Genomic DNA, 56,331 nt, shown 5'->3' with positions numbered 1-56,331 from the left:
ATTTGCGACCAAAACCGTCAAAAATGTCGTTTCAGTACGACGGTTTGCGACCAAATTGAAGAAATGGGCACTCGATTTTTTTTAAGATTCTTTCAAAAAAGTCAAAGATGTCGTCCCGGTACGACGATTTACGACCGAAATCATCAAAAATGTCGTTTCGGTACGATAGTTTGCGACCAAATTGAAGATGATGTCGTTTCAGTACGACGATTCACGACCAAAATGACCTGAAATGTCGTTTTGGTACGATGGTTCACGACCGATTTGGAATTTTGAAGCGATCCAGCGCATCGATCCACCTTGAATCATGCAAAGATGTCGTCCCAGTACTAAGGGACACACGACCGGCGATATGAAGTATGTAGAGTGTGCCTTTGTGTGCCATAGGTATAGAAATCATATGATGCCTGAATAGATAGTCGCTCGAATGTACCGTCACGAGAGCAAAGTGCAGAATGTTCCATGTGAAACCACGATAGAAGTTCTGGTCCATAAGAAAAGAAGCACTCTTGTAAAGAGGCTTCTTCGGGACGCTTCCTTCTATTTAAAGCAGCAACGTGTCATTGTGGTTTAACAATTCCCATGATTCGAGCGGGTAGAAGGTGAAGAAATAATAGTCACCGGAGCGATGCCAATCTTTCAAGATGAACTCATGTTCCTTGATCCGGTCCAGATTTGCCTCGAGTTCCATCAGGTTCTCTGACTTGCGAGACTTGTTGAAGCGTATCGAATAAGTGAACTGGCGCCAATGTCGGCGTACCGGGCTCTCTTCCCCCGTCTGAATCGCAGCCATACGCTCTTTTTGAAGGACGAACGCCAGGTGATAGGCGAAGCTCCCCTTCAACTGTTCGATCTGTTCCCCGTAGATGCTGACGATCTGCTGTTTGAGGAGGTCATCGTAGACTTCCTCGGTTACCGTCACGATCACCTGGCTGTCGGCGAGTGTCGTGGCGTTCTTGATCGTGACAGAGGAGAAGAGCCCGCGGATAAAGAAGTCCCCTTCATCGTTATGGCCGGCGACACGGTAGTAGCCGAGCTTCATCAGTCGCTTCGTGGTCAGGTCGTAGCTTTTCCCGCTCTTGTTGGCATAGAGCTTGTCGACCAATTGGACCAAAGGGAAGATGATCTTGCGGCTCGTCTGGAACGAGATGTCCCGGTAAGACAAGATCTCGGTGAACGCCTCGAAATCTTTCGAATCGAGGTCGGGAACTTTGCCGTTCAACTCTTGAATGAACTCTTTACTGACCAAGACAGAGAGGTTGTGCGGGACACCCTCTTTGTACTTGGGAACGACCGAGTCATAATTCAAGAGCTCGAGATTGAGCTGTGTCGCATCAGACAGCCTCTCGTCAAGTTGATCCGTCTTGTTCTTGATACGGTCGGACATACCGAAGAACGGGATGTCGACAGCAAGCGTCGGTGAATGGTGGGCCACCCGCTGCGTCGAGTCGATCTCTTTCGCCACCTCCCCTAGGACCATCAACACGTCGGTCTTCAACGTGGATGTCTTTTGATTGACGGTCTTCTGTGACCAATAAGGGTACGTGTGGATCAATCGGTTCGGGTCCTCGGCCCACGCCTCGATCTCCGTGATGCAGAGATTCATATAGTCTTCGGTCGACTTCACGTGAAACTCCTTGAAGAGGCCCTCGGTACCGGCGACTTTCAAATAGGCCGAGATCATGTCATGTTGTGCACGAAGCTCTTTATTGTAGCCCCGTCCCTCTTGATAATTACGTATCGCGGTCTTCACCCAACGACGCTTCAATTTCATAAAGGAGTAGTACCGGATCTTTTTATAGGCGTTCTCGATGTTTTCGAGGGCGTAGTGCTCTTGATAGAGCGACGCGACGAAGCCGTTTATGTCGTAGATTGATACCTTGTGGAGGATGTCCTCCATGCCGTGCTGTTTGATTGAATTGACCGCTTGCGAAATGATGAGTTGTTGGGAGCGGCTGTTGGAGGATGAATGAATCTCCATGTTAATCACCTCTTCTAGTAATAAATATAGCACATAAGCGAGGGCAGTATAAGATTATATATTATTTCAAATACCGTATTTCGATGGAAAAACCACTATAGATAGTGGAGAAGAATAAAATTTGATTCCCCCACGAAAGTGATAACGATTCAACAGGCTGATGCTATAATTGAATCGGGATAAAAACTCTTTGAAACATTTGTACAAGAAAAGGGGCAAAAGAATGTCATCGATAGAGGAATATAGCAATATTTTTGATACATATGTCGGGCAAGGCGTAAGGCGTCTGTCATGGGATGTCGGTATCAACCCCGACCTGAACGAGAACAAGGCGAAGACCCATAATATCGTGAATCGACTGGTTAAACGACATGAGAAGGACCTGCAGCGGATGCAAGAATCTCTACCGGATGAGAGGCTGCTGGTCAAGTCGGTCAATCTCAACAAGAAGGGGAAATCGAAACAGAACACGGTCCTCGAAGAGATAGATTTCCTTTCCTGGATGCATGGGGGATGGGAGGACAGTTTGATCAGGCGTTATCTTGGAGGCACCACCTTCCTGTTCATGGTCTTCGGGGAGAACGAGAACGGCGATGTCTTCTTCCTCGGGGCGATGACCTGGAAGATGCCCATCTCAGACGTCGAGGGCCTTCGTCCCTATTGGGCGGAGGTGACAGACATTTTAAGGGAAGGTGTCGTATTCAAGCAGGAACGTCAGAAGAATAAGACGATAAATCGCAACAACCTGCCCGGACAGGCGGCGAACAGCATGATACACATCCGTCCGAAGGCCAATGACAAGAATCACGTCACCCTATTGCCGGACGGGCAGACAATCACGAAACAGGGTCTCTGGCTGAATGCCAGCTTCGTGACAAAAATTGTCTCACCGCTCTATGACCTTCACGTCGATGACCTACGTGACATGCGGGACATGGTCCCGCGGGACCATGAGATTGAGGAGAAGGTCTTTGCAGACTTGAAAAGGATACTGGACGAGGACGCATACACGCCAGAATCGTTCGTGAAGGCCTGTCGGTCCGTAGTTCCTGGATTCGGTATCGAGGACATCAACGGGGCCATGGTCGAGGACCTCGGCTATAAGATCGCCTCCCCTTACATCTTGAATAAAAAATATGGGGACAGCCGTCATTACATAGAGCATGTTGTATTGGGAGGGGACTACTTCCGAATGGAGGATACACCCATACTCACCCATCCTTATGCGGAACGGATGATGACAAAGATGAGGGACGGATGGAGACTGATTGAGCTTCAGGAAGGTTTCTTCATCACAGAGAAGTTGTTGGCCCGCGCAGGCCTTACCATGGCGATGATGGAGAGATACAGGGATGCGGTGTTCGAGAAGATGGTGGTAGGCAAGTTCTATAACATTCAAAGGATGATGGCACTGGTGGAAGGTCACCAGATCGATGAGTATGGTTTCGATGATAGCTTCTATGAGGGGGTATTGAGACGGCCAGGCAAGATAGCACATCTTCGAATCGGACAGAGGATATTGTTCATCAAGGGGATGATTCAAGACATGCGGAGACATCTGGTAGAGAGCCTTATGGAAGGGGATCGTGTCGTCAGAATTGATGATATCGAGGAGCGCTTCGCTTCGACCTATGGGGGCGCCATTGGTACCAGTGACCTGATTTCATTGGTCGTGAGGGTCGGGTATCATTTCGATTCTGATCTAGAGATGGTGTTTGAGTCGAAACAGTCTTGTCTGGAGTTCATCTACTCCAAGGAAGTACGCTCGCAGTCATGAGGCGGGAGACGTCTGGTCGATAACATGATGTCACAATCGATATTTGATGAATCAAAAAAAGTGTGCGCCGGCGCACACTTTTTTGATCAAGGGCTTTATAGAGGCACTTGAAGGCATATAGACCATTGCGATGTGATTTCTTTTTAAGAAGCTCGACAATGTCTATTAGAAAGAAAAAGTTTAATTTTTCAGCATTTCATCGTTTATATGATTAACGAAAATTTTAAAAAAAACTATCTTTTCTACGACGAATTTAAATAGATTAAAAAAAGTTGCTGACCGTTTGATTTAATCTGTATTAGGATTGATTCAACTATTCTTTTTGATGAGAAAGTGGAGGGGAAATTATGGATGCATATAATTTTTTAGGAAGAAAGTTGTTTCAGATGCACGAAATATTTTTTGAATATCTTATGGAACGAGAGTCTGAAGATGAAGTCGAAAAGAGACTGAAGAATTTACAAGAAAAAGATCAAAATTATAATGATATTCGATTAGAGAATTTGCCAGGGCGTAACAACAGTGAAAGAAAAGTACCGTTGCTTAAGCTGTACGATTCTCAGAAGTATGGAGAATTTGTTATTGAATTCAAAAGTTATACAGGACTAATAGCTAAAAAAGCTGTAAAATCATTGGATTCAAAAATTAAGGACACATTCAAAGAATTGGAAGGGATTTCGGATTTTAATGATAGAAAAAAGAAAATAAATGCTTTATACAAATTTAAATCGAACAAAGAGATGCATGGACTGTTTGACTTTTATTTAATTCCGGGACAAAGATACAATTCAATTTTTTATGGAGGAAAAGCTACTCATTATAATTTGTTTTGTGATTTAAAAAATCATGCTACTTTACAAGACTGCGAAAGGGTGTGGCGTGGAGAGGATGTTTATACGGATGAAGAAAACGTGGATAAAAAAGAGGTTTTAATAGTATTATCTATACTAATGTTTGAACAAGAAATCAATTATGGAAAGAGGCGCTTCCAGCAGTTCACGTATTTCTCGGAGAAAGATGGATACAGGCCTCGCGATATGATTATGGGTTTTTTGAACATGATGTATGAAGGAGAAGAAGATTACAACTCGTATCCTTTTTGGAATCGAAGCAATGGCGATAAAAGTTCACCAAATTTCGGTTATGAAAAAGGGGAAGGCTTTCCCAACTTAGAACTACGTTTCAAACGTTATTTCGAAGTATATAAAAACCAGGATGACAATGTAAAATCTATATTTTATAACGATGTGATGTTAGAGAATTTAAACAAACAACTCTCGAAAGCTCAAACAAACACCCTACTTCCGAAATTTGACTTTGAATTATAGAAATCTCTCTATTAAATTTCGAGAGTTGAAAACTATAAAATCCAAGATTTATAGAAATATATGGGTTTTTAAATCCAGACAATTTATCGGCTGATAGAAGAAGGTGTTAACTCTAATCGTTGAAAATTAGGAAGGTACAAATAATAACTTTGAATCTAAAAGATAATGATTGGACACTTATGGTGCTGTTTGAATTATATGATGGATGGGAGTTGACGACAAGAGGGCAACTAAAAGGCTGATATTATGTTTGTGTGTCACTGTTAAGTGTTGCTATGACATGCCTGTTATGGTGAGCGTAGTAGAGATGACTACGATTTTTTCGTAGACGCAATCAGTTGCTGAAATTAAATAACCAAGGAAAGAGGGGAAATCCCCTCTTTCAGACTGTAGACAAAACATTGTCTTCAGTCTTTTTTATTTGCCCGACCGGGCACAACTCGCTTTTCTGGGGGCAGGCAGGGAGCCGCATCGCGACTTTGTCGCTGCTGGGTCTCCCTTCGCTTGCTGATCCCCTGGAAGTCTCGCCGTGCCCGCGGTCGGTCCACGCATCAATCCCTCTTTTCGTACCGCCGTCGCTTTTTTATAATGAGAGATATAGAAACAGTCATGGAGGCGGATCGGATGATCAGGAAATCAACAGAATCGGAAACCAATCGGACACAACTAGAGATGGTCACGCTCGACGAGCTCGTGCCAGCGGACCATCTGGTCCGGAAAATCGAGGCGGTGATTGACTTTGAGTTCATCTACCCGCTCGTGGAGGACTTATATTCTGAGGACCGGGGTCGACCGAGCGTCGACCCTGTCGTCCTGATCAAGATGGCCTTCCTTCAGTACCTTTTCGGTATCCGGTCCATGCGACAGACGATTCGTGAGATTGAGACGAACGTCGCATACCGTTGGTTTCTCGAGTTCGGGCTCACGGACAAGGTGCCACATTTCTCGACGTTCGGGAAGAACTATGTTCGTCGCTTCCAGTACACGAGCTTATTCGACGACATCTTCTATCACATCCTTGAACAGGCTGCGGACGCTGGATTTATCGATCGAGCCGTCCTATTCGTCGACTCGACGCACGTCAAAGCGAACGCGAACAAACGGAAGCTCGTCAAGAAGACCGTCCGGCAAGAGGTGAAACACTATCAGGCACAACTCGATGCCGAGATTCAGCGAGACCGCGAAGAGAGTGGAAAGAAGCCCTTAGGGCCAAAAAAGAATCAGGCGGAGGAGACGAAGGAAATCAAGGTCAGCACGACAGACCCTGAGAGTGGATATTACGTGAAAGGTGAGCGTGAGAAGCAGTTCGCTTACTCGGTCCATGCGGCGAGCGACGCCCATGGGTTCGTGCTCGGTGCCATCGTCACACCAGGGAACGTGCACGATAGTCTCGCGTTCCCAAATCTGCTCGACAAGGTCTCTGACCGTCTGATTCAACCTTTCGCCGTCGCCGCCGACTCCGCCTATAAAAACCCCGCCATCGCCAAGCTGCTGATCGACCGTGGAATCCTGCCGGTTTTCCCGTACACGCGCCCGAAGGGCAAGAAGGGCGCCTTCAAGACCAAAGATTTCATCTATGACGAGCACCATGACGTCTACATCTGTCCGAACAACGAGTTATTAACGTGCAGCACCACGATGCGCGAGGGGAAACGCAAGTACGTCTCGAATCCCGCCGTTTACGTGCACTGCCCGTTGCTCGAGCAGTGCACGAAGAGCCAGAAGCACCAGCGGATCATCGAGCGACACCTCTGGCAACCCTATATGGACGAGGTCGAAGACCTCCGCCACACGGAACTGAACCGCAACATCTATGACCGTCGTAAACAGACGGTCGAGCGCGTGTTCGCGGACGCAAAAGAGAAGCATGGCATGCGTTGGACCCGTTACCGGGGACTTGAAAAAGTTTCAATGCAGGCGATGCTTACTTTTGCTGCCCTCAATCTCAAGAAGATGGCGGGCTGGGCATGGAAGAACGCCCAGCCCGCCTGAACAGGGGGCTCGGGCAGAGCGCCTCAAGGCCCGAAAACGACAAAGTCACGTTTCAGTTCGCCTGAAACGTGACTTTGTCTACAATCTGAAAGAGGGGAAATCCCCTCTTTTTGTTTGCTCTTTTATAGATACAGTATAAGATCATCTATAAGAGAAGTGTAATTCGAAATATAAGCATAAGTTAGTAGCAACACGAATATTTGAAGTGGGGGCAGGATGAAGAGAACGGTTCGTCTCATGACGACTATAACTCTTTTAATTTCGTTATCTTCCCCTGTGATTGTAGAGGATTGGGCCACGACGGTCGATTCATTCTGAAGTTTAATTCGCGCACCCTAACTTCCATTTTATTCTGAGTTTAATTCGTAACCTTTTTTTCTCCTGCTCTGATTAAGGGTCGAGACACCTGAAATTGTGCACGATAAGGTTTTATTCATACGGTATTTCATGATTTAAAAGCTCAGAAAATTGATTGATGGACTGGAGATAGTTGTTTGTCGTTGTGATAGACGAGTGTCCTACCAATTGCATGACCCCGATCAACGGGCTGCCATTGGCCAACAGCTTAGTGATGTAGGCGCGACGGAACCAATGGGGTGGTGTCTTTTCCTCGGTCTCCACATGCTTGACCGCGTTGTGCGTCATCAGCCTAAGAGCTTCATAGGTCATCGCCTTGCCTGACTTCTTCGTGCTGAAGGCGATATAAGGAGAGGTGACCTCCTCGATCATCATGAGCGTTTGCAGTCGATTGATCAGGTGGCTCGCCTTCTCGGTGAGCGGGATACGTCGCCATTTGTCGCGTTTGCCTTTTACCTCGAGATAGAATGTGTGCTGATTCCGCTTCACGTCGGTGAATTGGACCGAGAGAAGTTCGGCCGCCCGCATCCCCGTTGTCAGCAACAGATACCCGATCGTCTCGTTCCGGAGCTCCATGAGCGCCTTTTTTTGTGCCTGTTTGACCGTAAATCGGAACGACTCGGCGATCCGCTCGATCTCCTCGAAGTCGACCTCGCGACGGAGTGGCTCCGGACGCTGCTGGTTCTTCACGTGGGAGGCCAGGTTGTGTAGATGATACTGGTTGGCGTGGAGATAGGTCAGGAGTCGCTTCAACATGTTGTTCTTCCGCTGCGCCGTGCGCGGCGCATACTGCTCGTTCACCTCGAACAGATAGCGATGGATGTCGAGCACGGTCAGACGCTTCAGGCCGTCCGTCTTCGTCATCACGAAACTGAGGACGAACTCTAGGTCCTGCTTGTAGGCGCGCCTCGTGTGCGGGCTCTTGTCGGCGTAGATCGGGAACAGCTCCGTCGCCCAGAACAGCTCGATGATTTCGATGTCATTCAAGGAAGCAAGATTGATGTGGTCGCTTTTCAACGCCTCGGTCAATTTCGGGTTCGTCCCGGTCAATTCTCGCAACGCCAACTCGAACGCCTGCTGCTTCTTCTCGATCTCCATGCTTCTCCCTCTTTTCCATCCGTTTTTTTGGACACGGTGTCCAATTCATTAAAAACAACGTCATTTTCTCGTGTATTACATGTGTAACATCCATATTAATACGTATGTATTAAGCTTTTTAAATCGAAGTATAAATGTATTACTAAAAGGTATCTAATAAAATTTTAAACCATTAACTTGTGATAAACCTATATTATCACAAGTTAGTGTTTAAATTAAAAGCAAACTCGTATCTAATCAAGTTTGCTCTAATTTAAGGTTTTGTTTTGATTTAATAATTTCTATCAAATCGTTAATTCTAGAAAGAACAGTTATTTGGAACAGGTAATTTTCATCTTTGTGGAGAGTGGAAACTAAGTCAAGTAGCTCTTTTAATTCTAAAAAATATCCTGATAATTTTTCAGTTTCATCATGCCCGAAAAAGTCAGTATGATCTTTACTATAAGATAGGTATAAAGTCTGCCTTATTCTAATCGATGTAAAGGTTGCAATGTTAGGTGAAAGAATCAATAAGAGATAAGCATTTAGGTTCTCTTTTTTGAGTTCCTGTACATTTATACTCGTAAGAGATTTCAGATATACTAATTCCTCGCCATACTTTTCAAAATAATCTACTAATCTTCTAGTTGAAGTAATGTTAGATTCATTCTCTTTTTCAATCTTTTCAACTTTTTTTATTTTTTGTAATTGCTCTTTTTGATTTGTGTAATAAAAGATCGAGATAGTTATTGAAGCAGTGATAACTACATTTAATAAAGGTGAAAATACTTTAAAATCTTCTACATTAAATTTATTAATAACTATAGTAACTAACGTAATTACAGATATATTCAAAAGAACTAAAAAAGTAGTTACAGCATTTCTCTTTTTAATTGAACTCAATTTCATTGAAAATGCTCCCAATGTTCTCTAGTTATAATACTTACAAGTTCATCATCATCTTCTAACGTTTCTATGATTCTTTCACTAGTTATTACTTTTTCCAATGGTAGTGATTGATTCACCCCTGTGAACGTGATACTTTCTTCATCAGGGGAATTAATAAAAGATTGTTTGAAGAAGTAAATTAACTCAGCATCAATTTCAAAAAGTATATTTACCTTATTTAAAAAATTAGGGTCTTTTACAAGATCACGAAAGTCGGCACTTTCTGGATAACAATCATTTTCTTCGCAATAAAAAGTATCTATCTTATTGCTTTCAACCGTGGTAATAGATTTGCATTTAGGACACGGTATTTCATAAATGCGTTTAAGTATACTATGACTCTTGGAAATAAGGATAAAAAAATGAATTGAGTCTTCAATAGAGATTTCTGGATTCATAAAATGAAATCTAAATGGTGTTGTATACTTAACCCTGTTTAAAATTTCGGATCTAAGAAATTTTTCGAGTAACAGACTATATTCTTTTATGGGGAAATTATTTTCTAGTGCTCTATTGTTATCGTAAATACTTTCTAAACGATGTTCGTAAATCATTTAATAACTCCTTTCTGGCTGACATTCGTAGTATGGCTTTTCGTTCTTGATCTGCTTTTAATAAGTGTATTTCTAGACCATTGATAGAGTTAGATATTGTGCAGTCTACATTGGCATCAGTACTTTGATGTCGTAAAGTTAAACTATCTAACTCTTTAGATTGCTTTACAGACTCCATTAAATCCCAATATATACTAGACTCATAAATAGGTTTTCTTGATTTATGTCTGTTTTGCGACTTTGTAATATTTCCATCATTATAAGAAAAGCCAAAAACATAATTTGTTTTTATTCTAGAAGATAAAAGAAAGGCGATATCCCATAAAACTAAATTTTCAACTCGTGCACTAGCATCTTTCTTAAGCTTATTGTCAATATTCAAAGTATCCATAACTTCTTCAACAGTTTCTTCTACTGTAGATCCTGCTTTATGATTTTCTTTGAAGTACTTACTTTTTTCTGTATAATCTTCTAAAAAAATTTCGTATATGAAATGCGGAATATTAATCATTTTTAAAAGTGAAATTTCTGATACTATTCTGTTATCAATAATTCCATCAAAAATTTCATCGATAAAATCAAACGCATATTCGTCAATGTCAATTTGGCTTTCTTGTCTCGATTTTTTAAAATCATTAAGTTCTTGAATGTCTTTCTGATTATAAGCATATTCGAAAATGCGATTTTTGATATCAATTATTGAGCTAAGAAAAATTGTTTTTTTAGGAATTGCTCCACCAACAGATTCTCCAGTTTGAATAATTGAAATTTTCTTCAAGATGAAAACCTTGTCATTATCTTCGTAAAATAAAATTGCGGGATCTGGGCTATTAAAATCAAAGATAGTGGGTTTGTATGTAGGAGAATTAGAAATTTTTCCTCTTATCGAAGAGAGAATGCTTTCAAATTGCTTCTCTGATAAGTCTTCCTCAGTTTGTATGCTTGGGAAATTTATTGGTAATACTTTCCTTATGCGGTGACTAGTAAAGTGAACTAATTCCTCTAATAAAATACTCATCTTTTCTCGATTTTCTTCAGATTTAGAAATAATCGAGTTAATTAGGCCATTATACTTTTTATCACTATTTGGTTCTGTTGAGTTTTGCAATGCAGAATTAATTTTTTCTTCACTAAAATGGAAACGAAGAGAGTTATATAAATCTTTTTTAGTGAAGTTTGCTAGAACACTTAATTTAGACAGGTTTTGAGATGCACTCGAGTGGTTTGTTGACATTGTTAAATCTCCCGTTTAATTAAAATTAAAAAATAATATCCTAAATAATAGTATACATAAATCACCTGTTAGTAATCATAATTTTGTGATTTTTATTCAAAAAATATCCAAATTCAATTTTAATCAATTGAATTTGGATATTTTAGTACATAATTATTAGAGTATGTCATTGTTTTAAATCTCGTGATTATTATTTAAATGTATGTGTTGTGAAGTATATAAGAACCTTTTTTTAAATATTATTAAGGCTACTTTGTTAATGTAAGCACTAGCGAATATCAAGCTATAAATTCCATCAAAATCTAGGGCTATTAAAAAAATCTGTCAGTGAAATATCTAGTCCATCACAATACTTCTGTATTGTACTTACTTTAGGATGTTTCGTCCTTCCATTCATCAGCTCCGAAATGGTCGCCTGATTCAACCCGCCCTTTTGAATGACTTGATGGATGGTCATATTTCGCTCTGCTGCGAGCTCCTTCATCCGCTCGATGATTGCCTCGTTCAATTCCACTTGCTCACCCCACGATCCAAGTACTCTCTTCATCACTTATTCTTTACGAACTCTTCTATTCCTCTACCCTACCACAATCTCTTGAAATCAAAATACTTGTCATTATTTTCTATAATTAAAACATTATTTTTTTACAGTTGTGCTACAAAACAAAAAATATTGAGTTACTGTTGCTCTTTATCCCTTGTATAGAGCGGATTCGACAGAAATCGCCAATTGTAAAATTTCTGACATATCAGAAAACTGATGATTTTTATCCCTATCCCTGATATATTGGAACCAACAAAAGGAAACATTTGTTTGGTCGCCGCTCTGGTTTACAGAAAGGGGAAGGCTCATGTATCGATTCGGGGAGTGGTTGAAGGAGAACCGCCGGCTCTCGGGCTGGTCACAGGTCGAACTGTCAGAGAAGACATTCGGAGAGATTTCACAGCCCGCCATCAGTCAATATGAACAGAATCGCTCGGTGCCTTCGATTGCGGACATCGATCACCTGGCCCGCGCGTTCGGGCACACGCTCGCGACGGTCCCGTGGGACACTATCGACTTCGGATACGGGGCGAAGCTTTCCGTCACCAAGCTCGAGCGACGTCGGTTCGACCTGAAGGAGCTGCCGCAGGCCGACTCGGTCCGCACGTTCGACGGGAAGACGTATGAGCTGCACGGCTTCATCGGCATCGAGGAAGGTAGCGGTGAGGTGGTCCAGCTCACGCAACTCTATTACCGGATCCGGACCGTCGTCTGTGACTCGCACGTGTTGGCCAAGCGAAAGAACCCGGATGACGAGCTCATCCACGTCAAGAAGCGAAAAAGAGTTCGACAATAACCGACATCGATGCAGCAGCACATCCTTAAGGATGGTCTCCTCCAATCACATACCGGCGTGTCCCTCATCAGTGACCGGGTGGGCGGGGTCTACGCACAGATGGTTCGGCGAGAGTCGCCTAAAACTCGCCACAAGGTCACAGAATCGTTCCGGGTCATCGAAAAACCCTGTACAGCTCCTTATCACAGCGAGGAGCAGAGTTCGTGGGGGAACGGCTAGAAACCCATCGCATCGAATCCGACTGTCCTTAATGATGTGCTGCTGCACATCACGAGATCAAGGGAAGGAAGTGTGTGTTGTGGCATCAAAAGAACAGAAACAGAACCGCAGCTTCGCCGAGAAACTCTTACGCATCCGAGGGAAGGACTACGAGGAGTGGCTCGACGAACAACATCAACAGGTCATCCAGGACAATCAGGAACTCATTTTGGAGGCGCTCGAGGCGAAGCTCAGCTTCAAATCGCCGGCGCACCAGGACTAAGGAGGGAACGACATGGGACTCAATGAGACAGGGCTCAGCTTGCTTCAGTTCTTCCAGGGACTCGCCGTCATCGCCGCGGCCATCGCCTTCGCGATCGGAGGCTTCTACTTCATCTTCGGTGGGGATCGCGGCCGCTCGAAGGCCGTCGGTTGGCTCGTCGGGGGCGCCGTCGGCCTGATCATCGTCATGGGCGCGTTCACGCTCGCCGAGATGGTCGACCAGAACATCAAATTCTAATGCACACTCGCCTAGCATTCCAATCGGAAGGCTTTTTTTGTTGCTTGAAACGAGAGGAGGAACGAACGCGATGCTGTTTGTACGATTCACCGACGTGCCGGACACACGGATCAAGAACTATGAACGGCTCACCTTCGCCGAGGCAGTTGTGGCAACACATGATCTGCACCAGGCCCTTAGCGAGGAAGGAGCGAGCTGTTTTGGTGACTTCCGGCTCTTCGACCAGAAAGACGAACTGCTCTATCGGGGAACGTTCACGTTCGGAACCGAAGGGACCTATCCGAACCTGTACCATCAGGTCAAGGACCGGGTACTACGGATTCGGACGAAAAAAGAGGACGACGCGAAGAAGATGTGGCTCCTCGACGAGATCGAGTCCGAGACACCGGACGACTATAGGCGCCAGTCCGTCAAATCGAACCCGATTGTGTCATCGACCTATCAATCGCGCCTGACCCGCCTGCAGCGTCGCCTCATCTACGGGGCGGCCACGGTCGGGATCCTGTTCACATCACTGTTCACTGCCGCGCAATGGTTCATCGACAAGGAGGCACACGCCGAACAGGTGACCGGTGTCGAACAGACATGGCTGGATGCTTACGAACAAGCGCTCCAAGGTGAAGAATCATCACTTATCCAACTGCTAGAGCGGAAAGACCGGTCCGAGGAAGAGAATGCCCTATTGGTCGACCTTTATCTCGAAGAAGGCGCGGATCAGAAAGCGCTCGAGCTCACGGATGACCCGATCCTGATCGAGACGAAGCTGGCCGCGCTCGATCTATCCGATAAGGAGAAATTGGAACGGCTCCAGGACTTCCAAGTGTCACATCCGACTGACGAGGGATTGTTCGATCTCGCCACACTGGAACGGGACCATGAGATTGTGGCCAAGACCGAAAGCGTGGAATGGACCGCTCCCCGCGTCTCTGCGAAAATGACTGCCTATCTCTATCTCGGGGACATCGAGTCCGCAAATGATTGGGCGTCCAAGACGAACGACCCTGCCGTACAAGAAAAAATCGACAAGTACCAAGACATCACGGCCACCATCGACGAGCTGAAAGATAAACTGAAGAAAACCTCTAGCAAGGACACTTCGGCCCGTGAGAAGATTCAAGCCGCTATCGCTGCTGAAGAAGTTGACCTGCACACGATTCTTTATTCAGATTAAGGTAGGTGAAATAATTGAGAACTCGATCTCTGTCACCACGATACCCGATACGTCTGGTCTTCACCGCCCTGTTCTGCCTGTTGGTGGTGCCGGCCGGGATTTTTTATCTGCTGAACGGGACCTACAACATCATTCGACAAATCTTGACCCCGATAGTACAAGACGGGCTGTTGGCCGGGGCGACAATCCCAACGCTCACGTCTTCCTTATTTGTAGAGGTGAACCTTCCCTCTTCGACCGTCTTGGTCGGGTTGATTGTGTCCAGCTTACTGATTGGGCTGGTCGCGTTCGGGAAGGTATGGCTGAACTTCCGGGATCTGCGAAAGAATCAGAAAGGGAGCGCCCGCTTTACCTCGTTCGACGAGTTGAAACAACAGTACCGTCGCGTCCCGGACCGGAAGAAACAGTATGAAGGATTAGGTGGTGTCCCCGTCGGGCGGGTCAAGAACAAGCTGTTCATCGATGACTCGCCCGTCAATAACCTCGTCATCGGGACGACCCGATCCGGGAAGGGCGAGACGTTCGTCTTCTCGACGATCGACCTGTACAGCCGGGCGAGTGACCAGGCAAGTCTGATCATCAACGACCCAAAGGGCGAGCTCTTTGCCGCCTCGAAGGAGACGCTCGAGCAACGCGGCTATCAGGTCGAGGTGTTGAACCTGATGAACCCGCTCCAATCGATGTCGTACAACCTGTTGCAACTGACAATTGACGCGTTTTTAGAAGAGAACTACTCGCTCGCCCAACAGTATGCACGCTCGGTCGCGTTCATGTTGTACCATGACCCGAAGGCGCGGGACCCGTTCTGGGCCAACTCGTCGATTGACCTGTGTACGGCGCTCATCCTCGGGCTCTGCGAGGAGGCGAAGGACACGCCGGAAAAGATCAACATGTACAACGTCGCGCTCATGCTCTCGGATCTCGGCTCACGGACGGTCGTGACGCGACAAGGGCAGGAAATATCGGCACTCGACGAGTTCTTTCAGCGCTTCCCGGAGAACCATCCGGCTCGGCTCCAGTTCGCGACGCTCCACTTCTCCGGTGGTCAGACGCGGGCAAGTATCCTGGCCAATACGAACGCGAAACTCGGCATCTTCACGTTGAACGGGACCGGGAAACTGACGTCGATGAACTCGCTCGACATGCGACGCATCGGCTTCAACCGCTGGATCAGCGGACGGGTCGAGCCATTGACCCGGCTCACGTTCACGTTCCCCGATGGGACAACCCATGCGCTCACGACGGACGACGACGGCAGCTTCATCGTGTACCATACGTCGAAGCTTCAAACTGGAGACGTCGTTCAAATCTCGACCGACTCAATCACCTCGACAATTCAGCTGGCAGCGCATGACGAGGAAAGCGGTCGCTTCCGCTACGCCATCGACGGGACAATCCAAATCCGTGAGGTGATGCATCAGCTCCGTCCCGTGGCGGTGTTCCTCATCGTCCCGGACTATGACCCGACATTCAACGTCATCGCCTCCCTCTATATCAAGCAGGTGTACACGGCGCTCGCTCGGGTCGCCTCGCAGACGAAACAAGGCAAATGTGAGCGCCAGGTCGTCTTCCTGCTCGATGAGTTCGGCAACATGCCGCCGATCGAGGGCATGGCCAATATCATCACGGTCTGCCTCGGCCGGAACATGCGTTTCAATCTCGTCATCCAGGCCTACTCCCAAATCGAGAACCTGTACGGGGAGGATTGGAAGACGATTGACGGCAACTGCGGGAACACGCACTATCTGTTGACCGCGGACGAGTCGACTGCCGAACTGATCTCGAAGAAGCTCGGTGAGGCGACCATCGTCACGAAATCGCGGTCCGGTCAGACCTTCTCGCTCAAAAAATCGAAGACGGAGAACGTCGACGGCCGCCGGCTCATGACAGCGACCGAGGTCATGGGACTCAAAGAGGGCGAGATGCTCATCATCCGTGTTATCAAGCGTCAGGACACGAAGAAACGGCGTATCCAGTCGTATCCGATCTTCTTGAGCGGCAAAACGGCAATGAAGTACCGCTACGAATACCTGGCGGACGACTTCGACACGGACCGCTCCCTGCATGACATCGACATCCCCTGCCGTCACGCCGGTCTCGACTTCGAGCAGATCCGTATCCGTTTCGCGAAGAAAGAAGACGAAACGGAAATCAGCGCTCCATCGAATCAGGAAGAAAAACCACTCACAGTACGTGACGTGCTGCAGGACAGCATCCTCCGCTCGATGTTCGACGGTCATTACATCGGAGGACTTTCCCTCCCTGAGTTCGAGACGAACCTGAACTTAGGAGTTTACGACGTCACCGACAGCCAGAAGAGCTTTTTGAGTACGATGATCGCGAAGCGACTCGAGAAACTGAAGCAAGGGACACCTTAGAGAGGAGACCAAACCTATGGCCGAGAGTGCGAGAGAGAAGCGAATCCAAAACGAACTTCGCGTCGTCGCGAGGATCATCGAGACGCAACGCGTCCGCCTCGAACGGGGCGACGTGCTCAATATCCAGACGACCGACGGCTTTCTGACCGTCTATCAGGATGACACCTCAGACACCCCGAAAACTGTTACACTAATAGATAAGTTTGACTTCCGCGTCAATTTGAAAATCGCGGATCTACTGAAGGGGAAAATCGTCTGACGGAGGGGTAAACGTTATGAGGAAACTACTTGCGGGTACTTTAGGAATCAGCTTGCTTTTACTTGGAGCTTGCTCAAATTCCGATGAGTCTTTGGTTCAACGTGATATTGAACACGTTGAGAAGGTCATGACAGCCGAAGAGGATGATTATTTGCTGATTGTAAAAGAAGAAGATGGTGAATTCGAAGAGTTCGTTGAATTCGTAAAAGAGGTAGCGAACGAAGAGAGCCAACAAGTCACGCTCTATAATACGTTTCAGCCAGATGGCGATGCACTTGTCGATCGTGGTAACTTTGAATACACTGACGAATTAAAAGGTGCCGTTCTATACTCCATTCAAGATGGGAACGTCATTGATGAAATCAATGTTGGAATGTTGACGGCGGACACTTACGAACAACAGTTAGCGGACTTCTTTGCTAGGACTCAGTAGATTGGGGGTCTTTCAATGGCTGATTCTGATTTAATCACCAAATTACAGGAATACGAAGACGTACTCCAAATAAGTAGTATGGTAAATGACGCACTACGCTCAATGGGATGGATTCTTGTCAGAGGACTATCAGTCTTGATTGACGGCCTTGAATCAATCACGGATCAAATCCTATTAACCAATACATTCTTCAATAATGACCAAGTGGTTGAATTCGTTCTTACGATTCAACCTTTTTTGTATGTTCTTTTAGCAGGAAGCTTCTTGTTCACTGGGTACTTGTTGATTTTCCAAAAGAAATTTGAACGTGAGAGTTTTTTGATCAACCTGTTCATCACACTATTGATCTTAGGTTTACTTTCACCAACTATGAGCCGAATTCAGGAGTTCTCTGATGAAGCAATCGTAGAAATCGGAGCAGATTCGCTTTACGACGGAGAAGCCTCATTATCTGAGAGTATCTTAAAGCGGAATGTACATGATTTGATTGAGCACGATTCGAAAAATTTTGATGCTACTACAGGCGAAGCATTAAATGCCATTCCGACTGAGCTGATTGATAATATCCGGATTAATGAAATTTTCGACAAGAACAACTACGACTTATCGGCAACCGGAAACAAATTGGCCGAGTCCTATATTCTATGGAACGGAAGAGAGACAAGTCTCGGTAAACTCGATCAAAGTGGCGTCGAGTGGAACAACCAGTATTACTACCGTTATCAACCGAACTGGTTGACCATCTTCGTGACGCTCGGGATCATGGGCTTCACGCTGTTCTCGATCGCCTACAAACTGGCGCGTCTCTCGTTCGAGCTCGCCTTCAACTATGTCTTGGCGATCCTCGTCGCACCGGCCGACCTGCACAGTGGCCAAAAGACAAAAAAGGTCATCCAGAGCATTCTGAATACGTTCCTCGTGATCATCCTGATCTTCGTCTCCATCAAGCTGTACACAATCGGGACCGCCTATCTCGCGGAAACACTGGACGGGTTCGCCTATCTGATTGCCCTCATCGCCTTCTCGGTCGCTTTGATCGACGGTCCTAACATGGTCGAGCGGCTGTTCGGGATCGATGCCGGACTCAAGCGGGGCTGGGGTGTCGCCATCGGCGCCTATGCCGCCGGGAAAGGCGTGACCTCGGCCGGTGCCCACGCGGTCTCGAAGGTCGGCGCGCCGAAGATGCCATCGCTCCATGAGGCCGCGACGGCTCGGATGGATTCAAACGCCATTCCTCAGAATGGTTCACCGATTAATGTGGCGACCCAAGCTTCAAAGCGGATGGACGCCGAGAGACAAACCGATCCAGATGGTGTTGCTCAGACGAATCAAACCGCAAGTCACACTCAACCTGACCAAGAAAAATCGACAAATCAAAAGGACGTTGCGCAACCAAACAACGGTCAAGAATCCGAGTTGGAGGCGCAAGGTTCTCCACACGTGAACGAAGCATCGGGCCGCACATCTCCCGAATCGATTCATGCGACGAATCCTGAATCGAATATCGAACGTAGACCCGATCATCAAACAACGTCACCGGAGAGGCAAAGACCGGAATCACTTCACGATCATTCAAGCTCTGGTCATCCTACAAGTCCTAGTTCGTCGACTATCCAACCGGTCACCGGGTCCATCGATGCAGCATCTAGATCACGACATCGTCACAATGAATCGATAGCTAAAGACGATTCGACGTCACCGACGCACCATGTAACACCACATTCAAACGACTCATCCTCGTCTTCGTCATCTACGACGGATTCGAGTGATTCGGCAACGGAAAAACGCCAAGGGCGCGGCCGACGGACCATCCATCAGGACACCGTGCTCGACGTCGAGACCGAGCTCATCGAACAGGTGCGCGAGAACCAGACGCACCGTCATAGCCACCATCATGAAGAAACGCGACGGATCTACCCGACCCCGCCACCGCGACCTGATAACACTAAGAAGAAGGAGTGATGACCCATGCGCAAATACCGGATCCCGAACGAGGTCACGACCGAACTGAAGATCAACAAGATGCTCTATCTGCACGACTTCCTTTTCCTCGTCGGGCTCATCGTGCTCCGGCTCGTGACGCTCCCATTCATCCCGTCGGTGCTGCACATCCCGTTCACGGTATTTCTCGTCGTCTTCGGCCTGTTCATGGTACTGCGACCAGCGACGAACCCACAGAAACGGATGGTCCACGCCCTCTACTACGCGCTCATCAAACGGAAAGACACCTATCTCGCACTCGACGCGCACACGAAAGGACGTGATTGAGATGGCTTTTATCGAGGAGTCGCTACAAGAACCGAGACGCACAGGTACCTGGCTCGACGAACAGGACGTGGTCGAAAAACGGAAAGTCAAAGACAAGGTCGTCGTCAAACCAATGGTCGCCGAACTGATGCCGGTCGTCGACATCACCGGGACCGAGGCGTTCGAGATGCGCGACGGGACCTATCTCGACATGGTCCAGCTTACCTCGAAGGACATCTACTCCTTGAACGAGGAGGAAAAAGACCATGACGTGTTCTCGCTCGCCTATCTTCTGCAGGCGTACACGCACCCACTCAAGGTCTTGCCACTGAACACACCGCTCAACCTCGAGCGGCAGAAGATCAGCATCGAACGACAGATTCGACAAAATCAGACACCGGCCTACCTGCCCTTCTTATTGAAGAAGAAGCAGGAGCTCGAATACCTCGAGGAGCATCGCACCAATCGCGATTATCTCCTCTTTTTTTATGCCGACGACGAGCGGACATTACGGGAGCGCAAGACGCATCTCTCTAAACTGCTCCGCCGCTCGAACCCGATGCGCGAGCTGACGCTCGACCAGAAAGTGCATGTGCTCTATCAGCTGAACAACCCGAACACGAAACCCCAACTCGACGCCTGAAGAAAGGAGTGACGCGTATGTGGCAGCGCCTGCGTGACAAGTTATCCAAACAACCGGACCCGGAGACCGTCAAGATCGAGAAAGGCTACAATCCCGACGTCATCGCCAAGATCCAGCCGCAGGGTGGCATCCGGTTCGACGCCAACTTCGTCCGGCTCGGGGACGGCTACCTGTCCTGTCTCCACGTCTATAAATATCAGTCGCTCGTCTACGACTACTGGCTCGAACCCATCTTGAACATGCCGGGTATTTTGACGACGCTCGACATCGGGACGGCCGACAAGCGTGAGATCATCCAGACCATCAACAAGTCGATGGCCGAACAGAACACGCGCTTCGAGAACGCAAAAGACAACATCGACCGCATCGACGCCCGGGAGACGTATAAGGAACTGAACGAGCTCTACGAACAGATTACCCAGGGCGAGACGATGAAATATCTGCATCTACGCCTCTATGTGAAGGCGAAGACACTCGACGCGCTCGAGGTGAAGGTACAGGAAGTGATGGAAGAACTCGAGGCCCGGAACTTCCGCTCGACGATCTTCCTGAACGAACAGGAATGGGAGTGGCAGAGCCTGTTCACGAGCTATGACCAACAACAAAAACTGCCGAACCGGCGCCGTGGGAAAGAGATCCCGTCCCTCTCCATCGCCGGCGGCTATCCGTTCCACTTCACGTCGCTCCAGGACGCGACCGGCACGTATTACGGGACGACCGACACGAACGGCAGCGTCATCTTCGACCTGTTCCATAAGGATAAGCAGCGCAAGTTCTACAACGCGCTCATGATCGGAAAGATGGGATCCGGAAAGTCGACACTATTGAAGAAGACCGTGCTCGACCAGGCGATCAAGGGCAACAAGATCCGCATCCTCGACGTGACGGGCGAGTTCTCTGACCTCGTGCGTCAACTCGGAGGGAAAGAGATCGCGCTCGACGGGTCGGCCGGGCTCATCAACCCGCTCCATGTCTATAAGACGGTGACGAACAATGACGGCAGCGCCAACGAGGCACTCTCGTTCATGCAACACTTGTCGAAGATGGCCGTGTTTTATCACTACATCAATCCGGCGGCAACACAAGAAGAGACGAACGAGTTCGAGATCCTGCTCCGTGACCTGTACGTCCGGCACGGACTTTGGGACGAACAGGGTGAACTACCGATCACGACGCACCCGGCGAACCGGTACCCGACGTTCTCCGACTTTTTGACGCTCGTGCGTCGTGAGCTCTACACGGACGACACGCGCACCTCGATCAAAGAGGCCATCAGTCCGAATCGGGTCCGGCGCCTCGAGAACATCGAGCTCGCCGTCACGAACCTCGTTCATAACTACGGCAACATCTTCGACGGGCACTCCTCGATCGACCGGTTCGACGAAGAGCTCATTGTTTCGTTCCCGCTCCGGAACTTGACGAGCCTACGCGACGAGGTGTTCCAGGCGCAGGTGTTCTCGCTCATGAACATGTTGTGGGACGGGATGATCGCCAACGGCTCAAGCCAACTGAAAGCCTATAATCAGGGTGTGCTCCGGACCGAGGAGGCGTGCAAATATCTCATCGTCATCGACGAGGCGCACCACTTGATTAACACGCGCGACATCGCACAGCCGGCCATCCTGTATCTGCAACGTTGCATGCGCGAGGCACGGAAGTATTTCGGAGGTATCTTCTTCGTGTCGCATCTGATCACTGACTTCGTACCGGCCGGGTCGAAGTCCGAGAACGCGGAGAACGTCAAGTCGCTCTTCCAATTGACGCAATACAAGATCATCGGCGAACAGGACGCGGAGAGCATCCCGATCATCCAGACGGTGTTCGACGGACAGCTCTCGAACTCCGAGATGCGTATCATCCCCTCGCTCGAGACGGGACGCGTCGTCCTCAGTATCTCGGGTGTGCAGAACCTCATCTTTGACGTCGACGTCGCACCCGAAGAACTCGCTCTGTTCGGTGGGGGTGCCTGATGTGGGCGGCCGCGAAACGGACCGCCCGCTTCGCCGTCACGGCGAAGTGGCAGCTCGCGACGCTCAAGTGGCGACTCATCCTACTCGGCATCGCGGCACTCGTGTTGTTCTTGGTCATCCTTATCGTCGGAATCCTCGACACACTCACGGGTGTCCAGAACGAACAACCGACCGACGTCCCGTTCGACACGGCGGGCGGTCTTCAAGTGAGCGAACAGGTACTCCAATATCGTGGTCTCGTCGAATCGGAACTGACGAAGCACGGACTGGCCGAACAAACGAACCTCGTGCTCGCGCTCATGATGCAGGAGAGTGGCGGACGCGGGAACGACCCGATGCAGGCGAGCGAATCGATGTGTGGACGGATTGGGTGTATCACCTCTCCCGAGGAAAGCATCGTCCACGGGGTGCAACATTTTGTGTCCGTCTTCGAGCGGGCGAACCGTGACATGCAGCTCACGTTACAGAGCTACAATTTCGGTGGCGGCTTCATCGACTACGTCCAGGAGAACGGCGGACGATACTCGAAAGAGCTCGCCATCTCTTTCTCGCAGATGATGTACCAACGCGTGAAACACACCGGCATATACCGTTGCCATCGACCGAGTGCAGTCCAGCACGGCGCCTGTTACGGGGACATCGAATACGTCGACGCGGTGTTGAAATATCTTGCGCCGGTCGCCGTCGCTGATGGGGTCATCACGAAAGAGCTGTTGTCGGGGTTACGTTCCCCACTCGCCATCCCGCTCAACGTGACATCGCGTTTCGGGTGGCGCGTCGTCTTCGGGCAACGGGACAACCACACCGGGATCGACTTCAGTTGCACCCCGTCCGACACGATCCACGCGGTCAAGAGTGGCACTGTCATCTATAGCGGGAACCGTGGACCGTACGGCAATCTCGTCCAGGTCCGGCACGACGACTACATCACGGCGTACGCGCACCTGAGTCGTCTCGGCGTCCAGACCGGGCAACAGATCGAGGCCGGTCAGGCGCTCGGGTATTGCGGCACGACAGGCCGATCGAGCGGGAATCATCTGCATTTCGAGATCAAGACGAGTGAATGGTCCGGTCATATCGACCCCGCCCCGGTCTTCGGATTTTGAGTCATGGATGTATGGAAAGGAGGAGGAAGAATGAACTTCACCACACGTCACCTCGCGTATCTGTTCGGGGTACTGTTACTGATCTCGCTCGCGGCGAACGTCTTTTTTTATCAACGCGCGGCACCAGCGGCAAGTGCCTCGAACACGAGTGAGACACAAAACGAGAGCAACGTGTCCTCCGAGTCGGCAACCCCGGCGGACACATCAACAGACACCGAGCGAATCGCCACATCAACTGAAATCGAACGGTTGCAAGAGTTGACGACACGGGCGACACGCTTCGTCGAGTACGCCTTCACCGTCACGAAGGACAGTTATACGACACAGAAACGACAGGCGAAAGAAGTCATGTCGGAGGAACTCGTGACCACGCTTTTCGCCGCTGACGGGAGCGACGTCGGCACGTTCGAGACGACCGTCCGTGACATCGAAGCGTTTCCTTCTGTTTCTGGAGATCATTGCCTCGTCCGGTTCGAACAGGACCTATTGATCACTGAGACGGGTTATGAAGAGACGACGCAAGAACTGTTGGCCCTGACGTTCGAGTCCATTGACGGGCGTTTAGTTGTCACCGAGATGGAAGACCTGACACCGGAAGGAGGGATCTAAATGCGGCGACAATCGCGACGGCGTCTCACCCAGAACGTCTCCCGGTTCTACCTCGGACTCGGCGTGTTCTTTGTCATCGGCTTCCTCTTTTTCGGCACCTCGTCGTTCTTCTTTGCCGAGGAAGTGCCGGTCAATGAGACGCCGGTCAACGAGGCAATCCGGCTCTCGAATGGCGAGGTCGTGACGCTTCATGCATGGAGTTATGACATGGATAAACGGACGATGCGCATCCGCCTCTCACTTGATGACGCACCAGGTAACACGAACGATCATGTCTTTCGTTCCGTCTATAAGGCACGTCCAGATTCTGAGAAGGAGGTTGTGTTGCTCTATGAACGGAACGACCAATACGTGCTCGAATTGAAGGACGTGCCGAACGACTTCGACCAACTCGCTGTCCGGATCTATGGATTGGATGAATCCCAACCACTGGATGAACTCACACCTGAGGAACGGGAGAACAGTCTATTGACGTCGCTCTATGCTGACCGTCGGACCATCGAACAGGCGAGCCACAGTTCATCTGACGAGACAGCTTTTACGAAACTATTCGTCGAGGACGAGCTCGTAGAGACCGAGCGCCAGTTAGAAAAAGCGCAGCAGTCGGTCGAAGTACAGCGACAACAGATCAAGCGACTCGACCGTGACAAAGAGGAGCTCGAAGGCGAACTTCCCTACCTCTCGCTCGACGAACAGGTCGAACAGGAGAATGAAATCTTCGACCTCGGCCGGAAGCGTGACGAGCTCAACCTGGAACTCGAGAAACTCGAAAAGTCGGTCGTAGCACTCGAAGAAAAGCACGACAAATTACGCGTCAGGCTCCGGGAACTGTCGATTTAAGTGGCACATTTCGTGCCAAATCGCTGGTTTTACTGGCACATTTCGTGCCATTTTCGGACTTTTGGTGATATCACGGAAACCCCAGGCTCTGCCTGGGCTATCACGGAAAGTGATAGCAGTTTCCCCTTATGCTCTTTGAACGTTTGAACGAACTTTTCGAACGTCGGCAATATGTAGCCTCTGGAAAGGTGGTCAGCCAGATGGATCTATTACTCCGCGACATCGACCCCGTCATCGTGAAGCAGATCGATGAATGGGCGAAGGAACATAATCGCTCCCGGCAACAATATTTGAAAGAACTGCTCGCTTCCTGGTGCGCGAACGGCATCCAATCGACGCAGGTCGAGCGACTCGAACGACAGCTCGAGGCTAACACGCTCCACCTGAAACGGAGCGCGGACGAGCTCGCCGAGGTGACCCGGTTGTTGAACGAGGTGATGCAGGATGCGTGAGACCCCGGGCGTCGTCATCAAGTCGAAGTTCAAGGTGCCGGGCACAAAAAAGAAGTCTCGTCGCTACACGACGTACCTCGACTACATCAACCGTCCGGATGCGAAAGACAGTCGGCAACAGTTCGAGACGTACCACGATTACATGGAAGACGAGACGAAGTCGAGCGGTCTGTTCACACGCGAGGACGACCGATTGAACGACGAAAAGCGCCGTGTTGTCCGCGACATCTTCAAACACGCGCAAGAGAACGGGAGCATCCTTTGGCAGGACGTCATCTCGTTCGACAACGCTTGGCTAGGCGAGACCGGTGTGCTCCACGACGACCTAGTCGACGAGAGGCGGTTGATCCAGGCGACACGGAACGCGGTCGACGCGATGCTCCAAAAAGAGAAGATGGTCCATGCCTATTGGACGGCCGCCTTGCATTACAACACCGACAACATCCACGTCCATGTCGCCATCGTCGAGACGAGCCACATGCGCGAGCGCGGCAAACGAAAACCAAAATCGATCGAGCTGATGAAGTCGAAGGTCATCCACTCCCTCGCCGACCGGACGAAAGAACAGGAGAAACTGAACGCGTTCATAAGAAACGAGTTGGTCGCCCATAAACGGAACCGGAAGATTCAAACGCTCCCGAACCGTGTCCTGCATCCCGACCTCGTCCGTCAGTTCAAGTACATCTATGAACGGTTGCCGGAAGACAAACGTCAATGGCGCTACAACATGAACGGGATGCAACCACTCCGAGAATCACTCGAAAGTCTGACCGACTGCTATATCGACCTTCACTTCAAATCAGAGTTCCAAGCCTTCAACGAGCGGCTCGAACAGGAGGTCTCGTTCCACCGTCGCAGCTATGGCGATACGGAAAAGGCCGAGCGCTACCGGACGACGAAGCGACAGGACCTCTACACCCGGATGGGGAATGCCATCCTCTCAGAGATGCGAGACTTGTCAAAAGAACAAACGACATTCGAGAAAAATGAAGCCCCCAAACATCCGGTCCGACGCGCGTTCAAACAACAAAAGATATTCAACGAATCACTCTACCGAATCGAGCGGCACATGAGCGACGAGTTCGAACACCTGAAAAATCAGCGTGCATATGAACAACTGGAACGGGATATCGAATATGGAAAGTGAGGGAGGACGATGGAAGAGTTGAGACAGATCCGTCTTCGATTAAAGCCGGAGACGGTCGCGTATTTAGAAGAGTTCGCCGACGACAAACGCTTCGGCCACCTCGGTCAGGTCATCGACCACATCGCAGAAGAACATAAACAACTGGCCGACGAGAAGTGGGACATGCAGTTCCTCACCCGCTCGATCAGCACGCAGGTCTCACATCATATCGAGGAGTTGATCAACGGGCAGGTGTTAATAGAACTCGAGCGGATCCGTCTCGCCGCGAACCGCTCCGACCGTCACGGGCAGATCTTGACAGAGCTCCTGCAGGCGCTCATGCAGACCGAAGGCATCGAGGACATCATGACGACGGACCAGTTCAAACCGACGTTCCTCGAGACGGCGGAACGTATCGTCCAGGAACGCATCGAACACCAAAAACAGAAGAAGGACACACTAACTTTTGAGAGAGGATGAATCCTATGCGACCACTTGATCGTCCCTTCACGATGGGACAACTGTTGACAATTCAACCGAACACCGTCACGGTCCTCATCTATGGAAAACGGTACGACATTCCGGTGTCCGTTTCCGAGCACCAACTTTTGACCGCCATCGCGCAAGACGAGATCGTCTTGCTTCCAGTCAATTTCGAGCGGACACGGCTGTTACTCGACATCCCGGACACATCGCCACAACTCGAACGTGAACTGAACGAATTCACGGATACTGCAGAACCTGTCACCGACTTGTTGAAGGAAGGAGTCTGACACGATGGCCAAGATGAAGACGAACGAAGAACGGAAAGCCGAGCTCGAGGCCTTGACCGAGCAGATGGGAAAACAGATCGACAGCTACTTCGAGAGTCCTGATAAGATCCGTGAACATCTGCAGTTCCTCGGCAAGTTCCATCAATACTCGATGCGGAACGCGGTCTTAATCGAGTCCCAGTTTCCCGGCGCGGTCGCGGTCGGCTCTTATCCGTTCTGGGAGAAGCAGGGCGCACAGGTCCAAAAAGGTGAGCGTGGCATCAAGGTATTCGTCCCAAGCCCGGTGACGTATGCCCTACACAAAGATGAATGGGTACCGCTCAGCAAGGCACCGAAGCCAATCAAGGAAGGCGTAAAACAAGGGCGAGTCCCGTCACGTAAAATGATGTATTTCAAAATTGGTCACGTGTTCGAGTACACGCAGACCGATGCGCGCGAGAAAGGAATCGAGGTCTCGGACATCTTCAAACGGTATCACCGGGACGGCGGGCTTGAGAACGAACAAGACATCCGTGACGCCTTGACGACGCTCGTGGATGCCCGCAATGTGACGCTATTGGAGGAGCCGCTCGACGAGATTGGAACGGCTAAGGGCTGTTATTATCCGGAGTTGCATGCGATCGCCTTGAATCCACGGAACACATCGATCGAGGACATCACCGTCCTGATCCACGAGCTCGCCCACGCGGAGCTACACAATCAAGAACGGAACCTCGAACGGGACAAGCCGCTCACGGCACCCGAGAAGGAGTTCCAGGCCGAGATGGTCGCCTATGTCGTCTCGCATCAACTCGGCTTCCCGACGGACGACTTCTCGCTCTCCTATCTGGCCGGTTGGACGAAAGACAAGGAACTCCTCGATAAGGAACAACTGTTGCAGGAGGTCCATCAGACATCTGCGGTTTTCCTCGACCATATTGAATCACATCTCGAGAAAGTGCACACCTTGGAGCAAGAGAGAGAACAGAGCCCTCTCGATTACCTTGAACAGCTAGAGCGGCGTATGGGTTGGAAAGACGCTGACCTCAGTCTTTATGAACGGGTTCATGCCGTACAAAATATGTACCCTGAGGAGGTGGAACCCTATCTGAACGCAAAAGCAGCCCTCGAGACGAACCTGACGGTGGATCGCGTCGATGAGCCGCTCATGTATATTCACAATAAAGGATTCGGGTTCCAGTCATTCGGTGTCGCCAACAATCATGACTTTTCTGAAGATGTACTCGTCGCCTACACGGTCGCCTTACCGGGTAAATCATTGATTAGCGGTCACTTCGATCCGGATAGAACTGTGCATCCATTACACGACCTTGAAAAAAACAAACGGTTAGAAAAACCCTTTCTAAAGTCTCTTGAAGACCGTTGGCATGACATACTACTTGAGAAAGAGAAGAAGTCCCTCTCTAGAACAGCAATGTTTAACGTCGAAAGACTAATATAAGTATTAAGAGATATGGGCTTTTAAATAGAGCTCATATCTTTTTTACATAATCAATCAATATCAGTTTACTGTTTATTTGATGTTGGGCCTCTCGTTTGTATCCAAGCTTTTCATAGAAATGATGATTTCTAGTATTCAAATGAGGTGTATCTAATCTCCATTCCTTAGCGAGTTGGAATTCTGCTTCAATTAGATTTATTATTTCAGTCCCAAAGCCTTTGTTTTGATACCGTTCAGATAAAAATATTCGATTTAAACGATATCTTCCTTCACTCATATCTCGAATGTCAGCTCCGCCAGCAATTTTTCCATCAATCCAAATGGTGTAATGAATGAACAGCTCAATCTTCTTGATTAGCCGTTCTATCGGCTCGTTAACAGGACTGGTATCATAATCTTCATACTTTATTAAATCCTTTTGAAAGGCTTCCTTTTGTATGTCCAATAATACAGATGCTTCATTTTTACTCGATCTTTGGATAAGTAACATATCGGTTCTCCAATTCTACAAATTATGCAATCCTTAAACTTTATTCATTTCAACCCTAAAAGCGTCAAAACGATCTGATATATGATTTTTTAGGTTATAATTTTTGTCCCTATGCTTTCCCATCCATAGACAATCTCTCGATAATCAATTCCGTGAATTTCAACTGAAGTAACTTCTATTTCCTTACCTCCCAATGCTTCATAAAAAAGTCTGCTGGGGTTCTGATCTAAAACAAAAACCTTCAGAGAAGAAAATCCTTCATTCATCAATTTTGATGCAACTGCATCAAATAACAACTTACCTAGTCCTTGATATTGATAGTGTTGAAGTAGATAAATAGAATACAACTCTCCTGTAAATGTCGGACAAACTGCTTTTTCGGACGGCCCTCCATGTGCAAACCCAACAATCTCTTCATCTAAGTTCTCGACCACATAGACCGTTTGATTTTGGAGAGTGTTGTACCATTTCAATTCTTTGGTTTTATAGTTTAAGTCCTTCAAGTAATCTTCTGATAAAATGCCTTTATATGTCGATTGCCAACTATCTATTTGTACTTTTGCAATATGATAGGCGTCAGATGGTTTTGCGATTCTGATTTTCATAAGACTTCTCCCTCGTCATATTTTTCGTACTTTGCCTAACAAATTTGCGCTGATTTTTAAGAAGGTTAATCCTCCCAAAGCTCATCCATCAACTCATCGATTTCTTTTGATAACCGTTCTTTTTCCCCTGTATCCATCTCAACTCGTCCATCTTCGTAAAACCAAAGCACATCGCCCGACTGAGTCGGTTCAGGGAGCCGTGACTTTGGAATATCCTCCATCACTTCTCCGAATTCGACGACAGCCAAGTCCCCTTCGAATCGATCGATGATTCCCCGTCGTCTCTTCATTTGGATTTTTTCACGGCATAACTCGAGCCGTTCCCCGTGATGATGATCGTGCCGTTCTTGTCTGTGCGAAGCGTGTTCGCTTTTTGTCGCTTCAAGTTCGTCACCACTTCGGACGTCGGGTGACCATAGCTGTTCTTCCCGACGCTGATGATGGCATGCTTCGGTTTGACCGTGTTCAAGAACGTGCTGCTTGTCGACGTCTTGGCACCGTGATGGCCCACTTTCAATATATCCGCCCGGAGCGTCTGCTTCTTGGCCATCATGTCCTTCTCAGAAGCGTGTTCCGCGTCCCCTGTGAACAAGAATGTGTTCTTCTTGTATGTGACATGAAGGACCGCACTCCAGTTGTTCAGGTCACTGTTCGAGTAGGATTTGACCGGACCGACAAACTTCGCACTAACACCTTTGATCGGCAGTTTCACCCCGGCCTGTGCCGTTTTGATGGTCTTCCCTTCCCGTTTGACGGCTTGAAGGAAGTCTTTGTAGGCCTGGGTCGTGTGCTTCACTTTCGGTGCGTAGATGTTCTCGACACGATAGGCATCCAAAATTTCGTCTAACCCACCGATATGATCCGCATCCGGATGCGTCGAGATCAACACCTCAATGTCATCGACTTTTTGCTTCTTGAGATAGGCGACGATGGAGTCCCCTTTTCCTTTGTTCCCACCGTCGATGATGACGTCCTCACCGCCCGGCATCTTGATGTAGATGGCGTCTCCCTGTCCGACATCGATGTAATGGACTTTGATGCTCGCAGCGGCCGATGCCTCTCCGTATGGCGACACCAATAGCGCTCCACTAAATAGAACGGCGCTCCCGATTTTAATCAATTTATTCATCTTCTATCACTCCACTTTAAAAATATTGTAAAATTATCCAACACACCTTTATTATAATCCGGTATTTGTTAAATAGCTTCTAAATCCTGAGGCTGACCTCATACATAAATAGTTAAGGTGTGATTGATAGGAGGAGTGAAAGAAATGGGTTTACGAACGCCAACCGCAATAAACAAGAGGTATAAACCCGTCCTGATTTTTAAAGACGGGGTGGAAGTAAAAGAGTGTGTCTCCATTCAGGAAGCTGCACACTATCTGAAAGCATACACGTTATGCACCGCCATGCCGTATCGCCACATTATGAATGGCATCATCCTTGACGAGACCTGGATACATGAGGGAAGCAGCTATCGGTTCACCACTGATCCTAAAGTGAAAAAGGCAAAGTTGACAGAGATGGAGGCTCAGAACAAAGTCCGTTTTTAAGGAAGGAAAGAATATGAAATCGAACAGTTTTCATGAGTAGTACCTTACACGCGCTATACACGATTTCGTCACTGTTTGTCAAAACCCTACGAGGTACACTTGAACTAAAAAGGGGTTATCCTTATGCGACTTCAAGATTGGATCCAGCAATATCACGGTACAGAGATACTACGCTTTGATCACCTCTGCGAGTATTTGGATGCGACACCATTTGAAATCAAGAGCCACCTTGACCAGATCAGTCCTGAGATTACTCGAGTATTGAAGTTCGAAGGTGGTGTTGACGACGTAGCATTCATCACGAAGCTGGAACATCATTTGCTCAGTCGATTCAACAAACGAAGAAAAAAAGTAAAAGTCACGATTGAGGTCGAAATGCCATTACCGGAAGAAGCCTGCAACTTTTGTCAGCGCGAACGGTTTAGTATGATTGAACGCGTGATACGGTATATGGATGAACAAAACGTGAAAGATTGGCGCATTGTTAGGATGCAAAGGATATAATTGAACATCGGCAGTGTCGACTCATCTACGCATATACATACTACAAGGAGAAAAATGAAATTCACCTACTTAGCCTTACCTTTGGCGATTCTGACGATGCCGGTTGTACCAACGAAGACACACCTTCCTCAAATGAGGAGACTAATTCCGAAGAGCCTGCAGAAGCCGAGGAAACGGTTGTTGATTCAGATGACAGTCTGTTCTCCGGCTATAAACTGATTGACGTTGATGGTGGGGACTTGTCCGGCTACCGTGAGGCGAACATCGTCATCGATATCGGTTATAGAAAAGGTGAGTATTGGGCGTTCACGAACGGACATGGGCAGTTAGTAAAAGTGATCGCCGAAGATATCACGCTGCAGGACGACTAAACCGAAGATGTGTCGTCGTCCGGTCAATACTATACATACAGAACAATGACAACGAGGGGATGGTCGGGGATTAAGTTCTCATCTTCTTTACACTAACAATCTTATTTTTAGGAAGAACAAACTTTCAGCTAATATTTCTTTCACAAAACAAGATATGATAAGAAAAAAGTCTGCCTGCTCTTATTATTAAAACTACTCCTTAGGAATTGAGGGATGAGATTGATTAGTAAGATAAATAAGAAGTTAGAGAAATTAAGGTATAGAAGGCACAAACTCAAAATAAAATTACTTCGAGAGTATTATAAAATTGAAGCGAAATATAGATACACAGGTCTTTATTTATTTAGTAGATTTCTTACTGGAATTGAGTTAGTGGTTGCATTTTTAGTCCTGCTAAGTGTTCTACATCTTACTAGTTTAATAAATTTAACTTTTTTGAAATCTTTTTTTGATACGCTTCCTGTTTTATCAAATGACATCAACAGGCAATTGGTTTTTTCACAAGTCAGTATCACGTTTATTATAACGTCCTTATTTTCTTTGATCATCAGTTTGAAAAAAGAAAAAGTATTGGGAACTTCGATTTATACAATCACATTTGCTAAATCTATATTTGGAAACCTTATACTCGTAAGTATGGCTGTTTTTGCATTGTTATTTTTAAATATATTCTTTTATATAAAAGAAAAATCTCCTGAAGCCATTTTACCTCTATTTCTGATTACATTAGGAATATTTTCTTTTTTAATCTTAAAAATTATTTTGTTTACTAATAGCTTTAAAATTAGTAGAGAAAAAATAGGAAGTATTTATATTTGGGAAAACAGAAGGGTCATTCGTAAAGGATTAAAAGATAACTTTCTTAAAAAACGAAAAGAATCCGAATATCTATTTAATTTATCTGAGGATACGCATGAAAAAATTCTTAGAAGAGATGTAGAATATGTAAGGAATTTTTACGCCTTTGAAAGGGTCACCAACATTTCTTTGTATAACTATAAGTCAGAAATTCAAGAATATCATTTAGAGGGGGTACGTTCACCTGACACTATAGAATATTGGGTCGGAGCGATTCAAGCGTTATTAAGAATGGAATTGTATACAGATGCTCTGAATCAATATACTAGGTTATTAAATCTTTTCATCAGACATGAGGTATACATATCGTCCACTGAACTAGGCGATTTGTTGAAGCAAATTTTTTCTGCTATTTCTGCAACAAAAAGTAAAGTTATATTTGAACAAAATAAGGAAAAAATGCTTGATGCTATGACATCGACTATGCAATATAGCTACTATAAAATAAATAATGATTTTTCTTATACACGTTTAGGAAAATTAAATATGGCGGTTCCATTTGCGGTATCCGACAGTTTCTTTATTGATTACTACAATATTATAGATAAAAAATTAGATTTAAACGAATTAGAAAAATCGGTTGAATTGTCTGCTTTCTTTGAAAAAATCAGAATGATCTCACATGATGTCACAAGTTTAGCTCATCTTACTGACGTGATAAAAAGCAACGAAATGTATCATGAAGCGCTTTACTCAAACGGAAATTTAAATCTCATAGGTGATCCGCTTAGTAAGTTAATAATTCTATTGATTCAAGAAAGAAAAACCAGTAGAGTCTTATATTTTTTAAGGACTTTTAATAATGATTCGATTTACTATGCTTGTTTGATCGTGGCAACTAAATTAACAAAGCTTTATCTTCACATAGAACCGAATAAAAGGGGAGTAATAATAGATAGTTTGATGATGATATTGACGAAATTAATTGAATGGAATGATTACCAAATTAAAATTCATTGTTACCAACTAAGACAAGAAGCTAAATCTAGTTACATGGAGCATGCCTATGGTTATTCAAGCCAGTCTTTGAATTCAAGCGATTTAGAATATCTCTCAATAGTTAGACAGACTGTAATGATGAGACGAAAAGAAGTTAATATTGATAGTATAGATTTTTCAAATGAAAAATTAGGAGAAATTGCTAAACTTTTCTCAGAGGTTGAAAAAGATTTACTTAATAAAGCCCGTGATCAGGTAGCTATTGAATTCGAAGAGAAATTTGGAGTGTTATATCTACTTTGAAATTGCTTTTGATTTCCAATGAAATATTAAACTCGAAAGAACTTCGTATGGAGTTCTTTTTTTAGAATTATTATATAAAACGGTCGTTTAATATAATAATTGGAATTGATTAAAATGGCAGTGTCAATTTAAGAGATATTATGCACAGGATTTAAGAAAAACCAGTCATCTTATATCAAGATGACTGGTTTTAAAATTATATATCACTTAGAAAACTAACGATAATTCAAATATGTAAACTAGTCTGAATATCAAAATATCTTCTTATTTAAATCGTCCCACATCACCACAGTATTGTGAATTTTTCCATCGGTGATTACGGCCACGAGTATTTACCGCCTCTGACATCTTATGTACCACCGAATGCCAGGTTCGGTACCTGTCAGTGACACACGTCGACCATCATGTAACTCAATGCTCGTTGGACAAGGGGTTGCGGTGTTGTGAGCCACCAATCGCGGACGACTGAGCCACCGAGTGCGAAGAAAAGAGCCATCACTTGGATGGGCCGGACGTCAGCGTGTTGATATGCCATGGCGTTCCCTCATCGATATTTCACCGTCAATCAAGATTTGATGGGAGTCATGGATGATCCGGTCGAGAATCGCCTCTGCGATGGTCTCGTTTCCTAATCGAAGATGCCATCCGCTCGGGATGTTCCATCAGTTCCGAGAACACCGTCCGGACGAACGGATCCAACCCTTCGAACGCATAGTCATCAAGCAGCCCCTCTGTCCACCTCTCCTCACCCCTTCCGGTTCTCTATAGAACGATTCCCCGTAAAAAGGCAGTTCAGTCCTTGTTCATGGGCCTACAGAAATGAATGCGTCTGAAAATTGTATACATGTATACAACCGTCCTTTTTATTCTTATGTACGACGATTCCGTCGAATCATATTGGTATTGAAAAAGACGCTGAGGTGGGTCAAGCGTTCCCCTTCCTTCACATCACAAAGAATATCCATGCTCACGAGTTTCAAATCGTCGAACTGTTTCTGAAGCCGGTCAGGAAGGCGTCGGAGCAGCACCTCCGTCATCTCGTCCATCGTCTGTTGGTCTAGTTGGAAATTATCCATCTGAATCATCCTCTCCATTTGATAGCCTAATGATACCTCGCATCCATGCAAGCAACATCTCGGTTTATTTCACGTAAGCCCTGGTGTTGTTTCAAACAAGGCCTAGGGATTGTTTAGAAAACATGCTCATTTTCAATAAACAAGTGCTCTTTTCACTTCTGTCGTTTCATCAAATATCATTTTGACGAGACAGACCAAAACTTCACCCTATATCCACGCACGAGCCACTTCGTTTTCGTCTTGCGAAAACGACCCTTTTCCCGGATCCGTCCTATGGATCCAGGCGAGAGCAACGCGAGTCGCCCATCCCGTCGAAGAAAAACGCATGTTTTTCGTCCTTATATTGAAACACGCCAAGAATGTCTGAACGAAAAGGGCTATCGATGCGTCGTATGTGAGTTCAGTTTTGTCGACGTCTATGGATCAATCGGGAAAGAGTATATCCATGTCCACCATTTGAAAGAGCTACATACGATCAAAGAAGAATACGAGGTCCACCCGATTGACGACCTGGTGCCCGTCTGTCCGAACTGTCACGCCATGCTCCATCGTCGGAGACCGGCCTATTCGGTTCAAGAGTTGAAAGAGATGATCGCGAAACAGGCACAGAAGGCTCTCCACTCGTAAACCGACACCTGAAGAATATATCACCGTAGGTCCAAACAGGGCTGCCCCCACCATCATTTACGGCGGGGACAGCCCTGTTTCGTTCATTCTCACTTTACGCCAGATGATTCGACACGCTCAAACTTCCCAATCCGAATCGTCAAAAAAGCCGATATCCGATCCGTTCGAAAACATCGCTTCCCTTGAGCCCGTCGCTTGGGGCACGGTCCGTTTAGGCACTTTGATGACGTTCTGATGGTTCGGTGGAACAAACGGAATCGGTGTGAGCTTGCTCGAGAGATAGAGGGGATGCATCGGATAGCATCCGCATTTCGTGACTTTCAAGCAATGCATCTCTATGTCTTTCAATAGCTCGAGCATCGCTTGGATGCGTCGTTTCGCAAACGGTGTACGAAGCGTCTGGCCCCAGGCTGCAACCACCAAAGCAGATCCTTGAATCGCGTCACGGATGTGGCGGTCATTCTCCGGACCGATTGGGTCTTCCTGATGTTTGAGGTTGTCCGGGTCCGTCGAGATAAAAGCGAACAAATTGACGACCTTGATGCCGTCATAGCCCCAACTTTTCGCGAAAGAGATGCAACGCTGCAACGTCTTGTCGTCCTGTACCTGGTTCCCTTGACTCGGATTCAACATGACGAACGTGACGAAACGTCCACTCTCCCCCCACTGGCATGTAAACTGGTAGCGGTATTTCCCGGTCTCATCCAACAGGGCCTTCACACGGTACTGGCTGTCCCATGGTTTAAACATATGCTTCGCCTCCATCGTTTGATAAGTTGATTATACAACGTCTGAGGAGAAGAGCCTGTCCAATAAATGATGAGGGTGGTATTTGATTTTTCAAGAGTGACAGGGTCGCATGTAAATCATTCACAGTGGGACTTTCATTTGGCCATAAACTCGTCACTGTCCGTCACACATGACACGAGATACACTTAAATCAAAAAGGAGTTATCTCATGAGACTTCAAGAGTGGATTAGACTGTTTCACAAGACGGACACATTACGATTTGATCACCTTTGGACATACCTACACACGACGCCCCGAGAACTCGAAGCGTACATCGATCAACTCAATCCTTGGTTGAACATCGCTTTGAAGTCCTCTGATGGCATCGATGACGCGGAAATCATCGACGAACTGGAGGATTACCTGCTTCGTCGATTCAACAAACGAAAAAAGAAGGTCAATGTCACGATAGAGGTCGAGTTGGAACTATCGGAAGATGCCTTCAATTTTTCTCAGAGCGAAAAAATGAGAATGATTGAACGGGTCACAAATCATATGGAGGCCCAACAGTTGAAAGATTGGCGTATCGTCAGGATGCAGAGAATATGATTGATTGATGTGTCTACCTATTGGGGAGCAGAACAATCGAAGAGTATCTTTTCTCATTTGCTTACATGATCCGTTGACTGTGTCAGAAAAACAAAACGGTTATTAGGGTTGCAAGGAGTCTGTCCCCTCGATAAGTAGAACAAGTTTTTATGTATGGGGACGTCTTCTCTGAAATTCATTGTAAACCGCATCGTCCGCTCGATAGCCGATAGTGTCTAGGACCATCAGAGTGGTGCCGTCGACTTTCTTCGGTAGATAGATGATTCGGATGCCGGCACGAAGTATTTTTATATAGACATAATCCGAATGCTTCCCATGGATAGGATTTGCAGTCCCATCTGGCGGCGCGAAGATGCCTTGACGGATCTGACGTTCGATATAGCCAGCAATCTCTTTATGGCGCCTTTCACGATAAAAATGATCGAGGTCACCTTCTGAGAAAGAGGTGACCTCGATTGTTACATCATAATGAACTTTCATTTGCTCGAAGAATGTGAACCAAAACTTCTGTGCCTTGGCAATCATCGACGGTCGCCCTCCTCTTCTTGAACGGCAATCGGTATATAGACATCATCTTCATCGAGATCGACGCCCGGGACGTCTTTTAACGCGTAAGACTTGGATCCCAGCTCTTGACGACGTTCGAACTCATGGAAGACGGACGCATCGATGAATTTGTTAAACCGCTCCTCAAGGGCCATCAAACGTTCCGCGTTTGCGACAGACATGAGAACAATCTCTTCCTCTTCTCGAGGACTTCTCACCACAAAGACTTGTGAAGGATCATTCTGGATTGCGACTTTGACACGGGTGAATCCATCCTTACGCTTCAAGTCTGTAGGGGTGAGCGTATTGCGATGTTCGATAATCATTGAATCTCCCCCTTTTAAAGTGTCACTTTAAGTGTCACTTATAATGTACCTTGATTGTAACATAAAATAATCGGGTCTACCAGCAAAGAAGACCTTCCCAGGAGGAAGAGCGATTCCCACCCCTTAATTTTGGTAACTATGTTGTCCATAAATGCCAGTCAGCCGTATCTGGTACTGAAACTTTTATCTGTTATCAGATTCATCTTTATACATTCCCGACCGCTTTCTCAACCTGACATGCTCAATCAACGCCTGCATGATTTGTTCTTCTTTGATGCCAAAATCCTGATCGAACGGCACCCGCTCTCCTTCGAAAAGAAACGCATCGACCAAGTAGAGGACCCGTGGGTTTTTACGCGGGGCGCTGTTCTTGAGACATCGTTCCCAGACGAACTGCTCGAACTCTTTTGTATAGCACCTATGCTCAATCGCATGTCGTACCATCGTCCGTGTGATATCGAGGTGCCCTTCCCATAGCCAGCGTCCGGCCACCTGGTGCCACATCTCGATGCGTCCCTGCTCTTTGATTGCTTCCACGTCGATTTCGACGTGATACGGGGCCTCGTCCTCATTCTTGACGACATCCCGAGCTTCCCCTGTCACCGACTCTGGATACATCTCCCATCCCTCAGGCATCCGTTCTTTGATGAACTGATTGAGCGCCTCCTCACTGATCCGATAGCCTTTTTTACGCGACTCGAGCGGTTCCGCCTGGATCACGCCTTTTCGTACCCAGTTACGGACCGTCTCTTTGTGACTTGTGAGCTTGTTCTTGGACAGAATCTCAAATGCCTCGTCAATCGTATACATGGTAAGCCTCCTTTTAACACAACGATGATTTTATTAAATAATACCAGAAACGTTGTATTAAAATAAGATGGTATCTTAATCAACTTCAAATTGATCAGAAATCGGTGAATGGCTTTCAAACAAAAACACCATTCGGCCGAATGGTGTTCCTTGCGTGTCACTAGACGCGCCCACTGTCTTGGTTTTGACGTTGCCCTTACGCTCCGTGCCTCCCGTCAGAAAGGGCCAGGAACATAGAGATGCGTTTTAAAGCAGCTCTTGTTATCGGGCCGTCAGGGGGGCAGCGGTGCGATGAGCGACTTCTCCAATAGGCGCTAGACGCTCACGCATGAGCCCGGATCACCATTCTTTCTCCCATGCCCCGTCTTCAGAGACTCCCCAATCCTCGAACCGGTACTTGATGAGCCAATGCACATGCATCACTTCATACTCGAATACACCCTTGGATAGCTCCGAGGCGACGAAACTGACGTCCCCATCCGCCACCACCCATGTACCGTATAGATACACCTTCCTGATTGGACGCTCCTCTGCGTCCAGGTAAATCAACACCCGGAAGTAAGGCGAGTTCCGTCCGTCATCGAACCGGACGACCTTCTCGACGCAATGTTCCTTGTCGACGACACGCATCCACTCGGGATGTTCCATCAGTTCTGAGAACACTATCCGGACGAACGGATCCAATCCTTCGAACGCATAGTCATTAAGCAGCCCCTCGTCCATCACGTCTCACCCCTTCCGGTTCTCTATAGACCGATTCCCCGTAAAAATTCATTTCAGTCCTTGTTCATGAACCGATGTACAAAAATAATGACGTATACATCTATACATGTATACGTCATTATTTTTGGAATCTGGGAAAACTCATTCCACTGACTGATGCGTCTTCAACAGTTGTCAATTCAAACAGAGGGTCACGAACTCCAACGATTCCCCTTCCTTCACGGCACATAGGACATCGAGGTTCACGAGCTCGATGTCATCCTCTCTAGTTGATACCCCTACGATAACGGGAAACCGGGATCATCTCACATCAGCTTGTTTGAAACAAGACCAGGGCTTACATGTCAAAATTGAGAAAAAATATGAAACGAGGATCTTTTACCAAAGAAGAGACATGTAATCAACGCACGCTGCGAAGTACGATTTTTCTCCTTCGAAAACTGATCTTGTTCTGTTCTTAAATCATGTAAACCCGGTCCACGTGAGTTGCCCATCGTTCAGAAGAAAACACACGTGTTTCATTTTTTATGTTAATGGTATATATGTCCTAATATGGTAATATATAACTATTTTTTGTAATTTATGATATTTATTTCTTTTTTTGTGTTATATTTCCTTTGTACCGTAGATATACAAATTGAAAGGGGAAAAGAATGATGAAGGATCGTTTTGTATACAAAAGTAGTGTTCTCGCTTTGTCCTCCGTACTAGTATTTAGTGGATTAGGTGGCGTTTCAGCCAATGAATCACAGGGTACCAATCCGAGCGTGAAGCAAGGCAGCCTAGATGTTTCTCAGGAGGGTGCTGTTGCACAGGATGAAAATTTTGATCAATATATAAACTCACTTGAAGGTTTTGTACAAAAAAATCTCGATGGGACCATCCGTCTCAAAGAAGGATATGAAGCATTGAATGTACCTTCAGATGTTATTGAGGGTGTCACTGCCTGGATGAGTTATCTAAATGACGAAGTGGCAAAAGGAACGATTCTTATACAAGATGATCTAAGCGTTACCTATACATCGCCTCCGTCTCTTTCACTTCAGCAAAACTACAAGTCGTTTGCTACAGCATCTGCAAGTACCGGTGTCAATGGTTTCTCTTCTTACTGGTGGGGATATAAGCTTTACTTAAACAACACTAATACGAAGCGGTTAGCAAATAGCATGTATAGCGGTGCAAGTGGCGCTGCGCTTGCAGTTGCTGTTTCTGGAATGGTTCCGACAGCTCCTAGCCTGCTCGTCAAAGGAATTGCAGGTGCTCTTGCAGTAGGCGGAACTGTAGCGGGAAGAGAAATCAATAATATTAATAAAGGTAAAGGTGTTTACATTAGATTTACCGGAAGAGTTGGCGTTGGCCCAGGTCCTATTTTTACTGGCGTCATTGCACAATGATATTCTAAAGATGTTAATAAAGGACCTACACACTATTGTGTAGGTCCTTTATTAACGCCCTGCCTACATCTTACGCGCGTATACTAGTGATACAAGTGGGAACGTCAAGACGTGACCTGCCAATAAAATAAAGATTGCCATGATCGGATTTTCGATTACACCATACTGTATGAGTATCAACAGTAAGAACATATAGACGACACTAAAGAGATATGACATGTGTCCGCTTTTTGATTTGATTTCTTTTTGTCTCTCGTCAAATGGTTCATTCGGAGAATAGATTAAATCTAGAACTACAGACGTTACTCCAGCAATCAAAAGTAGGAGACTTAGTATGCCGGGACCGTCACCCATATATAGATATCCACTTGTAACAAGCAATGCTAGACCAATCAAGAGGTTCATTTTCTTCATAATCATTCCCCTTTTACTAATTCTAAATTTGGAATAAAAATATCTTCGATCCTACAATTAAAAATTGCGGCAATCGAGAATGCCAGATCAAGAGACGGATTGTATCTCCCTTTCTCAATCGAGATAATGGTTTGTCTTGAAACGTTTAATCGTTTTGCAAGGTCACCTTGAGAAAGGTTGTTGGATTCTCGAAAATTTCTGAGTCTATTATTCAAATTCGTCCCCCCTTCACATCAAAGTATATGTCAAGGTTACTTTACATGTCAAGGTTACTTTACAGCACGGTTCGGAAAGCTCCTTGTTCCCTCACTAAGACTTTCCGAACCATGTCACACACCTTTTTTTAAAAGTAGAAACACACGATTGGACACCCCTGAATCAAATATCATGAATAATTCAATCTAATTCTCCTTAGGAGACAGAGAAAAACACTTTTCCATAACGACGCACGAACCACCCTGTTTTCATGGATTCGACCTTTGGATTTAGGCGAGAGCAACGCGAGTCACCATTCTCGTCCAGGAAAACATACGTTTTTGTCCTTTCCCTTACCGAACGAACCAGGACCGGTCTTCCGCCCCCACTCCATTCAGCCCATGCACCCCGCTGTTTCATGCTGACGTGCGACTCATCCACCGTCAGGATGAAATGGTCGAGCATCGGGATGATGAGGAGTTCAACCGCCTCATGTAACCTTTAGGAGACGAGTGGCTCGGGCTCAGGTCCCGCTCGGGTTCTGATAACAGATGATGTGGGACGAGGCGTTCTTCAAGGTGGCACATTTGAAGACCTTCCCTGGATGAACGACACTCGAGTTAACGTCGATGACCCGATTCTCCGTGTTTAGCATGATAACGAGGAATACCTCAGAAGCGTCGTTCCCGATGAACGACGCCTCGATTTGTCGGGAACGGTCCGGTGAGTGGATGATGGCGGATAGTCCATGTCGAGCGACAAAGCAGCTACCGCCCTGGCGGTTGTTCCAAGTCTGCGTTGCAAAACACATATGTTTTGCAACGCAGACTTTTCCTAAAAAGTAAAACCTTCTATTCAATGTGGTAGATATATATGATGATTAAAGGTGGTAATTTTTTCGGAAATATTAAAGGGGGATCACAATGATTAGAGGAACAATCGAGTTTCAAAGGGAAAAGTGTATATTTGATCTAGACGAAGTGGATTTCTTACTTACAATCGAAAAAATCACGAACCGAGGAGATGATGAGGATTATCTGGACAGATTTATGAGCATGGAGCCTTTTAAGAGCCTATTTGAAGGACAACTAATTGGCAAAACTTTTGAAGAGGATAAATTTGTTCATCTTAATATGCATGATTTGAAACAAACTAACCATAATCAATTCAGGGGAGTGGTGAAATCCTATTTGATTACTGATGAGGAGACATTGGTGTTTGATGCTTTGGACATCCAATCAGACGAGTTGAATCATTTTTATCATCCGCAAAGGTCATATTCTGTAACGAAGAAAAAAACTGGAGATGATTCATTAAACTTTAAAACCTATGAAGAAAACACTGACAATTTCTCATTTATCTTTAACGCTATTCATGTAGATGCTAAATTGGAAAACCAAAAAACAATTAAACAAGATTCATTAAATCCAATCGACATATACGCAAATTTAAAGTTAAAATTTGAAGAAACAAAAGAGTTATCCAGTGCTGAGGAATTAACACTTTTAATTCGACGCCTATTGATATTCATAACGTTTAGACGAAATGTGATAATCAATAAATTGATTATAAAGAAAAAAACCCATCCTAATAGCCCAAGCTACAAAGAAGTAGGCGAATTTTTTGTGAATCTTCGTGAAAATCCTATTGCAGCAGAAACAGATAAAAAATTGGCAAGACGGATAATCGATTTCCCGTTGATTAAAGATAATTTGAAAAATCTGTTGATGGCCATGGTAAACGGTAAAATATATATGTCTCATGTACCTGACAGCAACGAAGATTCCCGTGTCATTACACCAGCCAGATATATTATGGTGACTGCAGGATTTGAATGGCAATTTAGCCGATCTTTACAAGATAAACTTTCAAAAGAAACAGAAGATAAATATAAGGAAGAGAGAGAGGAAATCTTAAATTTCTTCGATTCAAAAGTAAATGAGACAACAGGTAGAAAGAAAAAATTCTATAGAGATGCGAAGAAGCGCGCATTAGGAGAAGTAGGTCAAAAACATACATTGGCAGAAAAGCTTGTATTCGCTTTTGAAGAATTCAAGGAAGAATTAGATGTTTTTATCAAAAACATCTTTTATATCAACGGAATAGAATTTGACTCTGGTTATCCTGATTTAGCTACTCGAATCGCCCAACGTAGAAACGACGTCGGTCACGGCAACATTGAAAGAGATCCCCATGAATGGTATGGGATTGATATGTTAATTTTGGAGTGGCTTTATTATGCTATGGTACTACGAGACATTGGAATGAGTGATGAAAAGATTAAAATAAGTATCAATGATCTTTTTAGAAGAGGTTTAGCGCTCTGAATGAGATATAGCTTTTTAAGACCTCGTAACGCATGAGGTCTTTTTTATATAAAACGACAATCTAATATAAAAATCTGTCAGATCTACGTTACGTATACCTATAATTTTTTTAAAATAGGAATGCTTGATATGATAAATCGGAAAATTTCTATAGCTATAAACTACAACCTTGGAAGATGATTTAATGAAAAATATATTATTAAGCACGAGTAATTACCCCGAAATATATAGAGTAGTGAATAATATATTTAAAGATGGCGGAATAGAAAATATAAAAGTCGTTATCTATCCCAGCAAACAGTACACTGGTGAAGCAAAGTCATATGGTCTCTATATAACCTCTGCTTTGGTAGAAGATTACGAGAAATATAAGCACGTTTTAAATTTTTTTGTTGCAAGTGAGTTATTTGGATGGTTACATATAAAATTCTCAATTTTTCTAAATTCAAGAAAACGCCGACTTTCAACTCCAGAAATTGTTCTATCACGACTCGTCGTGGGGAGATTAGGATAACTCCTTGTTCCTGAAGTTTCTCGATACTTCACGTTCTAGGATAGATTTTTTCTGGTTACGATACATTCGAAGCAAGACTTGATAAAGGTCCATATCGCCTGAGTTCTCAAGACAACTCAAGCAGTTTTCAAGTATTTGATAGACTACAAGAAGGTTCTCGACTTTGACTGCCAGGCAACCTTTATATGGAGATAAAACAGTCAACTCCTCTTCCCACAATCCATCGTGTAGCATTTGAAAATCTTCTTTTGATAGCCTTTGAATTTCTTTTTTCTTATCATGAACTAGATATGCTGTTTCAAGACCTGAATTGACTTGTGTCTTTTCAACTAACTGTTTTCTGTCGGGTACCAAGTATAGTTGAACATTCGATTCTTGCTTGAAAGAAAAAAAGCGTGGACCGATTCTCATATGTTCATTTGAAAGATAAGACATGACTTGGAGCTTCATATCGTTAATTTTTGTCATCTTATCCGACAAATCTTCTTTCAAATCAAAAGATTGAAGAACTTTGAGGACCTCTCCTGCAAAAACATGATTATTAAAGTCAGTTAAAGGTCTATCTTCACCTTCGATTCCCACGATGAATGCAACAGCACTTCGAATCTGCGAGTCTGTCTTCAAAAGCGTTATTAGTTTCTCCGGATCGTACAGTTCATATTTTATTTCATTCTTATGCATCAAAGATTCAAATGCTTCAGCCTGTTCAAACCCTATCTTGAAATTAAAGATAAATTTGAACATAGACTCATCGTATTTTGCAGCGTGCTTGATCATCTCGCTCAAATCGTTTTCAATTTTTCTCATTTTTATGTTCCAGCGAGTTGATTGTTCAGGACCATATATTGAATAAAGAACCACTGATTTTTTGTTATTTGATTCCCTTTTGATTATTAATCCATCCACTCCATCGTCTTTCTTCATGCGTGTACCTATATAATTGTGATTTTCCAGTGCTAAAATAAACTGAACATCTGTTTCGAACATATCGCCAGTCGCATACTCTAATTCTTTTTTAACACCATAGGTTCTTAGTTTATCTTGACTCATCAATTTTCCTCCTTTTGACTGATTTCAAGTTACCGAGTATGAAACAAAAGACTCATGGATTTAAAATCTAAATCGGACTCCCTCACCACAACCCCCATATCTTTAAAATATATGAATATATTACATAATTTTTCATGTATCATACAGAGGGGTATTGAACGTTTTACATAAAAATCTTGTGTTCGGCAATCAATAATTTTTATTGATGCTTCACCTATAAACTTTTTAAAAGGAATGATGATATTGAGACTCATTTATTTACTTAAGAAAAAATCTGAACATGACTTTGAAGAATACATGTTCCACGATATCCTCGATATTTGCTATGATGAGCAATCAAATGAAGTCATATTATCCTCATTCAGCCCAGATGTTTTAAAAATCGAAAGCTACTTGTTGGATAAACGTGAAAACATTAAAGGGATTGATGTGATCATCGGCGACAACGGTGCTGGTAAAACAACTTTGTTAAAGACGATACAAAGTTTTTTGGACTATAGCCAGCACAAGTTTCTCTCAGATGGGCTTTTTGGTATCTTCTTCGACGATGAGACGAGGAGTATCTTCCATCATTCAGTGAACATTAAAGAGGAGATTAGAGTTTATGGCAGTGATGATGTAACCAATAGCAACGTAACTACTATAGAGCAAATCGAACTGAACGAACATGTGACTGAAAAAAGCATAATTTACATCACCGAGTCCATAGACAGAGCAGATTTTTTCGAGCTGGAATCCGCTTCCGTCTTCAATGGATCTACCGGTTCGACGATGAGACGTTTATCCGATAATCATTCAGAGAATTCCTCCATCACCAACCCTATCGCGCGTTATTTTTTGAACGAGACATCAAGACAACTAAAATTTGTATATTTCTTTAATGAAAAAATTAAAGGGGGTCGTCATAACTTCACCCTTCCATTCAAATTACCTGATAGCCTTGAAATTAAAGTCGATAACAATAATGTGCATCGCTCTTTAGTTGAATTATTTTCTTCAGAGAACCACAAAGATACAAATTCTGTTGAAAAAGCCACTCGTGAAATCTCGAATAAAATTCAAGACACTTTCATCCTGAGACATAAAAAGTTGACCTTATATATGATGATATATGAAAATGCGATGATAAATTTTCTTTACGAATTATTAGAGGATTTGATTCTAAAATCTGACGAGAAAACTTTGGTGAACACGAGAAAAAAAATCGTTTCATTTTCGAATGTATTCTCTGAACCAGATTTGGTAGATGAAGACTTGTTCGAATATATGACAAATCTCTACAGTGAGATATTTGATTATGATACATCAAGAAAAAATAAAGTTATTACTCGCTATAAGGGATCTCTTGAGTGGATTGATGAGATTCTATACAGCTCGATGTCTGAAGACTCTTTCGAAGAGAGCAGATACGTACTATCTTTAAAAAATACCAACCTCAATACATTCCTCGCTTTGTATGAGGACATATCACCAAATCCGTTCCTAAATTTTTCTTGGGGGATGAGTGCCGGCGAGAGACACTTTTTAAACCTTTTTTCAATCTTATTACAGGCAAAAAACGGACGAATTAAAGAGGATGAAAAAAGCGAGTTAAAGAACCATATTTGGCTTCTCGTGGATGAAGGTAATGCCTCATTTCATCCAGAATGGCAAAGAAAGTACGTCGATTGGTTGCTACAATTGACTTCTCTAATTTTCGAAGATGAGACGGTGCAAATAATTATGACCACACATTCACCAATCATTTTATCTGACACTCCTCACCATAATGTCACTTACCTCAAGAAGATAGACCCGACGGAACAAACTTCGAATGAAAAAAATCAAGTCAGTAGGACGTTCGGGCAAAATATCTATAATTTATTTTCTAAATCTTTTGAAGTGGACGAAGTGATTGGAAGCCTAGCTGAACAGATATTTATCGACATCGACAAAAATTTAGAAAAAATAGAAGAAATGATTTCAAAAGAAGAAAGGGAGATTCCCTTACCGAACGATAGATTGAACTCCATTCAATCTATCGTAGAGATAATAGGTGAAGAAATCATACGTGTGGATTTTCAAAATAGGATTTCAAAAATCATCTCAACCCCTCAAACAAACAAGGTCAGAGATTCTATAGAGCTATTTTCATCCATGAGCAGTGATGAGAAAAAATTGCTCATCAATTATATTATTACCTCACACGATAAAGGTGGTGGCCAATCATGATAAGGCTCACCTACAGTTCAGAAATAGAGAACCGCCATAATGAATATTTCAAAACATCCATTCTTCCTGAGTTGAGGACGCTTGAAGTAAAGCCTTTCCAATTTGACCCGGTGCTGGATCAATCTTTTTTGAATCAAATCTCTTTTCGGGGAGACGGCGCTGCTTTTAATGAAAGTCTAAAAGAGGAACAGGCGGGGCTCTACGATCTTATTGAAAATAAGGTTGATTTGTTTTCAAAGGGCTCCCCGACCATCCTAAGAGGATTAAAAGACGAAATTGCGTCCTCTTTCCCATGGACTGTAAAACTGTTGGAACCAGAACATCGAGATATTGCTATCTCATTCAGAACATATTTATATGAATTATTTCAATACGAAAATTTCAAGACAAAATCTTTGTACCATTACTACCGTGCAAAGGCATTACATAATACATCGGAAAGCAAATACTCGGAAAATGTAAAAGTAGAAATCATTCGATTATTGATTGAGGATTTTCCAGAAATCGAGACCTGTAGAGATAAATTGGAGGCGGATGAGAATAAGAAAGCAAAAGCATTTGAGCGAATCTTCAATAAACTAACAGGAGTAAGTTTTACTCTAAAGGGTTTTAATTCATTGACTGTATTTAATCATGAATGGAACGATTATTCGCTTATCATGGACGGCAAAATCACTGTCTGCCCTTATTGTAATCGCCAATACATAACCCCATTTCTTTCGAACAATGGTAGGGTCAGGGCAGACATCGATCATTTTTATTCAAAGAAGCGTTATCCCTATTTCTCGATGTCTCTATATAACTTGATTCCTTCCTGCAAACAATGTAACCAGTCTTTAAAGGGTGAAAAACAGTTCCCGTTCGATGGGCTTCATCCTTTCGAACATAGTCTTCATGACTATTTCAGGTTCAAAGCAATCAAAAGCTATAGTCAAGACAGCATAGAAATCGCTCTCGAGACCGTCAATCATCAGCCGGAGAACATTAAGGACTATATAGAGATTTTTAAGCTGGGTCCACTCTATAGTTACCATGACAATCATGCCAAGGAACTTGTAAAGAAAAGAAAGATTTACACTGAAAACTATCTAGAAGATTTACTCGAAAATGATTTTGCTGGAATTAAAAAATCGTTTAGAGATATTGATGACCTGAAAGGATTTATTGTCGGCTACACTGTAGATCTGAATCTCATTGGGAAAGAACCTTTAGCCAAGCTCAGACGAGACCTTGCCGTACAGTTGGGCTTTTTAGATATACACGCCTCAAATTTCGATAGTATTGACGAAGATTTGATTGATGCTTTACAAAAACTCGTAGATTGAAATAACAAGATACCCATATAGCAAACGAGACAAAAAGGATTCTCAAGTTAAAAAAGCGCTGACATAAAATACCCAGATATAGACCACGAATTTAACTAACGCACTAGCCTCATTTTCCTTTTTAATGATGTTTTTAGTAGCACAATGTTATCACCATACTTTAGTTGCTTTAATTGACATATCCCATCCCTTTTCACTACATTATAAGCAATCAATTAGAAGGCTGGACTGACCAGCCGACAACGGCCCCTTTCTTTCGATAGGGGCCGTTTATTTTATCCTGTTTATACCTGAACTATATCTATGAAGGACCTCATCCATGTCAAGACCAGAAAAGATATTCAAACCCACGACATATAAACTCGAACTTCTACAACAACGCGCACTAGGAAGTATACTAAGTTTTATCTAAAAAACGTAGAAGTGAATTTTTAATTCTCAACTTCCATGGGCTACCCTATCTTTTTTTAATTTGCATCCCGTTGTTAAATTTGACCCAAAATTTTTAAACCATGTTTCGATTTCTCTTCATCAAGAATGCGTAAGCCTTGAAGCGATCTGCTCGCCTTTCCATAAATCTGTTTGGTCCATTCTGAATATTCTTCGTCCATGGGTCTTACGTCTTTTATAATATAGATATTCTTAAAATCATGGCTTTTCCAAAGTTCCATAGACAACTCTTCACTAATAATTTTTCCAACTATCGTCCCATATGCGATAAACTTCTGAGCGGAATAAAACATGACTATATCACCTTTTTGTATACGCTGAAATTTATTGAACGTCATATAGTTATTGCCATCTTGGACACCCCATACCGATACAAATCCACCTTCAATCAACTCCACTTCTTCGCGGACCGGTTCCAACCGCATATCTTTTATACTGACAGGTGGAGATGAAACCTTTTCACTTAAGATACTGCTATAAAAATTTCTAAGATCACTCCCCACAGGTTGCCAGATTATCTGTTCCATTTTTTTCTCAGCTATGACGTTTTCTACAGATGTATCCCCTACCAACCCCATCTCTTCGAGCGTGGGCAGTCTCATCTTCTCTGATAATAAATCAGGATTATCTATCTCAAGAACCTTCTTCAATTCGTCTAATCTTTTATAAGGAATGGTTTTTTTTCCGTCAATCCAGTCTTTTATACTAACTTCACTGACACCCATTTTTTTTGCTATATCTTTATTAGACAGCTTTTTTTGTAACATTAAAATTTTGAAAAACGTCAAACTTTCCATGGCTAAGTTCTCCTTTATCAAATGCAGGTTTTCTTCTTGATTAATGGCTAGTTTCTTTAACTACTCATCTTGATACTTTATCATTTTATAGTTGAGTATAGTTCCACTCGATTTCTTGTCAAATTTTTATAGATAAACAAATAAAGCGGAGAATTACTCCCCGCCTCACCCCAAAAGCCCTTCGAGCTTCGCCCCGTTCAGCTCGCTCAACCGCCTCAGCCCGCGAACGACGCCATCCCCTTTCCCGTATAGGGACTCCGCCATCGTCGAGGCCGGCAGGCCCAGCTCCCTGAAGTCGTCGAGGAAGACGACGAACTTGTACCGTCGGTCCCCGAAGAGCCACAATGAGAGATCCTCGCTCTCCACCACCTGGACGACGCGGCCCATCGAGCGGAGCGTCTTGTCGAAATAAAAGACGAGATGGTCACCCTCCATCATCTTCTCGACCATCCGCTGGTTCCGGTCCGTCGTCAGGTTTCCGAGACCGTACGCCCGCAACCGGTCGGTCGAGAGGCGCCCCAGCTGTGACTCTGTCAGGAAAGGCGCGACCTCCCCCTTATCGATCGGGGCGATGCCCCCCGCGGACACCCCCCGCTCATAGTTCACCCAATCACCCACCGGGGTGATGTAATACGTCGCCCGGGCCACCTGGCCCGACGCTTCCACTGCCGTTCGACTGTTTACCATGTCTTTTCCTCCTTGTTTTATTAGTTAATTTACAAATATATAATAACTTAACCTCCAGACTTTGTACAGCTCTTTTTACGCGCATCTCCCTAAATCCGTTCCAACTGCTCCGTGAAGGGGGCGTGCTCCTTTGCATCAACCCAAAAGCCCTTCGAGCTTCGCCCCGTTCAGCTCGCTCAACCGCCTCAGCCCGCGAACGACGCCATCCCCTTTCCCGTACAGGGACTCCGCCATCGTCGAGGCCGGCAGGCCCAGCTCCCTGAAGTCGTCGAGGAAGACGACGAACTTGTACCGTCGGTCCCCGAAGAGCCACAATGAGAGATCCTCGCTCTCCACCACCTGGACGACGCGGCTCATCGAGCGGAGCGTCTTGTCGAAATAAAAGACGAGATGGTCACCCTCCATCATCTTCTCGACCATCCGCTGGTTCCGGTCCGTCGTCAGGTTTCCGAGACCGTACGCCCGCAACCGGTCGGTCGAGAGGCGCCCCAGCTGTGACTTTGTCAGGAAAGGCGCGACCTCCCCCTTATCGATCGGGGCGATGCCCCCCGCGGACACCCCCCGCTCATAGTTCACCCAATCACCCACCGGGGTGATGTAATACGTCGGCCGGGCCACCTGGCCCGACGCTTCCACTGCCGTTCGACTGTTTACCATGTCTTTTCCTCTTGATTAAATTAGTTTAGATACTAATACATAATAAGTAAACCTTCAAACTTTGTAAAGCCCTTTTTTCACGAACTTCCCCGCATCCTTTCCGGCCGCTACTTAGCACATATCAATTTTGAAGTATCAATTCTCTATCTCTCGTGAGTAGTATTGATCGATTTCTATGGGCCGACTTGAAACGAAGTGACAAGATTTTATGAAAAATGGAGAAGAAATTATGGTATGGTTTTATTGAAGAGCAATCATGCAATACGGGCATGTGGGGACACGAAAAGAGATTAGCGTGGCACGATACCTGGCGATTCGAAGATAGTCGATGTAATGACATTTATAGATGAGATGGTCGGGACGAAAAAGCGCGTCGTGGCCTCACACCGAAAAATGGACTCCATAAAGTATCTCGGAGAATTTTCTGTGAAGAAAGAGAACTTTTCCTACAAAGATTTTTCAAAGGAAAGAAAGCCTTATGAGGAAGCAAATATGAACTCGCTTCGTATACATTTCGACGTCGAAATGTATACGAAATCTACTTACCTTGTAGAACCGCATCAATAATTTAACTGACAAAGTGGTGAAAATAATCAATGGAGACTCAAGAGACGAGGGTGACCTCATTCCGTGTGTCACAAGATGTGAAGAAGCGTATACAAACACTCATGGAACAACGACAGCTATCGACGAATCAATTGTTTGAGGAGCTTCTGCTATCAGCCGACAAAGATACACCTGATCCGGTCACTGCAGAGGAAGACGCCGTACTGGAGGCCGCGCTCTCGCAGGTAAGGGCACTGTTCAATGAACGGGCGACCCGTATCGAGGCACAAACCAAAGAGAATGAGCGAATCAAGTCCAGACATCTAGTGGCCGTTACCGAGCTCGAACAGAGCATCCTGGAAGAGCAGAATCGACTCGAAAAAGAACATGAGGAGAAGGTGTTTGCGCTTGAAGCAGAGAGGAATGATTTCGAAGAGCGACTCGAAATAACGTTACAGGAGAAGGCCGGACTAGCTTCCACTTTGGAGGCAGAGCGCAAGGCATCCAAAGAGGTTGCTAAAGGTCTGAAGCGAGAGGTGTTCGATTTGGAGGGACGATTCAAGAAGCTCGAGGACGAACGGTCCCAGCTGTACCGCCAGAACCAGAGCCTGGTGGACATGGTTGAAGATTTGAAAGGCCGCACTCGACGCTCGGATCACTTAGAGGAAGAGAACCAAAGGCTACACCTCGAAGTTCAAATCCTCCGTCGTGAGAAAGAGGCGTTCGAGATTAGACTCGAAGAGCAAATCGAACTTGCCATCTTGAGAGAACGGAGCAAGACTGAAACTGACAGATGACCAAATAGAGGCGTTGCAGTCATGCAAGCGCCTCTATTTGGTCATCCATGTTGTTGGGTTATATGTTTACATATATTCAAAGCATTTAACTGGTTGCCGTATTTGATAAGTCCTTGATATTACCGTAATGGTCACAGATAAGGGATATGTCGCCTCCTACAGTGCCCCTTACCTCGAAGACGATGGTCACTTCCTTCTCATCCTCGATTTTATCTTTAAGTATCAGGTCAATCTCATTGATCCTGGTACGTTCCGCGACCGAACTCCTAATTCGCTTGAACTGTTTTTCCTCGTATCTCGATTCCCTAAAAAAGCTCAGCCATGAGATATCCTCTAAATTCAAACTTTTTTTCAATATGTCCCATGCTGCGCTTGTTAGAACCCATTGTGCTATATGAATCAAAACATGTTCCATACCGCCACTGGCACCGGCTTCTACCCGCTCTTGTTGTCTGCGAAGTATTGTGTACTCGATTCCCTGATCACTTAATTTTTTTTCCAAGAATTCTGATAGACCAGTACCTCCGTTCATTTGAGCGCTTACAATCATTCCATCTCCCATCGAATCTATATATGTGGTGTTCAACAAGTGTTCATCGACTTCGGTCTTCGGTTCAAGACTCTCCGCAATATACGATTCACAAACTTGTACAATCGATTTAAGTAATCGATTATCTTCCTCATTCAGTTCTGACTTTGTGAACATCAACAAAAAGTCCACTTCTTGACTGTCGGGAGTTCGAACACTCTTCAAACCAATCCAGTCACCTTTTTCTTTCAAAATAAGATCATACAAGTTCTCAATCAACTGATTGGTACCGTCACTCCAGAGCTGATAACTCGTTATCTCATAGTTTATAGGAGGTGAGTCGACAACATTAAAATCAATCATCTCGACCTTCAGCTTTAACGTGAGTTTCTCCATCTTAAATCTCCTTCTTAAATATATAATGCTTCCGCGATTCCACATATCCCTACAATTGTCTTCTAAATCGATTTATAGAACACGACGATATCAGCGTTGTAAGACATCACCTTTTCTACTCAACATCCCTTGCAGAGAATTCCAACCCTCATCTTGAATGCATATCTTGTTTGATGAAAAAGACATATATTCATAACCCTGTTATTTTATCACCCTGTTTTGACAAGATCAACTTTGACTCAAGCTCAACCGATTTTAAATATAAAGACTAATCTCCTCTCATCCAAAAGGATGGAGAGAAGATTAGTCTTCCCTCCATCAGTCTGAATATCTCCTGAGCTCGAATCAGCTCGATGCTTGCTCTAGGGTAGAATAGTGCTTGTTTGTAATATGCTTTTGCACCGCCGCAACGATATCGTTGATTCCTTTCCCGCTCGAATATCCTCCGTAATCCCTGCTGTTCCAGTCGAGGATCAACTCCTTTTCATAGACGTTCAACTTCTCGGCGGTGTCCATATAGTTCTCCAAGAAGGTTTTGAAACTTTGTTTGGATGGAATGCCATCGCTACCTAGCATCGTATAGATTTTATCGAATACTCGCAGCATGATTTGAAAGCCCATAGACTTCACAAGTACATGACTCTTTTCGTCATTCCATGCAGTCGGATAAACCTCACTCCATGCCTTGAAATAATCATTCAGAATCTGCGCCTTTCGAGACGTCGATATCTTAGTCGGCATCGTGTCGAGCACATACCCCTCAATCAGTTTGACGAGTGTGCTATTGGTCACATATGATTTCGGCAAATCCTTAGGTCTCGGCCCGTCGATGTCTTTGACACGTTGATATAAGACGCTCCAATCGCTCTCGTTCAAAAGTGTCACGATACTGTGTGCACCCTCCTCTCTGCTACTGAGGGTTCCGGATAAGGCCTTCATCGCGAGTGAATGGACCGTACTAGGCTTCTCTTGATAGACATTGATGTCTGCGAACACTTTGGCCATATCTTTGGGAGGAAGATCGATATAGGCGGTCACCGGCAGGTCTATACCTAGCTTCGTGGCTTGATAGAGACCTGCCGTCCGATGGTGTCCGTCAAGCATGATTCCAGGAAATATCCGCTCGTCCAACAAATATCCTTCCGAATCCACTTGTGCTCCTGCGACCACTTTCTCGTAAGCCTCCAGGTCGATGATGAAGTATCGGATTCTTCCATTCTCCTGGTCCATCACTATCGAGACATATTCGTGACCCGAGACCAAGTTTAAGACGACCGCATTGGGAGAAGAGAATCTCTCTTCGTCGTCCCGTGCGATTTTCTCAATATTATTCACTTTCGCGTCCTTCAATGCCCGTTGGATGCCATCCGGATTGTCATAATTCCTCGGTATACGACGTAACAATGCATATGTCGCATCGACAGTGAGCTGACTTGTGGACATGTCATACCCGTTTCCCTGTTCCAACTTGACCAACATCATCTTGAACTTGTCACCATGACGCGTTCTGATGTTTTCAATCAGTGTGAGCAGGTCAGCACGTGTTAATGAATATGATTTGGACACATTTCTTCCTCCGTTCTCATATAAGTGGCTTACGAGCATCATAACGGTTCGACTTTTCCAAATTGCATCGGGTGCAAAGGACCTGAAGGTTCTCAGGTTCATCTCTCCCCCCTCTCGATAACGGGATGATATGGTCCACATGGAATTTCCCTTCCGTCAGACCACAGTGTGCACAGGCGACCACATATCTATGTGCCTCTATGAAGCGTCGGACGAGTGCCTTATCACGTGACGTCTGCTTCTTTCCGTTATAGATGTCCCATAACGTTCGAATTGTCCGTTTTGATGGGGTGACAGTGAACTTTGATGACATATAACGTTCGAACTCTTGACGCCCTTCCGGAGAATTTCGCCATCTTCTCATCTGCTCTTCTGTCGGACGAATGGATTCGACTACATATTCTTGAATCAAAGGGAACATCTTCGCAAACAACTCTTCCTGATCGATGTCGAATCGAGCCAAAAAAGATGGGAGCTGATTCATTCCACTACCTCCTTAAAGAAAAAGTGGCGTTATAAAAATTGAGATTATGGATATGAGGTAAGATTTATGAGGTGATTTATTTGAGGTATTCCACCTCAACAAAAAAACAAACATTTAAAATATTTATAAATTAATTATTTTATATTATAAATTAATTATTTTATAT

At 45.3% G+C, this 56,331-nt stretch carries 60 protein-coding genes and 1 pseudogene; 34 read left to right on the top strand and 27 right to left on the bottom strand.

Annotated elements, in window-relative coordinates; genetic code table 11:
* Positions 1 to 544 precede the first annotated feature (544 nt).
* On the bottom strand, positions 545 to 1,981 hold the full coding sequence (locus EVJ29_RS13350) for a hypothetical protein (protein ID WP_131505271.1): 1,437 nt from the start codon (positions 1,979 to 1,981) through the stop codon (positions 545 to 547).
* 223 nt (positions 1,982 to 2,204) lie between these two features.
* Between EVJ29_RS13350 and EVJ29_RS13345 the strand changes: the two genes are divergently transcribed.
* The 3 genes from EVJ29_RS13345 to EVJ29_RS13335 all read left to right on the top strand — a co-directional run bounded on the left by EVJ29_RS13345 (position 2,205) and on the right by EVJ29_RS13335 (position 7,078).
* Positions 2,205 to 3,758 (top strand): hypothetical protein, encoded by a 1,554-nt coding sequence (locus EVJ29_RS13345; RefSeq protein WP_131505270.1) that lies wholly within the window; start codon positions 2,205 to 2,207, stop codon positions 3,756 to 3,758.
* Between the two features lie 347 nt (positions 3,759 to 4,105).
* Positions 4,106 to 5,086 carry a hypothetical protein gene (locus EVJ29_RS13340; RefSeq protein ID WP_131505269.1) on the top strand — a complete coding sequence of 327 codons (981 nt, stop codon included), beginning with the start codon at positions 4,106 to 4,108 and terminating at the stop codon, positions 5,084 to 5,086.
* A gap of 624 nt (positions 5,087 to 5,710) precedes the next feature.
* Positions 5,711 to 7,078 (top strand): IS1182 family transposase, encoded by a 1,368-nt coding sequence (locus tag EVJ29_RS13335; protein WP_131505268.1) that lies wholly within the window; start codon positions 5,711 to 5,713, stop codon positions 7,076 to 7,078.
* 429 nt (positions 7,079 to 7,507) lie between these two features.
* Here EVJ29_RS13335 and EVJ29_RS13330 read toward each other — a convergent pair whose 3' ends face one another.
* The 5 genes from EVJ29_RS13330 to EVJ29_RS13310 form a co-directional block, all read right to left on the bottom strand.
* Positions 7,508 to 8,533, bottom strand: coding sequence for a tyrosine-type recombinase/integrase (locus EVJ29_RS13330; RefSeq protein ID WP_131505267.1), 1,026 nt, complete (start codon positions 8,531 to 8,533; stop codon positions 7,508 to 7,510).
* 237 nt (positions 8,534 to 8,770) lie between these two features.
* Positions 8,771 to 9,421 (bottom strand): hypothetical protein, encoded by a 651-nt coding sequence (locus EVJ29_RS13325; protein WP_131505266.1) that lies wholly within the window; start codon positions 9,419 to 9,421, stop codon positions 8,771 to 8,773.
* The gene (locus tag EVJ29_RS13320) at positions 9,418 to 10,014 is read right to left on the bottom strand and encodes a hypothetical protein (RefSeq protein ID WP_131505265.1); all 597 of its coding nucleotides are present in this window, start codon (positions 10,012 to 10,014) and stop codon (positions 9,418 to 9,420) included. Before EVJ29_RS13320 ends, EVJ29_RS13325 begins: the two co-directional genes overlap by 4 nt.
* Positions 9,977 to 11,248: a hypothetical protein gene (locus tag EVJ29_RS13315; RefSeq protein ID WP_131505264.1), complete on the bottom strand. Its 1,272-nt coding sequence runs from the start codon at positions 11,246 to 11,248 to the stop codon at positions 9,977 to 9,979. Before EVJ29_RS13315 ends, EVJ29_RS13320 begins: the two co-directional genes overlap by 38 nt.
* A gap of 295 nt (positions 11,249 to 11,543) precedes the next feature.
* On the bottom strand, positions 11,544 to 11,795 hold the full coding sequence (locus tag EVJ29_RS13310; RefSeq protein ID WP_131505263.1) for a helix-turn-helix domain-containing protein: 252 nt from the start codon (positions 11,793 to 11,795) through the stop codon (positions 11,544 to 11,546).
* Positions 11,796 to 12,099: 304 nt separating this feature from the next.
* On the opposite strand from EVJ29_RS13310, the gene EVJ29_RS13305 reads away from it, so the two are divergent.
* From EVJ29_RS13305 to EVJ29_RS13215, 19 genes are all read left to right on the top strand, one after another.
* Positions 12,100 to 12,588, top strand: a complete 489-nt coding sequence (locus EVJ29_RS13305) for a helix-turn-helix domain-containing protein (RefSeq protein ID WP_131505262.1) — start codon at positions 12,100 to 12,102, stop codon at positions 12,586 to 12,588.
* Positions 12,589 to 12,886: 298 nt separating this feature from the next.
* Positions 12,887 to 13,069, top strand: coding sequence for a hypothetical protein (locus tag EVJ29_RS13300; protein WP_021065836.1), 183 nt, complete (start codon positions 12,887 to 12,889; stop codon positions 13,067 to 13,069).
* A 12-nt stretch (positions 13,070 to 13,081) separates the two neighbouring features.
* Positions 13,082 to 13,306, top strand: coding sequence for a hypothetical protein (locus tag EVJ29_RS13295; RefSeq protein WP_012390467.1), 225 nt, complete (start codon positions 13,082 to 13,084; stop codon positions 13,304 to 13,306).
* A 70-nt stretch (positions 13,307 to 13,376) separates the two neighbouring features.
* The gene (locus tag EVJ29_RS13290; RefSeq protein WP_131505261.1) at positions 13,377 to 14,477 is read left to right on the top strand and encodes a hypothetical protein; all 1,101 of its coding nucleotides are present in this window, start codon (positions 13,377 to 13,379) and stop codon (positions 14,475 to 14,477) included.
* A 143-nt stretch (positions 14,478 to 14,620) separates the two neighbouring features.
* Positions 14,621 to 16,855 (top strand): VirD4-like conjugal transfer protein, CD1115 family, encoded by a 2,235-nt coding sequence (locus tag EVJ29_RS13285; RefSeq protein WP_161567364.1) that lies wholly within the window; start codon positions 14,621 to 14,623, stop codon positions 16,853 to 16,855.
* Positions 16,856 to 16,871: 16 nt separating this feature from the next.
* Entirely contained in the window at positions 16,872 to 17,114 is a 243-nt protein-coding gene (locus EVJ29_RS13280) for a hypothetical protein (RefSeq protein WP_024127790.1), read from the top strand.
* A gap of 16 nt (positions 17,115 to 17,130) precedes the next feature.
* On the top strand, positions 17,131 to 17,547 hold the full coding sequence (locus EVJ29_RS13275; RefSeq protein WP_131505259.1) for a hypothetical protein: 417 nt from the start codon (positions 17,131 to 17,133) through the stop codon (positions 17,545 to 17,547).
* Positions 17,548 to 17,562: 15 nt separating this feature from the next.
* On the top strand, positions 17,563 to 19,509 hold the full coding sequence (locus EVJ29_RS13270; protein ID WP_442899282.1) for a pLS20_p028 family conjugation system transmembrane protein: 1,947 nt from the start codon (positions 17,563 to 17,565) through the stop codon (positions 19,507 to 19,509).
* A 6-nt stretch (positions 19,510 to 19,515) separates the two neighbouring features.
* On the top strand, positions 19,516 to 19,815 hold the full coding sequence (locus tag EVJ29_RS13265; RefSeq protein WP_029336108.1) for a DUF5592 family protein: 300 nt from the start codon (positions 19,516 to 19,518) through the stop codon (positions 19,813 to 19,815).
* A 1-nt stretch (position 19,816) separates the two neighbouring features.
* Positions 19,817 to 20,437 carry a hypothetical protein gene (locus EVJ29_RS13260; protein WP_131505257.1) on the top strand — a complete coding sequence of 207 codons (621 nt, stop codon included), beginning with the start codon at positions 19,817 to 19,819 and terminating at the stop codon, positions 20,435 to 20,437.
* Between the two features lie 17 nt (positions 20,438 to 20,454).
* Positions 20,455 to 22,407, top strand: coding sequence for a VirB4 family type IV secretion system protein (locus EVJ29_RS13255; protein WP_201739018.1), 1,953 nt, complete (start codon positions 20,455 to 20,457; stop codon positions 22,405 to 22,407).
* A complete protein-coding gene (locus EVJ29_RS13250; protein WP_131505256.1) occupies positions 22,407 to 23,513 on the top strand; it encodes a lysozyme family protein in 1,107 nt (368 codons plus the stop codon). Before EVJ29_RS13255 ends, EVJ29_RS13250 begins: the two co-directional genes overlap by 1 nt.
* A gap of 30 nt (positions 23,514 to 23,543) precedes the next feature.
* Complete coding sequence (locus EVJ29_RS13245; RefSeq protein WP_131505255.1) at positions 23,544 to 24,122, top strand: hypothetical protein; 579 nt, start codon at positions 23,544 to 23,546, stop codon at positions 24,120 to 24,122.
* On the top strand, positions 24,123 to 24,962 hold the full coding sequence (locus EVJ29_RS13240) for a hypothetical protein (RefSeq protein WP_131505254.1): 840 nt from the start codon (positions 24,123 to 24,125) through the stop codon (positions 24,960 to 24,962).
* A gap of 200 nt (positions 24,963 to 25,162) precedes the next feature.
* The gene (locus tag EVJ29_RS13235) at positions 25,163 to 25,414 is read left to right on the top strand and encodes a hypothetical protein (RefSeq protein ID WP_029596487.1); all 252 of its coding nucleotides are present in this window, start codon (positions 25,163 to 25,165) and stop codon (positions 25,412 to 25,414) included.
* On the top strand, positions 25,407 to 26,561 hold the full coding sequence (gene mobP2 / locus EVJ29_RS13230) for a MobP2 family relaxase (protein ID WP_131505253.1): 1,155 nt from the start codon (positions 25,407 to 25,409) through the stop codon (positions 26,559 to 26,561). The genes EVJ29_RS13235 and mobP2 overlap by 8 nt, the downstream gene beginning before the upstream one ends.
* 9 nt (positions 26,562 to 26,570) lie before the next feature.
* On the top strand, positions 26,571 to 27,020 hold the full coding sequence (locus tag EVJ29_RS13225) for a hypothetical protein (protein ID WP_131505252.1): 450 nt from the start codon (positions 26,571 to 26,573) through the stop codon (positions 27,018 to 27,020).
* Positions 27,021 to 27,025: 5 nt separating this feature from the next.
* Positions 27,026 to 27,313 (top strand): hypothetical protein, encoded by a 288-nt coding sequence (locus tag EVJ29_RS13220; protein WP_131505251.1) that lies wholly within the window; start codon positions 27,026 to 27,028, stop codon positions 27,311 to 27,313.
* Positions 27,314 to 27,317: 4 nt separating this feature from the next.
* Complete coding sequence (locus EVJ29_RS13215; RefSeq protein WP_131505250.1) at positions 27,318 to 28,754, top strand: ImmA/IrrE family metallo-endopeptidase; 1,437 nt, start codon at positions 27,318 to 27,320, stop codon at positions 28,752 to 28,754.
* A gap of 31 nt (positions 28,755 to 28,785) precedes the next feature.
* Here EVJ29_RS13215 and EVJ29_RS13210 read toward each other — a convergent pair whose 3' ends face one another.
* The 4 genes from EVJ29_RS13210 to EVJ29_RS13195 all read right to left on the bottom strand — a co-directional run bounded on the left by EVJ29_RS13210 (position 28,786) and on the right by EVJ29_RS13195 (position 30,978).
* Entirely contained in the window at positions 28,786 to 29,244 is a 459-nt protein-coding gene (locus tag EVJ29_RS13210; RefSeq protein WP_131505249.1) for a GNAT family N-acetyltransferase, read from the bottom strand.
* A gap of 89 nt (positions 29,245 to 29,333) precedes the next feature.
* The gene (locus EVJ29_RS13205; protein ID WP_131505248.1) at positions 29,334 to 29,849 is read right to left on the bottom strand and encodes a GNAT family N-acetyltransferase; all 516 of its coding nucleotides are present in this window, start codon (positions 29,847 to 29,849) and stop codon (positions 29,334 to 29,336) included.
* 65 nt (positions 29,850 to 29,914) lie between these two features.
* The gene (locus EVJ29_RS13200; RefSeq protein WP_131505247.1) at positions 29,915 to 30,139 is read right to left on the bottom strand and encodes a DUF3006 domain-containing protein; all 225 of its coding nucleotides are present in this window, start codon (positions 30,137 to 30,139) and stop codon (positions 29,915 to 29,917) included.
* Complete coding sequence (locus EVJ29_RS13195) at positions 30,136 to 30,978, bottom strand: ComEC/Rec2 family competence protein (protein WP_131505246.1); 843 nt, start codon at positions 30,976 to 30,978, stop codon at positions 30,136 to 30,138. Before EVJ29_RS13195 ends, EVJ29_RS13200 begins: the two co-directional genes overlap by 4 nt.
* 144 nt (positions 30,979 to 31,122) lie before the next feature.
* Here EVJ29_RS13195 and EVJ29_RS13190 point away from each other — a divergent pair, with 144 nt between their 5' ends.
* The 4 genes from EVJ29_RS13190 to EVJ29_RS13175 all read left to right on the top strand — a co-directional run bounded on the left by EVJ29_RS13190 (position 31,123) and on the right by EVJ29_RS13175 (position 34,379).
* Positions 31,123 to 31,404, top strand: coding sequence for a hypothetical protein (locus EVJ29_RS13190; protein WP_131505245.1), 282 nt, complete (start codon positions 31,123 to 31,125; stop codon positions 31,402 to 31,404).
* Positions 31,405 to 31,527: 123 nt separating this feature from the next.
* Positions 31,528 to 31,908 (top strand): hypothetical protein, encoded by a 381-nt coding sequence (locus EVJ29_RS13185; protein WP_131505244.1) that lies wholly within the window; start codon positions 31,528 to 31,530, stop codon positions 31,906 to 31,908.
* 239 nt (positions 31,909 to 32,147) lie between these two features.
* Complete coding sequence (locus EVJ29_RS15640) at positions 32,148 to 32,279, top strand: hypothetical protein (protein WP_269089667.1); 132 nt, start codon at positions 32,148 to 32,150, stop codon at positions 32,277 to 32,279.
* A gap of 213 nt (positions 32,280 to 32,492) precedes the next feature.
* Positions 32,493 to 34,379, top strand: a complete 1,887-nt coding sequence (locus tag EVJ29_RS13175) for a hypothetical protein (protein WP_131505243.1) — start codon at positions 32,493 to 32,495, stop codon at positions 34,377 to 34,379.
* A 382-nt stretch (positions 34,380 to 34,761) separates the two neighbouring features.
* Here EVJ29_RS13175 and EVJ29_RS15425 read toward each other — a convergent pair whose 3' ends face one another.
* From EVJ29_RS15425 to EVJ29_RS13165, 3 genes and pseudogenes are all read right to left on the bottom strand, one after another.
* Complete coding sequence (locus EVJ29_RS15425; protein ID WP_161567363.1) at positions 34,762 to 34,914, bottom strand: hypothetical protein; 153 nt, start codon at positions 34,912 to 34,914, stop codon at positions 34,762 to 34,764.
* A pseudogene (locus EVJ29_RS13170) lies at positions 34,895 to 35,032 on the bottom strand (ATP-binding protein); the annotation flags it as partial. The gene EVJ29_RS15425 and the pseudogene EVJ29_RS13170, both read right to left, overlap by 20 nt.
* 216 nt (positions 35,033 to 35,248) lie before the next feature.
* Positions 35,249 to 35,455 (bottom strand): hypothetical protein, encoded by a 207-nt coding sequence (locus EVJ29_RS13165; RefSeq protein WP_131505242.1) that lies wholly within the window; start codon positions 35,453 to 35,455, stop codon positions 35,249 to 35,251.
* A 273-nt stretch (positions 35,456 to 35,728) separates the two neighbouring features.
* Between EVJ29_RS13165 and EVJ29_RS13160 the strand changes: the two genes are divergently transcribed.
* Positions 35,729 to 36,082 (top strand): HNH endonuclease, encoded by a 354-nt coding sequence (locus EVJ29_RS13160; protein ID WP_131505241.1) that lies wholly within the window; start codon positions 35,729 to 35,731, stop codon positions 36,080 to 36,082.
* A gap of 117 nt (positions 36,083 to 36,199) precedes the next feature.
* Here EVJ29_RS13160 and EVJ29_RS13155 read toward each other — a convergent pair whose 3' ends face one another.
* Positions 36,200 to 36,832 carry a DUF1643 domain-containing protein gene (locus EVJ29_RS13155; protein ID WP_161567362.1) on the bottom strand — a complete coding sequence of 211 codons (633 nt, stop codon included), beginning with the start codon at positions 36,830 to 36,832 and terminating at the stop codon, positions 36,200 to 36,202.
* Positions 36,833 to 37,040: 208 nt separating this feature from the next.
* On the opposite strand from EVJ29_RS13155, the gene EVJ29_RS13150 reads away from it, so the two are divergent.
* Positions 37,041 to 37,421: a hypothetical protein gene (locus EVJ29_RS13150; protein ID WP_131505239.1), complete on the top strand. Its 381-nt coding sequence runs from the start codon at positions 37,041 to 37,043 to the stop codon at positions 37,419 to 37,421.
* Positions 37,422 to 37,568: 147 nt separating this feature from the next.
* On the opposite strand, the gene EVJ29_RS13145 is transcribed toward EVJ29_RS13150, so the two are convergent.
* From EVJ29_RS13145 to EVJ29_RS13130, 4 genes are all read right to left on the bottom strand, one after another.
* Entirely contained in the window at positions 37,569 to 37,946 is a 378-nt protein-coding gene (locus tag EVJ29_RS13145) for a hypothetical protein (protein ID WP_131505238.1), read from the bottom strand.
* Positions 37,943 to 38,293: a hypothetical protein gene (locus tag EVJ29_RS13140; protein ID WP_131505237.1), complete on the bottom strand. Its 351-nt coding sequence runs from the start codon at positions 38,291 to 38,293 to the stop codon at positions 37,943 to 37,945. The genes EVJ29_RS13145 and EVJ29_RS13140 overlap by 4 nt, the downstream gene beginning before the upstream one ends.
* 183 nt (positions 38,294 to 38,476) lie before the next feature.
* Positions 38,477 to 39,103, bottom strand: coding sequence for a helix-turn-helix domain-containing protein (locus EVJ29_RS13135; RefSeq protein WP_131505236.1), 627 nt, complete (start codon positions 39,101 to 39,103; stop codon positions 38,477 to 38,479).
* A 339-nt stretch (positions 39,104 to 39,442) separates the two neighbouring features.
* Positions 39,443 to 39,826, bottom strand: coding sequence for a hypothetical protein (locus tag EVJ29_RS13130; protein ID WP_131505235.1), 384 nt, complete (start codon positions 39,824 to 39,826; stop codon positions 39,443 to 39,445).
* A 656-nt stretch (positions 39,827 to 40,482) separates the two neighbouring features.
* On the opposite strand from EVJ29_RS13130, the gene EVJ29_RS13125 reads away from it, so the two are divergent.
* Complete coding sequence (locus tag EVJ29_RS13125) at positions 40,483 to 41,220, top strand: hypothetical protein (protein WP_131505234.1); 738 nt, start codon at positions 40,483 to 40,485, stop codon at positions 41,218 to 41,220.
* A 416-nt stretch (positions 41,221 to 41,636) separates the two neighbouring features.
* Here the strand turns inward: EVJ29_RS13125 and EVJ29_RS13120 are convergent, their stop codons facing one another.
* On the bottom strand, positions 41,637 to 41,849 hold the full coding sequence (locus tag EVJ29_RS13120; protein ID WP_131505233.1) for a helix-turn-helix transcriptional regulator: 213 nt from the start codon (positions 41,847 to 41,849) through the stop codon (positions 41,637 to 41,639).
* Positions 41,850 to 42,352: 503 nt separating this feature from the next.
* Positions 42,353 to 42,640 (bottom strand): JAB domain-containing protein, encoded by a 288-nt coding sequence (locus EVJ29_RS15590; RefSeq protein WP_131505232.1) that lies wholly within the window; start codon positions 42,638 to 42,640, stop codon positions 42,353 to 42,355.
* A gap of 112 nt (positions 42,641 to 42,752) precedes the next feature.
* On the opposite strand from EVJ29_RS15590, the gene EVJ29_RS13110 reads away from it, so the two are divergent.
* Both EVJ29_RS13110 and EVJ29_RS13105 read left to right on the top strand, forming a co-directional pair.
* Positions 42,753 to 44,156, top strand: a complete 1,404-nt coding sequence (locus tag EVJ29_RS13110) for a HEPN domain-containing protein (RefSeq protein ID WP_131505231.1) — start codon at positions 42,753 to 42,755, stop codon at positions 44,154 to 44,156.
* A gap of 184 nt (positions 44,157 to 44,340) precedes the next feature.
* Positions 44,341 to 44,670, top strand: a complete 330-nt coding sequence (locus EVJ29_RS13105; protein ID WP_131505230.1) for a hypothetical protein — start codon at positions 44,341 to 44,343, stop codon at positions 44,668 to 44,670.
* On the opposite strand, the gene EVJ29_RS13100 is transcribed toward EVJ29_RS13105, so the two are convergent.
* Positions 44,662 to 45,720, bottom strand: coding sequence for a hypothetical protein (locus tag EVJ29_RS13100; protein ID WP_131505229.1), 1,059 nt, complete (start codon positions 45,718 to 45,720; stop codon positions 44,662 to 44,664). The genes EVJ29_RS13105 and EVJ29_RS13100 overlap by 9 nt on opposite strands.
* 243 nt (positions 45,721 to 45,963) lie before the next feature.
* On the opposite strand from EVJ29_RS13100, the gene EVJ29_RS13095 reads away from it, so the two are divergent.
* Both EVJ29_RS13095 and EVJ29_RS13090 read left to right on the top strand, forming a co-directional pair.
* A complete protein-coding gene (locus EVJ29_RS13095; protein WP_161567361.1) occupies positions 45,964 to 47,931 on the top strand; it encodes an AAA family ATPase in 1,968 nt (655 codons plus the stop codon).
* A complete protein-coding gene (locus EVJ29_RS13090; protein WP_131505227.1) occupies positions 47,928 to 49,256 on the top strand; it encodes a hypothetical protein in 1,329 nt (442 codons plus the stop codon). The genes EVJ29_RS13095 and EVJ29_RS13090 overlap by 4 nt, the downstream gene beginning before the upstream one ends.
* Positions 49,257 to 49,741: 485 nt before the next feature.
* Here EVJ29_RS13090 and EVJ29_RS13085 read toward each other — a convergent pair whose 3' ends face one another.
* From EVJ29_RS13085 to EVJ29_RS13075, 3 genes are all read right to left on the bottom strand, one after another.
* Positions 49,742 to 50,503 carry a helix-turn-helix domain-containing protein gene (locus tag EVJ29_RS13085; protein WP_131505226.1) on the bottom strand — a complete coding sequence of 254 codons (762 nt, stop codon included), beginning with the start codon at positions 50,501 to 50,503 and terminating at the stop codon, positions 49,742 to 49,744.
* A 165-nt stretch (positions 50,504 to 50,668) separates the two neighbouring features.
* Entirely contained in the window at positions 50,669 to 51,190 is a 522-nt protein-coding gene (locus tag EVJ29_RS13080) for a hypothetical protein (protein ID WP_131505225.1), read from the bottom strand.
* A gap of 135 nt (positions 51,191 to 51,325) precedes the next feature.
* On the bottom strand, positions 51,326 to 51,847 hold the full coding sequence (locus tag EVJ29_RS13075; RefSeq protein WP_131505224.1) for a hypothetical protein: 522 nt from the start codon (positions 51,845 to 51,847) through the stop codon (positions 51,326 to 51,328).
* Positions 51,848 to 52,515: 668 nt separating this feature from the next.
* On the opposite strand from EVJ29_RS13075, the gene EVJ29_RS13070 reads away from it, so the two are divergent.
* Positions 52,516 to 53,190 carry a hypothetical protein gene (locus EVJ29_RS13070; RefSeq protein WP_131505223.1) on the top strand — a complete coding sequence of 225 codons (675 nt, stop codon included), beginning with the start codon at positions 52,516 to 52,518 and terminating at the stop codon, positions 53,188 to 53,190.
* An 85-nt stretch (positions 53,191 to 53,275) separates the two neighbouring features.
* Here the strand turns inward: EVJ29_RS13070 and EVJ29_RS13065 are convergent, their stop codons facing one another.
* The 3 genes from EVJ29_RS13065 to EVJ29_RS13055 all read right to left on the bottom strand — a co-directional run bounded on the left by EVJ29_RS13065 (position 53,276) and on the right by EVJ29_RS13055 (position 56,165).
* Complete coding sequence (locus EVJ29_RS13065; protein WP_131505222.1) at positions 53,276 to 54,115, bottom strand: hypothetical protein; 840 nt, start codon at positions 54,113 to 54,115, stop codon at positions 53,276 to 53,278.
* A 345-nt stretch (positions 54,116 to 54,460) separates the two neighbouring features.
* The gene (locus EVJ29_RS13060) at positions 54,461 to 55,681 is read right to left on the bottom strand and encodes a DGQHR domain-containing protein (RefSeq protein WP_161567360.1); all 1,221 of its coding nucleotides are present in this window, start codon (positions 55,679 to 55,681) and stop codon (positions 54,461 to 54,463) included.
* Between the two features lie 16 nt (positions 55,682 to 55,697).
* The gene (locus EVJ29_RS13055; protein ID WP_201739017.1) at positions 55,698 to 56,165 is read right to left on the bottom strand and encodes an HNH endonuclease; all 468 of its coding nucleotides are present in this window, start codon (positions 56,163 to 56,165) and stop codon (positions 55,698 to 55,700) included.
* Positions 56,166 to 56,331: the final 166 nt, after the last annotated feature.

The organism is Exiguobacterium sp. SH4S7, from assembly GCF_004336795.1.
GTDB classification, from domain to species: Bacteria; Bacillota; Bacilli; order Exiguobacteriales; family Exiguobacteriaceae; genus Exiguobacterium; species Exiguobacterium aurantiacum_A.
Note: the sequence above shows the minus strand (reverse complement) of the source record. Positions and strands in the feature narration are given on the sequence as shown.

What these genes read in the sequence shown, in the direction of transcription:
- EVJ29_RS13350 (WP_131505271.1), bottom strand. Translation starts at nt 1,981, where the DNA reads ATGGAGATTCATTCATCCTCCAACAGCCGCTCCCAACAACTCATCATT.
- EVJ29_RS13345 (WP_131505270.1), top strand. Translation starts at nt 2,205, where the DNA reads ATGTCATCGATAGAGGAATATAGCAATATTTTTGATACATATGTCGGG.
- EVJ29_RS13340 (WP_131505269.1), top strand. Translation starts at nt 4,106, where the DNA reads ATGGATGCATATAATTTTTTAGGAAGAAAGTTGTTTCAGATGCACGAA.
- EVJ29_RS13335 (WP_131505268.1), top strand. Translation starts at nt 5,711, where the DNA reads ATGATCAGGAAATCAACAGAATCGGAAACCAATCGGACACAACTAGAG.
- EVJ29_RS13330 (WP_131505267.1), bottom strand. Translation starts at nt 8,533, where the DNA reads ATGGAGATCGAGAAGAAGCAGCAGGCGTTCGAGTTGGCGTTGCGAGAA.
- EVJ29_RS13325 (WP_131505266.1), bottom strand. Translation starts at nt 9,421, where the DNA reads ATGAAATTGAGTTCAATTAAAAAGAGAAATGCTGTAACTACTTTTTTA.
- EVJ29_RS13320 (WP_131505265.1), bottom strand. Translation starts at nt 10,014, where the DNA reads ATGATTTACGAACATCGTTTAGAAAGTATTTACGATAACAATAGAGCA.
- EVJ29_RS13315 (WP_131505264.1), bottom strand. Translation starts at nt 11,248, where the DNA reads ATGTCAACAAACCACTCGAGTGCATCTCAAAACCTGTCTAAATTAAGT.
- EVJ29_RS13310 (WP_131505263.1), bottom strand. Translation starts at nt 11,795, where the DNA reads ATGAAGAGAGTACTTGGATCGTGGGGTGAGCAAGTGGAATTGAACGAG.
- EVJ29_RS13305 (WP_131505262.1), top strand. Translation starts at nt 12,100, where the DNA reads ATGTATCGATTCGGGGAGTGGTTGAAGGAGAACCGCCGGCTCTCGGGC.
- EVJ29_RS13295 (WP_012390467.1), top strand. Translation starts at nt 13,082, where the DNA reads ATGGGACTCAATGAGACAGGGCTCAGCTTGCTTCAGTTCTTCCAGGGA.
- EVJ29_RS13290 (WP_131505261.1), top strand. Translation starts at nt 13,377, where the DNA reads ATGCTGTTTGTACGATTCACCGACGTGCCGGACACACGGATCAAGAAC.
- EVJ29_RS13280 (WP_024127790.1), top strand. Translation starts at nt 16,872, where the DNA reads ATGGCCGAGAGTGCGAGAGAGAAGCGAATCCAAAACGAACTTCGCGTC.
- EVJ29_RS13275 (WP_131505259.1), top strand. Translation starts at nt 17,131, where the DNA reads ATGAGGAAACTACTTGCGGGTACTTTAGGAATCAGCTTGCTTTTACTT.
- EVJ29_RS13270 (WP_442899282.1), top strand. Translation starts at nt 17,563, where the DNA reads ATGGCTGATTCTGATTTAATCACCAAATTACAGGAATACGAAGACGTA.
- EVJ29_RS13265 (WP_029336108.1), top strand. Translation starts at nt 19,516, where the DNA reads ATGCGCAAATACCGGATCCCGAACGAGGTCACGACCGAACTGAAGATC.
- EVJ29_RS13260 (WP_131505257.1), top strand. Translation starts at nt 19,817, where the DNA reads ATGGCTTTTATCGAGGAGTCGCTACAAGAACCGAGACGCACAGGTACC.
- EVJ29_RS13255 (WP_201739018.1), top strand. Translation starts at nt 20,455, where the DNA reads ATGTGGCAGCGCCTGCGTGACAAGTTATCCAAACAACCGGACCCGGAG.
- EVJ29_RS13250 (WP_131505256.1), top strand. Translation starts at nt 22,407, where the DNA reads ATGTGGGCGGCCGCGAAACGGACCGCCCGCTTCGCCGTCACGGCGAAG.
- EVJ29_RS13245 (WP_131505255.1), top strand. Translation starts at nt 23,544, where the DNA reads ATGAACTTCACCACACGTCACCTCGCGTATCTGTTCGGGGTACTGTTA.
- EVJ29_RS13240 (WP_131505254.1), top strand. Translation starts at nt 24,123, where the DNA reads ATGCGGCGACAATCGCGACGGCGTCTCACCCAGAACGTCTCCCGGTTC.
- EVJ29_RS13235 (WP_029596487.1), top strand. Translation starts at nt 25,163, where the DNA reads ATGGATCTATTACTCCGCGACATCGACCCCGTCATCGTGAAGCAGATC.
- mobP2 (WP_131505253.1), top strand. Translation starts at nt 25,407, where the DNA reads ATGCGTGAGACCCCGGGCGTCGTCATCAAGTCGAAGTTCAAGGTGCCG.
- EVJ29_RS13225 (WP_131505252.1), top strand. Translation starts at nt 26,571, where the DNA reads ATGGAAGAGTTGAGACAGATCCGTCTTCGATTAAAGCCGGAGACGGTC.
- EVJ29_RS13220 (WP_131505251.1), top strand. Translation starts at nt 27,026, where the DNA reads ATGCGACCACTTGATCGTCCCTTCACGATGGGACAACTGTTGACAATT.
- EVJ29_RS13215 (WP_131505250.1), top strand. Translation starts at nt 27,318, where the DNA reads ATGGCCAAGATGAAGACGAACGAAGAACGGAAAGCCGAGCTCGAGGCC.
- EVJ29_RS13210 (WP_131505249.1), bottom strand. Translation starts at nt 29,244, where the DNA reads ATGTTACTTATCCAAAGATCGAGTAAAAATGAAGCATCTGTATTATTG.
- EVJ29_RS13205 (WP_131505248.1), bottom strand. Translation starts at nt 29,849, where the DNA reads ATGAAAATCAGAATCGCAAAACCATCTGACGCCTATCATATTGCAAAA.
- EVJ29_RS13200 (WP_131505247.1), bottom strand. Translation starts at nt 30,139, where the DNA reads ATGAAGAGACGACGGGGAATCATCGATCGATTCGAAGGGGACTTGGCT.
- EVJ29_RS13195 (WP_131505246.1), bottom strand. Translation starts at nt 30,978, where the DNA reads ATGAATAAATTGATTAAAATCGGGAGCGCCGTTCTATTTAGTGGAGCG.
- EVJ29_RS13190 (WP_131505245.1), top strand. Translation starts at nt 31,123, where the DNA reads ATGGGTTTACGAACGCCAACCGCAATAAACAAGAGGTATAAACCCGTC.
- EVJ29_RS13185 (WP_131505244.1), top strand. Translation starts at nt 31,528, where the DNA reads ATGCGACTTCAAGATTGGATCCAGCAATATCACGGTACAGAGATACTA.
- EVJ29_RS13175 (WP_131505243.1), top strand. Translation starts at nt 32,493, where the DNA reads ATGAGATTGATTAGTAAGATAAATAAGAAGTTAGAGAAATTAAGGTAT.
- EVJ29_RS15425 (WP_161567363.1), bottom strand. Translation starts at nt 34,914, where the DNA reads ATGGCATATCAACACGCTGACGTCCGGCCCATCCAAGTGATGGCTCTT.
- EVJ29_RS13165 (WP_131505242.1), bottom strand. Translation starts at nt 35,455, where the DNA reads ATGGATAATTTCCAACTAGACCAACAGACGATGGACGAGATGACGGAG.
- EVJ29_RS13160 (WP_131505241.1), top strand. Translation starts at nt 35,729, where the DNA reads ATGGATCCAGGCGAGAGCAACGCGAGTCGCCCATCCCGTCGAAGAAAA.
- EVJ29_RS13155 (WP_161567362.1), bottom strand. Translation starts at nt 36,832, where the DNA reads ATGTTTAAACCATGGGACAGCCAGTACCGTGTGAAGGCCCTGTTGGAT.
- EVJ29_RS13150 (WP_131505239.1), top strand. Translation starts at nt 37,041, where the DNA reads ATGAGACTTCAAGAGTGGATTAGACTGTTTCACAAGACGGACACATTA.
- EVJ29_RS13145 (WP_131505238.1), bottom strand. Translation starts at nt 37,946, where the DNA reads ATGATTGCCAAGGCACAGAAGTTTTGGTTCACATTCTTCGAGCAAATG.
- EVJ29_RS13140 (WP_131505237.1), bottom strand. Translation starts at nt 38,293, where the DNA reads ATGATTATCGAACATCGCAATACGCTCACCCCTACAGACTTGAAGCGT.
- EVJ29_RS13135 (WP_131505236.1), bottom strand. Translation starts at nt 39,103, where the DNA reads ATGTATACGATTGACGAGGCATTTGAGATTCTGTCCAAGAACAAGCTC.
- EVJ29_RS13130 (WP_131505235.1), bottom strand. Translation starts at nt 39,826, where the DNA reads ATGGACGAGGGGCTGCTTAATGACTATGCGTTCGAAGGATTGGATCCG.
- EVJ29_RS13125 (WP_131505234.1), top strand. Translation starts at nt 40,483, where the DNA reads ATGAAGGATCGTTTTGTATACAAAAGTAGTGTTCTCGCTTTGTCCTCC.
- EVJ29_RS15590 (WP_131505232.1), bottom strand. Translation starts at nt 42,640, where the DNA reads ATGTGTTTTGCAACGCAGACTTGGAACAACCGCCAGGGCGGTAGCTGC.
- EVJ29_RS13110 (WP_131505231.1), top strand. Translation starts at nt 42,753, where the DNA reads ATGATTAGAGGAACAATCGAGTTTCAAAGGGAAAAGTGTATATTTGAT.
- EVJ29_RS13105 (WP_131505230.1), top strand. Translation starts at nt 44,341, where the DNA reads ATGAAAAATATATTATTAAGCACGAGTAATTACCCCGAAATATATAGA.
- EVJ29_RS13100 (WP_131505229.1), bottom strand. Translation starts at nt 45,720, where the DNA reads ATGAGTCAAGATAAACTAAGAACCTATGGTGTTAAAAAAGAATTAGAG.
- EVJ29_RS13090 (WP_131505227.1), top strand. Translation starts at nt 47,928, where the DNA reads ATGATAAGGCTCACCTACAGTTCAGAAATAGAGAACCGCCATAATGAA.
- EVJ29_RS13085 (WP_131505226.1), bottom strand. Translation starts at nt 50,503, where the DNA reads ATGGAAAGTTTGACGTTTTTCAAAATTTTAATGTTACAAAAAAAGCTG.
- EVJ29_RS13080 (WP_131505225.1), bottom strand. Translation starts at nt 51,190, where the DNA reads ATGGTAAACAGTCGAACGGCAGTGGAAGCGTCGGGCCAGGTGGCCCGG.
- EVJ29_RS13075 (WP_131505224.1), bottom strand. Translation starts at nt 51,847, where the DNA reads ATGGTAAACAGTCGAACGGCAGTGGAAGCGTCGGGCCAGGTGGCCCGG.
- EVJ29_RS13070 (WP_131505223.1), top strand. Translation starts at nt 52,516, where the DNA reads ATGGAACAACGACAGCTATCGACGAATCAATTGTTTGAGGAGCTTCTG.
- EVJ29_RS13065 (WP_131505222.1), bottom strand. Translation starts at nt 54,115, where the DNA reads ATGGAGAAACTCACGTTAAAGCTGAAGGTCGAGATGATTGATTTTAAT.
- EVJ29_RS13055 (WP_201739017.1), bottom strand. Translation starts at nt 56,165, where the DNA reads ATGAATCAGCTCCCATCTTTTTTGGCTCGATTCGACATCGATCAGGAA.